The sequence below is a fragment of the Paenibacillus sp. cl123 genome, from assembly GCF_900101595.1.
GTDB lineage: Bacteria > Bacillota > Bacilli > Paenibacillales > NBRC-103111 > Paenibacillus_G.
The window spans coordinates 259376-316145 of record NZ_FMYY01000006.1 but is presented as its reverse complement, the minus strand read 5'-3'; the positions used below and the strand labels follow the sequence as shown (position 1 = coordinate 316145).

General features: G+C 56.6%; 55 protein-coding genes and 1 riboswitch (1 of these 56 only partly in view). Of the genes, 20 read left to right on the top strand and 35 right to left on the bottom strand.

The features are described from left to right. Nucleotides 1-78 precede the first annotated feature (78 nt). From fba to rpoE, 4 genes are all read right to left on the bottom strand, one after another. On the bottom strand, nt 79-933 hold the full coding sequence (fba, locus tag BLR08_RS13405; RefSeq protein WP_072329767.1) for a class II fructose-1,6-bisphosphate aldolase: 855 nt from the start codon (nt 931-933) through the stop codon (nt 79-81). A gap of 189 nt (nt 934-1122) precedes the next feature. Beyond that, on the bottom strand, nt 1123-1515 hold the full coding sequence (locus tag BLR08_RS13400; protein WP_090586123.1) for a response regulator: 393 nt from the start codon (nt 1513-1515) through the stop codon (nt 1123-1125). 205 nt (nt 1516-1720) lie between these two features. Continuing rightward, nucleotides 1721-3322, bottom strand: a complete 1602-nt coding sequence (locus BLR08_RS13395) for a CTP synthase (protein ID WP_072329764.1) — start codon at nt 3320-3322, stop codon at nt 1721-1723. A 224-nt stretch (nt 3323-3546) separates the two neighbouring features. Beyond that, complete coding sequence (gene rpoE, locus BLR08_RS13390; RefSeq protein WP_072329762.1) at nt 3547-4137, bottom strand: DNA-directed RNA polymerase subunit delta; 591 nt, start codon at nt 4135-4137, stop codon at nt 3547-3549. Between the two features lie 487 nt (nt 4138-4624). On the opposite strand from rpoE, the gene BLR08_RS13385 reads away from it, so the two are divergent. Then, on the top strand, nt 4625-5764 hold the full coding sequence (locus BLR08_RS13385; RefSeq protein ID WP_072329854.1) for a S8 family peptidase: 1140 nt from the start codon (nt 4625-4627) through the stop codon (nt 5762-5764). 11 nt (nt 5765-5775) lie between these two features. Here the strand turns inward: BLR08_RS13385 and BLR08_RS13380 are convergent, their stop codons facing one another. Next, a complete protein-coding gene (locus BLR08_RS13380; RefSeq protein ID WP_072329760.1) occupies nt 5776-6255 on the bottom strand; it encodes a YwiB family protein in 480 nt (159 codons plus the stop codon). Between the two features lie 223 nt (nt 6256-6478). On the opposite strand from BLR08_RS13380, the gene BLR08_RS13375 reads away from it, so the two are divergent. Next, nucleotides 6479-7372, top strand: a complete 894-nt coding sequence (locus BLR08_RS13375; RefSeq protein WP_256257552.1) for a metallophosphoesterase — start codon at nt 6479-6481, stop codon at nt 7370-7372. Nucleotides 7373-7614: 242 nt separating this feature from the next. Here the strand turns inward: BLR08_RS13375 and speE are convergent, their stop codons facing one another. Beyond that, nucleotides 7615-8442, bottom strand: coding sequence for a polyamine aminopropyltransferase (gene speE / locus BLR08_RS13370; RefSeq protein WP_072329758.1), 828 nt, complete (start codon nt 8440-8442; stop codon nt 7615-7617). Nucleotides 8443-8696: 254 nt separating this feature from the next. On the opposite strand from speE, the gene BLR08_RS13365 reads away from it, so the two are divergent. After that, nucleotides 8697-10757 (top strand): transglycosylase domain-containing protein, encoded by a 2061-nt coding sequence (locus BLR08_RS13365; protein ID WP_072329756.1) that lies wholly within the window; start codon nt 8697-8699, stop codon nt 10755-10757. Nucleotides 10758-10982: 225 nt separating this feature from the next. Here the strand turns inward: BLR08_RS13365 and BLR08_RS13360 are convergent, their stop codons facing one another. Then, a complete protein-coding gene (locus BLR08_RS13360) occupies nt 10983-11516 on the bottom strand; it encodes a YwhD family protein (RefSeq protein ID WP_072329754.1) in 534 nt (177 codons plus the stop codon). A 156-nt stretch (nt 11517-11672) separates the two neighbouring features. Here BLR08_RS13360 and BLR08_RS13355 point away from each other — a divergent pair, with 156 nt between their 5' ends. Then, the gene (locus BLR08_RS13355) at nt 11673-13874 is read left to right on the top strand and encodes a M1 family metallopeptidase (protein WP_072329752.1); all 2202 of its coding nucleotides are present in this window, start codon (nt 11673-11675) and stop codon (nt 13872-13874) included. A gap of 11 nt (nt 13875-13885) precedes the next feature. Continuing rightward, complete coding sequence (locus BLR08_RS13350) at nt 13886-14695, top strand: hypothetical protein (protein WP_072329750.1); 810 nt, start codon at nt 13886-13888, stop codon at nt 14693-14695. Nucleotides 14696-14799: 104 nt separating this feature from the next. On the opposite strand, the gene BLR08_RS13345 is transcribed toward BLR08_RS13350, so the two are convergent. From BLR08_RS13345 to BLR08_RS13335, 3 genes are all read right to left on the bottom strand, one after another. Then, nucleotides 14800-15498, bottom strand: coding sequence for a YceI family protein (locus tag BLR08_RS13345; RefSeq protein ID WP_072329748.1), 699 nt, complete (start codon nt 15496-15498; stop codon nt 14800-14802). 101 nt (nt 15499-15599) lie between these two features. Then, a complete protein-coding gene (locus BLR08_RS13340) occupies nt 15600-16448 on the bottom strand; it encodes a M56 family metallopeptidase (RefSeq protein ID WP_072329747.1) in 849 nt (282 codons plus the stop codon). A 3-nt stretch (nt 16449-16451) separates the two neighbouring features. After that, nucleotides 16452-16868 (bottom strand): BlaI/MecI/CopY family transcriptional regulator, encoded by a 417-nt coding sequence (locus BLR08_RS13335; protein ID WP_072329744.1) that lies wholly within the window; start codon nt 16866-16868, stop codon nt 16452-16454. Nucleotides 16869-17096: 228 nt separating this feature from the next. Further along, a riboswitch (cyclic di-AMP (ydaO/yuaA leader) is annotated at nt 17097-17232 on the top strand. Nucleotides 17233-17236: 4 nt separating this feature from the next. Here BLR08_RS13335 and BLR08_RS13330 point away from each other — a divergent pair. Further along, nucleotides 17237-17710, top strand: coding sequence for a C40 family peptidase (locus tag BLR08_RS13330; RefSeq protein ID WP_072329742.1), 474 nt, complete (start codon nt 17237-17239; stop codon nt 17708-17710). A gap of 214 nt (nt 17711-17924) precedes the next feature. Here BLR08_RS13330 and BLR08_RS13325 read toward each other — a convergent pair whose 3' ends face one another. Next, nucleotides 17925-18284, bottom strand: coding sequence for a response regulator (locus tag BLR08_RS13325; protein WP_072329740.1), 360 nt, complete (start codon nt 18282-18284; stop codon nt 17925-17927). 311 nt (nt 18285-18595) lie between these two features. On the opposite strand from BLR08_RS13325, the gene BLR08_RS13320 reads away from it, so the two are divergent. Together BLR08_RS13320 and BLR08_RS13315 are read left to right on the top strand one after the other, a co-directional pair. Beyond that, nucleotides 18596-19321, top strand: a complete 726-nt coding sequence (locus tag BLR08_RS13320; RefSeq protein WP_072329738.1) for a response regulator transcription factor — start codon at nt 18596-18598, stop codon at nt 19319-19321. Between the two features lie 53 nt (nt 19322-19374). Next, nucleotides 19375-20088 (top strand): response regulator transcription factor, encoded by a 714-nt coding sequence (locus BLR08_RS13315; protein ID WP_072329736.1) that lies wholly within the window; start codon nt 19375-19377, stop codon nt 20086-20088. A 274-nt stretch (nt 20089-20362) separates the two neighbouring features. Here the strand turns inward: BLR08_RS13315 and BLR08_RS13305 are convergent, their stop codons facing one another. The 6 genes from BLR08_RS13305 to BLR08_RS13280 all read right to left on the bottom strand — a co-directional run bounded on the left by BLR08_RS13305 (nt 20363) and on the right by BLR08_RS13280 (nt 25791). Further along, nucleotides 20363-22165, bottom strand: coding sequence for a SpoIIE family protein phosphatase (locus tag BLR08_RS13305; protein ID WP_072329732.1), 1803 nt, complete (start codon nt 22163-22165; stop codon nt 20363-20365). 5 nt (nt 22166-22170) lie between these two features. Then, complete coding sequence (locus BLR08_RS13300; protein WP_256257563.1) at nt 22171-22563, bottom strand: DUF1987 domain-containing protein; 393 nt, start codon at nt 22561-22563, stop codon at nt 22171-22173. A 6-nt stretch (nt 22564-22569) separates the two neighbouring features. Then, on the bottom strand, nt 22570-23115 hold the full coding sequence (locus BLR08_RS13295) for a SiaB family protein kinase (protein WP_072329730.1): 546 nt from the start codon (nt 23113-23115) through the stop codon (nt 22570-22572). A 2-nt stretch (nt 23116-23117) separates the two neighbouring features. Further along, nucleotides 23118-24137: a sensor histidine kinase gene (locus tag BLR08_RS13290; protein WP_143014371.1), complete on the bottom strand. Its 1020-nt coding sequence runs from the start codon at nt 24135-24137 to the stop codon at nt 23118-23120. A gap of 195 nt (nt 24138-24332) precedes the next feature. Beyond that, the gene (locus BLR08_RS13285; RefSeq protein WP_072329726.1) at nt 24333-24956 is read right to left on the bottom strand and encodes a hypothetical protein; all 624 of its coding nucleotides are present in this window, start codon (nt 24954-24956) and stop codon (nt 24333-24335) included. Beyond that, nucleotides 24946-25791 carry a hypothetical protein gene (locus tag BLR08_RS13280; protein WP_072329724.1) on the bottom strand — a complete coding sequence of 282 codons (846 nt, stop codon included), beginning with the start codon at nt 25789-25791 and terminating at the stop codon, nt 24946-24948. The genes BLR08_RS13285 and BLR08_RS13280 overlap by 11 nt, the downstream gene beginning before the upstream one ends. Nucleotides 25792-25997: 206 nt before the next feature. Between BLR08_RS13280 and BLR08_RS13275 the strand changes: the two genes are divergently transcribed. From BLR08_RS13275 to BLR08_RS13260, 3 genes are all read left to right on the top strand, one after another. Further along, a complete protein-coding gene (locus tag BLR08_RS13275) occupies nt 25998-26630 on the top strand; it encodes a C40 family peptidase (RefSeq protein WP_176835509.1) in 633 nt (210 codons plus the stop codon). A gap of 189 nt (nt 26631-26819) precedes the next feature. Next, nucleotides 26820-27347 carry a GyrI-like domain-containing protein gene (locus BLR08_RS13270; protein WP_072329722.1) on the top strand — a complete coding sequence of 176 codons (528 nt, stop codon included), beginning with the start codon at nt 26820-26822 and terminating at the stop codon, nt 27345-27347. A gap of 459 nt (nt 27348-27806) precedes the next feature. Next, nucleotides 27807-28415: a TetR/AcrR family transcriptional regulator gene (locus BLR08_RS13260; protein WP_072329718.1), complete on the top strand. Its 609-nt coding sequence runs from the start codon at nt 27807-27809 to the stop codon at nt 28413-28415. Between the two features lie 203 nt (nt 28416-28618). Here the strand turns inward: BLR08_RS13260 and BLR08_RS13255 are convergent, their stop codons facing one another. Continuing rightward, on the bottom strand, nt 28619-30301 hold the full coding sequence (locus tag BLR08_RS13255; RefSeq protein ID WP_072329716.1) for a GNAT family N-acetyltransferase: 1683 nt from the start codon (nt 30299-30301) through the stop codon (nt 28619-28621). Between the two features lie 5 nt (nt 30302-30306). Further along, entirely contained in the window at nt 30307-30894 is a 588-nt protein-coding gene (locus tag BLR08_RS13250; protein WP_083537004.1) for a glycerol-3-phosphate acyltransferase, read from the bottom strand. A gap of 230 nt (nt 30895-31124) precedes the next feature. Here BLR08_RS13250 and BLR08_RS13245 point away from each other — a divergent pair, with 230 nt between their 5' ends. Together BLR08_RS13245 and BLR08_RS13240 are read left to right on the top strand one after the other, a co-directional pair. Then, on the top strand, nt 31125-31343 hold the full coding sequence (locus BLR08_RS13245; RefSeq protein ID WP_072329714.1) for a DUF1540 domain-containing protein: 219 nt from the start codon (nt 31125-31127) through the stop codon (nt 31341-31343). A 155-nt stretch (nt 31344-31498) separates the two neighbouring features. Next, nucleotides 31499-32050, top strand: a complete 552-nt coding sequence (locus BLR08_RS13240; RefSeq protein WP_072329712.1) for a DUF488 domain-containing protein — start codon at nt 31499-31501, stop codon at nt 32048-32050. Nucleotides 32051-32120: 70 nt separating this feature from the next. Here the strand turns inward: BLR08_RS13240 and BLR08_RS13235 are convergent, their stop codons facing one another. The 5 genes from BLR08_RS13235 to BLR08_RS13215 all read right to left on the bottom strand — a co-directional run bounded on the left by BLR08_RS13235 (nt 32121) and on the right by BLR08_RS13215 (nt 38464). Then, complete coding sequence (locus tag BLR08_RS13235) at nt 32121-33947, bottom strand: cache domain-containing sensor histidine kinase (protein WP_072329710.1); 1827 nt, start codon at nt 33945-33947, stop codon at nt 32121-32123. After that, nucleotides 33944-34783, bottom strand: coding sequence for a response regulator transcription factor (locus BLR08_RS13230; protein ID WP_072329708.1), 840 nt, complete (start codon nt 34781-34783; stop codon nt 33944-33946). Before BLR08_RS13230 ends, BLR08_RS13235 begins: the two co-directional genes overlap by 4 nt. A 77-nt stretch (nt 34784-34860) precedes the next feature. After that, complete coding sequence (locus BLR08_RS13225) at nt 34861-36531, bottom strand: extracellular solute-binding protein (protein WP_072329706.1); 1671 nt, start codon at nt 36529-36531, stop codon at nt 34861-34863. A gap of 165 nt (nt 36532-36696) precedes the next feature. Beyond that, entirely contained in the window at nt 36697-37587 is an 891-nt protein-coding gene (locus BLR08_RS13220; protein ID WP_072329704.1) for a carbohydrate ABC transporter permease, read from the bottom strand. A gap of 13 nt (nt 37588-37600) precedes the next feature. Continuing rightward, complete coding sequence (locus BLR08_RS13215) at nt 37601-38464, bottom strand: ABC transporter permease (RefSeq protein ID WP_083537026.1); 864 nt, start codon at nt 38462-38464, stop codon at nt 37601-37603. Nucleotides 38465-38779: 315 nt separating this feature from the next. On the opposite strand from BLR08_RS13215, the gene BLR08_RS13210 reads away from it, so the two are divergent. Further along, nucleotides 38780-39664 (top strand): alkaline phosphatase family protein, encoded by an 885-nt coding sequence (locus BLR08_RS13210; RefSeq protein ID WP_072329702.1) that lies wholly within the window; start codon nt 38780-38782, stop codon nt 39662-39664. A gap of 94 nt (nt 39665-39758) precedes the next feature. Here the strand turns inward: BLR08_RS13210 and BLR08_RS13205 are convergent, their stop codons facing one another. After that, the gene (locus tag BLR08_RS13205) at nt 39759-40340 is read right to left on the bottom strand and encodes a type 1 glutamine amidotransferase family protein (protein WP_072329700.1); all 582 of its coding nucleotides are present in this window, start codon (nt 40338-40340) and stop codon (nt 39759-39761) included. Nucleotides 40341-40493: 153 nt separating this feature from the next. Between BLR08_RS13205 and BLR08_RS13200 the strand changes: the two genes are divergently transcribed. Continuing rightward, nucleotides 40494-41498, top strand: coding sequence for a helix-turn-helix transcriptional regulator (locus BLR08_RS13200; RefSeq protein WP_072329698.1), 1005 nt, complete (start codon nt 40494-40496; stop codon nt 41496-41498). Nucleotides 41499-41572: 74 nt separating this feature from the next. Here the strand turns inward: BLR08_RS13200 and BLR08_RS13195 are convergent, their stop codons facing one another. From BLR08_RS13195 to BLR08_RS31695, 7 genes are all read right to left on the bottom strand, one after another. Next, on the bottom strand, nt 41573-42448 hold the full coding sequence (locus BLR08_RS13195) for an AraC family transcriptional regulator (RefSeq protein WP_072329696.1): 876 nt from the start codon (nt 42446-42448) through the stop codon (nt 41573-41575). Nucleotides 42449-42926: 478 nt separating this feature from the next. After that, on the bottom strand, nt 42927-43136 hold the full coding sequence (locus BLR08_RS13190) for a hypothetical protein (RefSeq protein WP_072329694.1): 210 nt from the start codon (nt 43134-43136) through the stop codon (nt 42927-42929). A gap of 79 nt (nt 43137-43215) precedes the next feature. After that, nucleotides 43216-43644: a DUF6157 family protein gene (locus BLR08_RS13185; protein WP_072329692.1), complete on the bottom strand. Its 429-nt coding sequence runs from the start codon at nt 43642-43644 to the stop codon at nt 43216-43218. 153 nt (nt 43645-43797) lie between these two features. Further along, nucleotides 43798-45336 carry an MDR family MFS transporter gene (locus tag BLR08_RS13180; RefSeq protein WP_072329690.1) on the bottom strand — a complete coding sequence of 513 codons (1539 nt, stop codon included), beginning with the start codon at nt 45334-45336 and terminating at the stop codon, nt 43798-43800. 152 nt (nt 45337-45488) lie between these two features. Then, nucleotides 45489-46628, bottom strand: coding sequence for a response regulator (locus BLR08_RS13175; protein ID WP_072329688.1), 1140 nt, complete (start codon nt 46626-46628; stop codon nt 45489-45491). Further along, nucleotides 46621-49656, bottom strand: coding sequence for an ATP-binding protein (locus BLR08_RS13170; RefSeq protein ID WP_072329686.1), 3036 nt, complete (start codon nt 49654-49656; stop codon nt 46621-46623). The genes BLR08_RS13175 and BLR08_RS13170 overlap by 8 nt, the downstream gene beginning before the upstream one ends. Nucleotides 49657-49918: 262 nt before the next feature. Next, nucleotides 49919-50206, bottom strand: a complete 288-nt coding sequence (locus tag BLR08_RS31695) for a DUF4183 domain-containing protein (protein ID WP_256257547.1) — start codon at nt 50204-50206, stop codon at nt 49919-49921. A 799-nt stretch (nt 50207-51005) separates the two neighbouring features. On the opposite strand from BLR08_RS31695, the gene BLR08_RS13160 reads away from it, so the two are divergent. The 4 genes from BLR08_RS13160 to BLR08_RS13145 all read left to right on the top strand — a co-directional run bounded on the left by BLR08_RS13160 (nt 51006) and on the right by BLR08_RS13145 (nt 53388). After that, nucleotides 51006-51419, top strand: coding sequence for a DUF4183 domain-containing protein (locus BLR08_RS13160; RefSeq protein WP_072329682.1), 414 nt, complete (start codon nt 51006-51008; stop codon nt 51417-51419). A gap of 164 nt (nt 51420-51583) precedes the next feature. After that, nucleotides 51584-52360: a 3'-5' exonuclease gene (locus tag BLR08_RS13155; RefSeq protein WP_256257546.1), complete on the top strand. Its 777-nt coding sequence runs from the start codon at nt 51584-51586 to the stop codon at nt 52358-52360. Nucleotides 52361-52387: 27 nt separating this feature from the next. Continuing rightward, nucleotides 52388-52588: a DUF6199 family natural product biosynthesis protein gene (locus BLR08_RS13150; RefSeq protein ID WP_072329680.1), complete on the top strand. Its 201-nt coding sequence runs from the start codon at nt 52388-52390 to the stop codon at nt 52586-52588. A gap of 32 nt (nt 52589-52620) precedes the next feature. After that, the gene (locus BLR08_RS13145) at nt 52621-53388 is read left to right on the top strand and encodes an exodeoxyribonuclease III (RefSeq protein WP_072329840.1); all 768 of its coding nucleotides are present in this window, start codon (nt 52621-52623) and stop codon (nt 53386-53388) included. A 232-nt stretch (nt 53389-53620) separates the two neighbouring features. Here BLR08_RS13145 and BLR08_RS13140 read toward each other — a convergent pair whose 3' ends face one another. The 3 genes from BLR08_RS13140 to BLR08_RS13130 form a co-directional block, all read right to left on the bottom strand. Continuing rightward, on the bottom strand, nt 53621-54598 hold the full coding sequence (locus tag BLR08_RS13140) for a permease prefix domain 1-containing protein (RefSeq protein ID WP_072329678.1): 978 nt from the start codon (nt 54596-54598) through the stop codon (nt 53621-53623). 4 nt (nt 54599-54602) lie between these two features. Then, entirely contained in the window at nt 54603-54929 is a 327-nt protein-coding gene (locus BLR08_RS13135; protein WP_072329676.1) for a PadR family transcriptional regulator, read from the bottom strand. A gap of 182 nt (nt 54930-55111) precedes the next feature. Beyond that, complete coding sequence (locus tag BLR08_RS13130) at nt 55112-55954, bottom strand: alpha/beta fold macrolide esterase (protein WP_072329674.1); 843 nt, start codon at nt 55952-55954, stop codon at nt 55112-55114. Between the two features lie 484 nt (nt 55955-56438). On the opposite strand from BLR08_RS13130, the gene BLR08_RS13125 reads away from it, so the two are divergent. After that, nucleotides 56439-56770, top strand: partial view of a MarR family winged helix-turn-helix transcriptional regulator gene (locus BLR08_RS13125; protein WP_072329672.1) — the 5' portion only. Its footprint extends 133 nt past the window's final position; 332 of the gene's 465 nt are visible here — the first part of the coding sequence; the start codon lies at nt 56439-56441; the stop codon falls past the right edge of the window.

Below are 56770 nucleotides of genomic sequence, written 5' to 3'. Positions count from 1 at the left end.
GCGTATAAACATGCTTATGAGAGCATAAAGAAGAAAGGAAGGGAAATACACGTCTGACGTGCATTCCCCGGGTCGACATTAGGCTTGGCCTGCGCTGCCGAACAGCTTGATCTTGGATGCTACTACTTCAACCATGGCTTTGCGGGCAGGAGTGAGGTATTTGCGAGGATCGTACACTTTGGCATCTTTGTTCAATACGTCGCGGATCGCTTCCGTACACGCCACCTGGTTTTCCGTATTTACATTGATTTTGCCAACGCCAGCGGCGATCGATTGTCTGATCATCTCATCAGGCACGCCGGAGCCGCCGTGCAGCACAACCGGAACCGGGATCGCGGAAGCAACCTTCTCGATGATGTCGAAGCGGATATTCGGCTCGCCGGCATACATGCCGTGAGCGGTGCCTACGGCGATCGCCAGGCAGTCTACGCCAGTCTCTTCGTAGAAGCGGATGGCTTCTTCAGGCTTGGCCAGGTTAGCGTCGGACTCGTCCACGCTGATATCATCCTCTACGCCGCCGATCGTGCCAAGCTCGCCTTCGACGGAAACGCCCATCGCATGCGCCGCTTTCACCACTTCTTTGGTCAGACGGATGTTTTCTTCGAAGGAATAGTGGGAACCGTCGAACATAACGGAGCTGAAGCCCGCGCGGATACATTTCATCGCGACTTCAAAGCTGCTGCCATGGTCCAGATGCAAAGCGATCGGCAAACCGGATTTTTTCGCAGCCGCTTCGGCGATAGCCACCGTAAACTCGATCCCCATGTATTTCAAAGCGCCCTCGGATACGCCGAAGATGAACGGGGAGTTCAATTCTTGAGCAGCCTCCGTGATCGCTTGCGCAAATTCCAGGTTGTTCATGTTAAATTGGCCAACCGCATATTTGCCTGCCTTGGCTTTAGGTAAGAAATCATTCATCGAAACTAATGGCATGGTAGTTCTCTCCTTCTCGTATAGTGTGACCGTGCCGAGGACGCCTGTCAGGGCCCTCCCGTCATACTGCGCTATTATAACATAGATGGGGACAAACGTTAAACAGGAATTGGCGCCGCCCGGCCGGCTGGAAGCCCTTGGATGGCGCGGGCTTCGCTTTCTTAAGATTTCAAGAAAAAAGGACCCTTGTCAGGATCCGAGCGCATACGAGCTATTATTGGGGGTACGCAGCTGCTGATTGACCGCCTGTCGCAGCTCGTCGATATCGAAGGGCTTCGTAAAATGCATGATCGCTCCCAGGTCGGTTGCTTCCTTGATCATGTCGAGCTCTCCGTAGGCCGTCATCATGATGACTTTAATGGAAGCGTCGATACTCTTGATATGCTTCAGAATATCGAGCCCGTCCATGCCGGGAATCTTCATATCCAGCAGAACGAGATCCGGCTTTGAGCTTCGGACGATTTCGAGCGCCAGCTTTCCGTTCCCGGCTTGATAGGTGTCGTAACCTTCGCTGCTGAATACTTCCATCAACAGGATGCGGATGCCGTTCTGGTCATCAACGATGAGGAGCTTCTTTTTCACTAGTAAACCCTCCCAATTCCGATTCCTGGGTTCGTGGTTCCGTCCCCGAGTTTGACTCTCATGATTGGTATTCGCTGCGCACAGAGCGTTTCCTGCCGCAGCAAATAAAAAAGTTGAAAACTTTTACAAATCAAGCAGAGTTTACAGGCGATGTTCGAACACCCATTCGGATAGACCGGGCAATGGCTTGAAAAGTTACGCCGCTCTAGTGCTTCTGCTGGTACGCCGCTTCGACGAAATGCTTAAACAAAGGCTGCGGACGGTTAGGTCTGGACGTAAATTCCGGATGGAACTGGACAGCCAGGAACCATGGATGGGACGGGCATTCGATAATCTCTACCAGTCGGCCGTCCGGACTTGTCCCGGAGATGATCAGGCCGGCAGATTCGATCGCATCGCGGTACTCATTATTAAACTCATACCGGTGACGGTGACGCTCGTAGACAAGCTCGTCCTCATAACAGCGCATGGCCAGCGAGTCTTCCTTCAGCTTGCACGGGTACAAGCCCAGACGCATCGTGCCGCCCAGATCCTCGATGTCCTTCTGCTCAGGCAGCAGATCGATCACCGGGAACGGGGTCGTCGGATGAATCTCGGAGCTGTTCGCGCCCTCCAGATTAAGCACGGAGCGCGCATACTCCACGACAGCCACCTGCATGCCGAGGCAAATGCCGAAGAAAGGCACTTTGTTCTGGCGCGCGTAACGGATCGCGGATACTTTGCCTTCGATGCCGCGGTCGCCGAAGCCGCCCGGCACCAGAATTCCCTGTACGCCTTCCAGCAGCTCGGCCACATTGTGATCGAACACTTCCTCCGCATTGACCCAGCGGATCTTCACTTCCGTATCGCAGGCGAACCCGGCATGTCCCAGCGATTCCACGATACTGAGATAGGCATCGTGCAGCGCTACGTATTTGCCGACGATGGCAATCTCGGTCGTCGTCTTAAGCGACTTCACGCGTCCGACCAGCGCTTCCCACTCGGTCATGTCCGGCTCGCCGGCCTGCAGCTTCAGGTGATTGACGACGATGTCGTCCAGCCCCTGCTCACGCAGCATAAGCGGCACCTCGTACAGCGTTTCCGCATCGATGCACTCGATCACAGCTCCCGGATCGACATCGCAGAACTGGGCCAGCTTGCGCTTCATATCTTCCGCCAGCGGATGCTCCGTGCGGCAGACGATGACATGCGGCTGAATGCCGATGCTGCGCAGCTCCTTGACGCTGTGCTGGGTCGGCTTCGTCTTGACTTCGCCCGCCGCTCTCAGGTAAGGAATCAGCGTCACATGGATATACATCACATTGTCGCGGCCGATGTCGCTCTTGATCTGGCGGATCGCTTCAAGGAACGGCAAGCTCTCGATGTCGCCCACCGTGCCGCCGATCTCCGTGATGACCACATCGGAATGCGCCTCGCGGCCTGCGCGGAATACCCGCTCCTTGATCTCATTAGTAATATGGGGGATAACCTGCACCGTTCCGCCCAAGTATTCGCCTCTGCGCTCCTTGGCGATAACGGACGAGTATATTTTGCCTGTCGTCACATTGCTGTTCTTGGACAGATTGATATCGATGAACCTCTCATAATGGCCCAGGTCCAGATCCGTCTCCGCGCCGTCGTCCGTCACGAACACCTCGCCGTGCTGATACGGGCTCATCGTTCCCGGATCGACATTAATGTACGGATCGAACTTCTGAATCGTAACCTTAAGGCCGCGGTTCTTCAGCAGTCTGCCCAGCGAAGCGGCCGTAATCCCTTTGCCCAGCGAGGAAACGACGCCCCCGGTCACGAAAATATACTTTGTCATTATGTAATACCTCCCAAGTTTATCATGCCGTACCTTGCCGAATACCGACCCGATCGCAATTGCCAGCGGAAACATTATTCCCCGGAAAAAAAAGAAAAAGTCCCCCGCAAATGGCGGGGCACTTTTCCATAAAAAGACCTATTCGGTCTAAGCGTCCATCTAAAGCCCAGAAAATAGTTTACTCTGAACGGTGCGCACTGTCAAGGAGAAGCAGGCAATATGGTTTATTTGCCATCCTTCTCGTCATCGTCGTCCTCATCGTCATCCGCCAAATCGTCTTCGGCGTCTTCCTCTTCGCCATCCTCGCCGTCCAGCACTTCCCCGTCGATCTCTTCTTCTTCCTCGATCTCCTCGTCTTCGAAGAACTCGGTTTCCTCCTCGACCTCTTCTTCGGATTCGAAGTCGTCGCGAGGCGCGTCGAAGGAATCGTAGTCCTCCTCTTCTACGAAGGTGTCCTCTTCCTCGGCGAACAGATCCTCATCGTCCAGATCGTCATCCTCGTCGTTGATGATCCGCGGACGCTTGCCGCTGCCGACGGTGTCTTCGGACTTCTCGATCGGATACCAGCGCTTCAGTCCCCACAGGTTGGTGCCGACGCATGCGAAACGCCCGTCGATATTAATCTCCGTATATAGTTGAGCAATGACCTGCATAACCTCATCATCAGACAATCCTTTGATCTTGGCGATCTCCGCCATCAAATCCCGGTAGTAAAACGGCGTGTTGGCCGCCTTCAAGAGCTCGAACGCCAGATCCACCATCGGCATCTCTTTGGCTTTCTCCGCGCTCACTTTAAGCTGATACTGGGCACTCATGACATGGCACATCCCTTCCGACATTATCGAACGTGGTACTGATTCCGGCGCGTCAGTCGCCCTCTACTACAATATCCACTAGTACCACTAAGTAAACCTTATTTTATGTAAAATTGCAACTGCTTCCGCATGAAGCTCCCGGCTTGTCCCTGCCGGCAGCGAAACGAAGGATCTCGCCCGGACGATCGCCTGAAAGCGGCGCTGTCCTGCGGCGGGATCCTGCGTCCCGACTGTACCCGCAAACTGCGGCTGCGTCCGCTGCGCGCACCCGCACTCTGCCCCTTCATGCTTGCGGAGAAGAAGATTACCCCTCCCTACTTATCGTATGTGGCGGGAGCCGCTTTGACACGGGTAAGCACCTATTTATTTGCAACAAGGCGAACTGCTCATTCGCAAGCCCCCCTGCTTACATACCATACATCAAGGTTACGGTAGGGGGGGATCTACATTGAATCCATCGGCTCTGGGCACATGGCTTCTTCATGCGATGGACCAGGGGGCGGACGGCAGCGCTGGACGCTACATTATCCGCTTTCGCTCCCATGGCGACTATACGTCTTTCATTCGTTATCTGAACAGACAGTCCAAAGCGCTCCCCCAACTGAGGCAGATCAGACCGCTCAGATTGATTCGCGCCATCTCCTGTCCGCTGCGTTCGGGCGCTGCGCTCTCATCGGTTCCCGGCGTGCGGTCCGTAGAAGCGGACGCCCGCATCCAGCTGCAAGGAACGAAAGGCTCTGCGCTGGTGCCGACAAGCCTTCACGGGAGCCGATCGGCTCCGCCGTCCAAAATTCCGTGGGGCATACGCCACATTCAGGCTCCACAAGTATGGTCCAAGTCGAAAGGAGACCGCATTCATATCGGCGTGGTGGACACAGGAGCGGACTACAATCACCCGGACCTGCGCCATTGCCTGTCGCAAGGCATCAATCTGCTGAACCGTCATCTGTATCCGGCGGACGATAACGGCCATGGCACGCACATTGCAGGCACGATCGCCGCCTACGCCAAGCAGCGGGGAATTGTCGGCATCGCCCCCCACGCGCTGATTCATCCGGTAAAGGCTTTCGACCATCAGGGAGGCGCCTTCGTATCGGATATCATCAAGGCGATCGACTGGTGCGTGCTCAGCCGGATGGATATCATCAATATGAGCTTCGGGATGAAAACACATAGCAAGGCGCTGGAGGCAGCCGTCCTAAGCGCCCATCAAGCCGGAATCGTCGTTGTCGCCTCCTCGGGCAATGAAGGCAAACGGGCCGAAATCGACTACCCCGCCCGCTTCCCCCAGTCGATCGCCGTAGGCGCCACGACGCGCAAGGGACGCGTCGCCCCGTTCAGCAATGACGGGCGGCAGATCGATATCTATGCGCCCGGCGAGAAAATTTATTCAACTTGGCCCGGAGGCAAGTACCAGGAGCTGAGCGGCACTTCCATGGCCACGTCGCATGTGACGGGGGTCATCGCCCTCATGCTGTCGCTCCGGCCCCGCTTGCGGCCCTCACGCATCAAGGCGCTGCTGCGCAAGCACGCCCGCTATGTCATGAGGCCCGGCAAGCAAAGCTTCATCAAGGAGCTGCATGCGGCCAGAACGGTGGGCAGCCTGAGCAAAAGACCGGGCAAATAAGCTCGCGCCGGCTAGCTTCCTTCCTCCGCCCGGACCTCAAGCCTGACCTCAACCCGGCCCGCCGCTTCGCCCATCACCGTAAGCTCGTACAGCCAGCTGGCTTCGAACGGCAGGTCTCCTCCGCGCTCCGGAAGCCTCAGCCCGAAGGCATGCGTGACCGCCTCAAGCTCCATGCGGCCGTGGGCCGTATCCAGGTACCCGATATGCCGGCCGCCGGCGGCAAAGGTCTGCTCGAAGCGGACATCTCCGTGCCGGATGATGCGCACCTCCTCCGGGGTCAGGCGCATCGTTGTCATCGTGCGGCCCATCTGGGCTTCCTGGGGCTCCTCATAGCGCAAATACAAGCAGTCTTGCTTTCGTACCAGGAACCCCGGCATGTCGCTGACGGTCCTCTGGCTCTCCGCGAAGCTGTGGAGCCGGACCCGCACGCGGATTTTGCCCGGATCGGCCGCCTGCCCTTCGGCCTTGCGCGGCTCTGATGAATCGTTCATCTTGCGTCCCTCATTTCCAGACAAGTATAGCTTCCACGCCCAGTGTACTCCACAGGCGGAGACGCGCGCAATCGGTCGGGGCCGGGACCTCCGTGGCGGCACCTCGTTCCTCCGCTGTCCGATCATACCTAACGATCAAAACCTAACATTCGAAACCTAACGCTCGTCTCCTGCGTCTAACAACATACAGCATGAATGATGAAAGCGGAGGACTTACATAACTATGATGGATACCAAGCAATCCCAGAACACAGCCGGCAATAAAAAAACGACAAGAAGAGCTTTCCTGGCGAAAACGGCCGGGGTGCTGCTGGGCATCGTCGGCCTGCCTCCGGCCGCTCTGGCGTACGCCCGGTATGCCGAGCCGAAGTGGCTGGACACCGAGCGCGTGGTTTTGCATACGCCGCGCCTTCCCGAAGCGTTCCAGGGACTTACGGTCGTACAGTTCAGCGATACGCATCTCGGCTTCAACTATGAAGCCGAGGACTTGGCCCGGCTGGCCGAGGCCGTCAACCGGCTGAAGCCGGATGTCATCTGCTTCACGGGCGACCTGGTGGATTATGCCGTCGGAACGGAAGGACCGGCTTACGCCGAGGCGCTTAGCCTTATGGAGGCGGGGCTTGGCAAATTCGCCGTGCTGGGCAATCATGATTATTTCAAGGGAGGCGACAAGGCTGTCGCCCAGACCCTGACGGCCGGCGGCTTCCGCGTGCTGCGCAATCAGGCCGTACGCCTCGAGCGGGATGGCACCAGCCTCTGGATTGCCGGTGTGGAGGACATGTGGTACGGCAAGCCGGATATCGCCAAATGTCTGAATACCGTCAACCCGGATGATTACGTGCTGCTGCTCTCACACAGCCCGGACTACGCCGACACGGTCGTCGATTATCCGGTCGATGTGCAATTATCCGGGCATACCCACGGCGGACAGGTACGTATTCCGTTCTACGGCCATGTCGTCGTTCCCAAGTTCGGCGAGAAGTACACGATCGGGCTGTACCGCCTCGGCACTCGCGGCTTTCAATTGTATGTCAACCGCGGCATCGGCGTCTCCCAGCATCCCGTCCGGTTCAACTGCAGGCCCGAGCTCACCTGCTTCACGCTCAAACGGGGATGAGCCGCCGCGTTTCAAGAACAACCCGGCCGGCCGGCGGGGCTTATAAGGCCCATTCGCGGGCGTTTCTCCTCCAAGACCGCCCGCAGGCTTGGAGCCGCTTTTATTCTAACAAGCGCCAGCAAGCCCCACGAAGCCGGACGGAGCCTGGACCGCGCTCATCCCCCAAACAAACGCAAAACCGGCTGCCCTCCCCCCAAGGAGAGAACAGCCGGCTTCCACCGTGTAACGTATAAGCGCCGGGCTTACTTCGTCAGATCTTCCACAAACTTCGGAAGCACGAAGGCTGCCTTATGCAGGCGAGGCGTGTAATATTTCGTATCAATCTCCGGGATCTTCGTCTCGTCGACCGCCAGAGGGTCATACTTCTTGCTGCCCAGCGTAAAGGTCCACAACCCGCTCGGATACGTAGGGATGTTCGCAACGTACACGCGCACGATCGGGAAAATCTCCTTCACATCGCGGTTGACCGTCTGGATCAGGTCGGCCTTGAACCAAGGGTTGTCCGTCTGCGCGACGAAGATGCCGTCTTCCTTCAGCGCGTCGTAGATGCCCTTGTAGAAGCCTTGCGTGAACAGATTGACCGCAGGACCTACCGGCTCGGTGGAATCGACCATGATGACATCATACGTATTTTTATGATCATGGATATGCATGTAGCCGTCATTGACGATGACTTCGACGCGCGGGTTGTCCAGCTCGCCGGCGATCGTCGGCAAATATTTCTTCGAATATTCGATGACTTTGCCATCGATGTCGACCAGTACGGCTTTCTCCACCTCAGGATGCTTCAGCACCTCGCGGACGACGCCTCCGTCCCCTCCGCCGACAATCAGCACCTGCTTCGGATTCGGATGGGTGTACAGCGCCGGATGAGCGACCATCTCGTGATAGACGAACTCGTCCTTCACCGTCGTCATCACCATGCCGTCCAGCACCAGCATCGTGCCCCATTCGACCGTTTCGATCATCGCAAGATCTTGAAAATCGGTTTTCTCCGTTACATGCGTCTCTGTAATTTTGGCTGTAATGCCGAAGTTATCCGTTTGTTTCTCCGTGTACCATAATTCCATATGTGTTCAGCCACCTCTCCTGGATCTCGCATAGCCCTATTCTGCAGGGTTGTTTGAAGCGCAAACTGCGGCCTGCCATGTCAAGTTGTATTATAGTAGATATCCCCGAAAATGCAAATACGGCCACCCTCCGGATGGGCCAAATTCAAAAAAAATTAATACAATCCGGCTGCGGGGGTGAATACGTTCTCCTATGTTTTTCCATACTGGCTACTAGCACTTATTTTTGAATGCCAGCGAAGGGAGGGAGCATCATGGCTGCATCACGCGATCGGAAGCAGGACGAGCTTCAAGGAGCGGGCAGGAAGAGCCGCATGCGGACCTTCCTGTCCTACTCCTTCACCTTTATCATTCTCGGAGCCGCCTGCGGCATCCTCGCCTTGCTCTTCATGCGCTCGCAGGCGCTGCCCGTCTCCAAGATGGCCGCCGCCTCCGAGCTGTATGACGTACACGGCAAGCCCATCGAAGCTTACGGCGGAGGCAAAAGCACGCAAACCGTGCCCTTGAAGCAGATGTCGCCGAATATCATAGAAGCGACGCTTGCGATCGAGGACCGCAGCTTCTACAATCATTACGGCTTTGACCCGAAGGGCATCGCAAGGGCGGCTCTGGTCAACCTGCAGCATATGTCCAAGGTCCAGGGTGCGGGCACGATCACCCAGCAGCTCGCACGCAACCTGTATTTGAACCATGAACGCACCTGGTCGCGCAAGCTGAAGGAGACGTATTTCGCCGTACAGATGGAATTGCAGATGAGCAAGGATCAGATCCTGGAGCAATACCTCAACCAGATCTACTACGGTCACTCCACGTACGGCATACAGGCCGCCTCTCAGCTGTTCTTCGGCAAAAATGCCAGCGAGCTGAGCCTGGCGGAGAGCGCGCTGCTTGCCGGCGTCCCTAAGGGTCCGCGGTATTATTCCCCTTACTATGACATGGCCAGCGCCTTGGACCGCCAGAAAACGGTGCTGGGAACGATGGTCGAATCGGGGTATATCACCCAGGCGGAAGCCGATCGCGCAGCAGCGGAAAAGCTGAACATTCTCCCGCTGGAGGCCAAGAAAACAGCCGTCACCGCCCCCTACTTCCGGGATTATATCCGCAGCCGGGTCATCGATCTGCTTGGCCTGGAGGAAAATGAATACGAGGAAATGGGACTGCGCATCTATACGACGCTTGATCTGAACGCGCAGCAAATCGCGGAGGAAACGATCAAGAAGGAGCTGGAGGGCTATCCGGAGCTGCAGACGGCGCTCATCGCGATTGATCCGAGGAACGGCTACGTCAAGGCGATGGTCGGAGGGCGCAGCTACGCGGAAAATCAATACAACCGGGTCTTCGCCAATACGCGGCAGCCGGGCTCCTCCTTCAAGCCGATCGTCTACTTGACCGCGCTGCGAGAGAAGCAGTATACGCCCGTCACCCGCTTCGTCAGCGAGCCTACGACCTTCAGCTATGACAAAGACCGCAAGAAGTACACGCCGAACAATTATGACGGCAAATTTTACGGTCCGATCGATCTGCGGGCGGCGATGTCCAAGTCGGACAATATCTTCGCCGTTCATACGATTCTGGAAACGGGACCCGAGCGTGTAATCGAGACGGCGCGCAGCATGGGCATCACCAGCCCGATGCAGCCGCTGCCTTCCCTGGCGCTCGGCACCTTCCCGGTCAGCCCGTTCGAGATGGCTTCGGCCTTCACGATCTTCGCCAACCAGGGCGTACGGGTGGAGCCGACGGCCATTGTGCGGATCGAGGACCGCCGCGGCCGCATCTTGTACGAATCGGCGCCGTCCCAGACCGCGGTCGTCGAGCCGACCTATGCCTATGTAATGACGCATCTGATGGAAAGCGTCTTCGACCAGGGCGGCACGGGCAGCCGCGTATCGAACGTGCTGAAGCGGCCCGTCGCCGGCAAGACGGGAACGACCGACACCGACGCCTGGATGGTCGGCTACACCCCGGAGCTGACGACTGCCGTCTGGATCGGTTACGACAAGGGGCGCGACATCGGTACGGTCGAGGCGCATCTGGCCGCTCCGATCTTCGCGGAATTTACCGAGAAGGCGCTGGCGTCCGTTCCGCCCAAAATGTTCACGATCCCGGAGGGCGTTGTCCATCTGTACATCGATCCAGCCACCGGCAAGCTGGCCAATGACAGCTGCCCCAAGTCGCGGATGGAAGCGTTCGTGCAAGGGACCGAGCCCAGGGAATACTGCACATCGGAGCCCGTTCGCGACGAGCTGCCGCAGCCCGATCAGGAGAAGGCGGGCAGCTCCTGGTGGAACGATCTCAAGCGCTGGTGGTCGAGCTGAAACCTCCGGCGGCAGGCGATGGACAGCAAGCGTAAGGCAGGGGAAATTCCCGCCGCAGAGACGCCGGGCTTCAGGCTGGAGCCCGCGTCGCATGGCCGTACTTAGCACAAAGAGGCAGCCCCGCGGGGGGCTGCCTCTTTGCTGTCCTAGTATATGATGCATATACTAGGCATTAGTATACATCGTTCGGAGAGAGGGCACAAGACCGTCACATAATGGACAAAATTACGCCAAAGCCGCTTTCAAAGCGTCATCCGAACGCTCCCACATCTCGCTGTCGTTATCGATCAGGAACTTGCGAAGCAGCTCCTTCTCCTTGGCTCCCAGGTTATCCACCAGGATGCGCCGCTTCAGCGCGTAATCCATCCGGTTCACATGATCGGCCAGCACTTTCCAGCCTCTGCGCGCCTCCGGGTTCACCGTCATCTCGCATGAGGTGACCCCGGCGTAATATTTGCCGTCCTCCCGGAAGTCCACCGCCACCCATACGATCCAGCATGTGCGACCTTCCGGCACCTCATCCTTGTTCGGCAGAAATTTGATGCCCTTCTCCACCTTGCTTTTCGCATGCAGCGCCCCCGCGTCCAGATAAACCTCATCGCCGTCAATAATGACGCTCGACAGCTGGCTCAGGTCGATCGCGCCCTGCCCGAAGCCGCGGTGCTTCGTTTCCTTGTTGCTTATGATATTCAAAGACGGCAGCTTCTTCTTCTCATCCGCCCCAGCGGCCGGCTGGCCGTTCTGATCTTTGGCTTCCATATACAGCGCTCCTTCCTTGGGGTCTTCGTCAAGCTTACCTTAACCCGTCATGCCCTTATTATCCATGAAACCGGCGGCGTTGACAATTTTTTGTTCATGGAAACCTCCCTGTCCACATATACATGCTGTAGATGCTTGTCAACGGGGTGAATATGGATGAAAACACGTCTCGGCAAACGATTAGCGATATGGGGATGCCTCAGCCTCCTCGCCTGCAGCACCGCCCTGGTCCCGGGCCTTATCAGCACCGATATGCGAACAGTCCCCCCGCGCAGCGATTGGCAATTGCCCTTCGCGGCCTCTTCGCCCGCCGGAGGACCCGTCGCAGACGGGGGGCCTCTCATTCTGAAGCCGGCCCTGAGCTCCGGCAAGCCCGCAGTTATGGCCGCTCCGGCTTGGCCGGCATCCCGCGGAGCGGCTGACGGTTCCTCAACCGGCCTCTTCCTGCCGCAGGACGGAGCGCTGCCCGCCAGCGCCCGGCGGGTCGAGCCTGCTCTGCCGCCGCCCGCCCCGCCAAGCCTGCCGGCCAAGCCCATCGAGAAGCCGGCCCCCCGGCCGCTGTCGAACCGAATCGTCGAGTACCATCTGGATGCCGAATACGACGCGGAGGGCAAGCTGATCCGGGGAACCTCTTCCTTGACCTGGAAAAACCCGGGCAGCGTACCGGTGGAGGAGCTGTACTTTCATCTGTATCCGAATGCGTTCGAATCCAAGAAAACGACCTTCATGCAGGAGTCCGGCGGCAAGCTGCGGGATGATGCCAGCGTCGACAACAACTTCGGCGGCATGAAGCTGACGTCGGTCCAACTGCTGGACGGGCATGAGTCGGAGCTTGTCGAGCGGGTCGAGTTCGTTCGCCCGGACGACGGGAATGTCCATGACCGCACCCTCGCCAGGCTGCCTCTTCCCCGCTCCGTAGCGCCGGGCGAGGAGGTCACGCTGCAGATGGCTTACACCGTACAGCTCCCGCAAGTGTTTGCCAGGATGGGCTACGCCGGCAACTTCGTCATGGCCGGGCAGTGGTACCCCAAGATCGCCGTCTATGAGCCCAAAGGGACGAGGGGAGCGGAGACGGAGGGCTGGAATTTGCACCAGTATCACGGCAATTCGGAGTTTTATGCCGACTTCGGCATCTTTGATGTCAAGGTGAAGGTGCCGTCCGCTTATACCGTAGCCGCGACAGGCTTTCCGACCAAGCCGGCCGTCGACGACGGCAAGACGAAAACCTTTACGTTCTACGCGGACGACGTGCATGACTTTGCCTGGGCCGCTTCGCCGGACTTCATCTATGCCGAGGAGCCTTATGCAACCAAGCATGTGCCTGGCGTGCGGATCAAGCTGTACCTCGATCCGAAGCATGAGCATCTGAAGGCCCGCTACATGACGGCCGCCAAGAAGGCGCTCGCGCGGTATTCGGAATGGTACGGCAGCTACCCCTACTCCACCCTCTCCATCGTCGTCCCGCCCGAAGGCGGCAACGGCGCAGGAGGGATGGAATATCCGACGCTTGTGACCTCGTGGGCCGCTGATGAGGACGACCCGAGTCTGGAGCTGGAGCGCGTTATCGTGCATGAGATCGGGCACCAGTTTTTCTACGGGATGGTGGCCAGCAATGAATTCGAGGAAGCGTGGCTGGATGAAGGCTTCACCTCCTATGCGGAAGACCGGCTGATAGAGAAGGAGTACGGCGTGCGCTCCAACCGTCTGGCGGAAGCGAGCTACATCACGAGCCCGGCTTCTCTGAAGCAGGCTGCCTGGCATTACGGCGGGCACGGCCAATACGCCGAGAATGTGTATACGCGCGCCAAGCTGGTCCTGAAGGCGATCGAAGCTCAGGCCGGCAGCGATGCGATGAATAAGATTATGCGCACCTATTTCCAGCGGTGGAAATTCAAGCATCCGGGAACCGGGGATTTCCAGAAAACGGTGGAGGATGTGACGGGGACCAGCTGGAAGGAATTTTTCGATCAGTACGTCTACGACGGAAAAATGACCGATTATGCGGTAGCCGGCATCCAGGTCCGGGAGCTGGAGGAAAACGGCCAGCAGCTGTACGAGAACAGCGTGAAGCTGCGCAGGCTGGGGGGTACGGCGCAGGCCGTCCCGGTCCGCTTTCATTTCGCCGACGGCACAAAGATCGATCAAACGTGGAACGGCGCGGAGACGGAGGTTACTTTTACCTTGAAGCATGCCGCCCCCCTCGAGTGGGCCGTCATCGATCCTCAGTATACGCTCGTGCTGGAAAATAAACGGATCAATAGCTTCATGAAAACGAATGTGGATACCAAGCTGTCCGTCCGCCTGAATCTCGGCGTCGTCAAAATTCTGGAGACCTTCTTCGGCTGGGTCGTGTGGTGAGGTGATCACTGATGTGGAATCGAATCAAGTCCGGCTGGAGCTTTGCCTGCGGGCAGCCCTTCGCCGTCTTCGCCCTCTTCGCCTATCATCTGATTTGGGGAGTGGCGCTGTATAAGCTCGTGCAATCCGTCCTGCTTCCCCTGCTCCACCGGTATCCGAACGAGCTGTCGCCCGAAGCCGTCCAGCTGTTCTGGATCGAAGGCCAATTTCAGCTGATGAAGACGGATATGGCAGATCCGCTGCTGTGGTGGGGGCTTGCCTTGCTTGGCCTTCGCCTTCTGCTGCATCCGCTGCTGAATGCGGGGGTCTACTACTCGCTTCATCATACGAAGCTGAATGCCGGCTACCGGTTTGTAGAAGGCGTGCGCAAGCTGTCGCTGCCCTTCTTCGGGTATTATGCGCTCCAGCTGCTGCTCATGCTGGTTCCGCTCATCTGGCTGGCTCCTTACCTGTGGGGGCATTTCTCCAAGCAAGCCTCTTACGTGGAGCTGGGTCAGGCGCTGCTCCCCGCCCTCTTGGCTTATGTCGGCTATCTGTTTCTCATCCAGCTGTTCTTTATGCATCTGCAGATCGGCCTGACGAGAGGCAGGTCGCCGCTGTTCGCCGCCATCTTCGCGCTGCGCCATCTGCCTGCGATTGTGCTGGCCGCTCTGATCGTGCTGGCCATCACGGCCTTAGCGGCGGCGGCCGTGATGGCCTCGGCTTTCATCTGGGCCGGGTTCCTCGCCCTGGTCGGCGTGCAGGCTTACCGGCTGGCCCAGATGTTGTTCAAGGTATGGGCCATCGGGACGCAGTATGCGCTATGGGCGGAGAAGGCTTAGGCGCAGAGCGTTGTTTTGCCCCACTCAAGCGAAGTCCGTCCGCAAACACCGCTCAGGCATAAACAAAGCTGCCCGAAGTCTCGCTCCGGGCAGCTTGTCCGTGTCTATCCTCGCTCCAGCACCAGCCGAAGCTGCACTTGGAGCTCATTTTGCGTATCCAGGGTAACCGTGTGCGGGTTCTTCATCCCGAAGTCGGAGAAGGTTACCGTCGTAGCGCCCTGCAGCTTGAGCTGTCCCTGCTCATAGACCGCCTCGCTTTTGAAGACGACATCCTTCGTCTTGTCCTTCACCTGCAGCGTCCCCGTCAGATCGACGGGTACCTTGACACCTTCCTTCCACTCCTTCGGCAGTTCCCCGAACGACTTCGCTTTGAACGTAGCCTCCGGGTATTGGGCGATGTTCAGATAGTCGGCCGACTTGACGTGATTATCGCGCTGCCCGTTCCCTGAACTCAGCGTGCTCAGTGCCAGCTTCCCCTCGGCTGTCGACTTCGCAGGCGAAGACGTATTGAGCTGCCAGGATCCTTGAACCGGCGTGACGACGAAGTTGACGGTCTCCTTGGACGTTGTCACGGAGAAATAAACTTCCGAAGCAGGCGCGATCTTCCATAGACCGTCGATGCTGCCCGCCTGGACGGCTTGTCCCGAGGAACCGGCGGCCCCCGCTCCCGGCGCTGCAGCCGAGGACGAGATTACATCCTTAACCTCCACATGATTGCCCGCGTAATAATCGTAAGCCCAGTAGCCGCCTGCCAACAAAATGACCAAACTGCCGGCCGCAATAACCAATTTGTTCGTTTTCATCAACCAAAGTCCTCCTCCGAATTGCACTACAGGTCGTAGTGTTTATGTGTAAAAAAATTTAAAAGCCCCGATGGAAGGAAAACTCCTATTCACCTTGACTCTTAAAGCAGGGAGAGAAAAAATACGCCTGTCAGCGCAAGCACAACCGGCAGCGAGATCGCCGCCAGCTTAATCGGCAGCCTCGGCGATACAGCCGTCTCGGGATCTATAATATGATGGATCCGGTAGTGGATCGAGGTATCGGCGAACGACACATAAGCGAAATCCGCAGCAGGCGCGGAGGGCTTTTTGAGCAGCTTGAGCAGCGCGCTGCCCAGGCTTTCCGGCGTGCCCATCACCGTCATCGCCTCGTGGTCAGCCAAAATTTCTCTGGCGATCTTGTAATGATGGCTGCACCAGGAAAGTATCGGAATGTACCACATGACGGTGCTGACCAGCTGCAGCGTGAATGTCTTAAGCGGATCGCGATGCTTGCGATGGTGACGCTCATGATAGTAGACGGCCTCCACCTCCCGCGAATCGAGCAGCTCCAGCAGGCCGGTTGAGAACACGATTTTCGGGCGAAACAGGCCCAGCGTCAAAGCAAAGGGCTGAGCGGCGTTAACGACCGTAAGGCCGTGCTTGTCCTCAGGGAATTTCGCCTGCAGCCATGTCGTCAGCTCCTCATGCCGGCGCTCCTGCACCTTGCGGGCGGCGTGCCGGGCCGCATAAGCCTGCTTGGCGATCAGCCACAGGCTAACGAGCAGCGTGTAGATCACCAGAGCATTCAGCAGCGGGTTGATGGAGTCAAAGCCCATCGCCCGAAGCAGACTGCTGCACAAGTCGAAAATATTGAAGCGCAGAGCCAAGCCGAATGTCTCATGAGCCGCATACAGCCCCATCTGCACCCATACGAGCAGCGCGATCAGCAGCGGAGTCGCAAAAAGAAGTTTGGACCGATTTTTCCACATGATCTAGGTTTCCCTCTTTAACTCTTTGATTTTTTGCTCCAGCTTCTCAATCATCTCCGCATCGGCCTCCTCCAGAGCGTCGAGCATGTGACTGACAACAAGCGGACCAAAGTCCTCAAGCAGCTCATGCGTGATTTCCTTCGACTGCATCTCCAGAAAATGCTCCTTGGTGTCGAAAGGCTCATACACGGAAGCTCTGCCCTCCTGCCTTTTCCTCAGCAGCCCCTTGGACACAAGCCGGTTCATCACCGTCATCACCGTGTTGAAATTCAGCGTCTCCTCCTGACGCTCCAGCTTCTGCTGCACCTCCTTGATGGACTGCCCCGGCCGGTCCCATAAAATATCGAGCACCTTGGCCTCCAGCGGCCCGAAAAATCGGTTAAGCCCTTTTTCATAAAACTTGAAGTTCTGTATTTTCATGAATGATCGCACCTCACACTACAAATTGTAGTGTCGCAGCTGACGAAAGTCAAATGTTCACCGCCAGCCGGATTTCGTCACCTTTTGCCAGCACCCGTCAGGCTTGTCAAACACGACATACTATTAACCTCTAAGGTTTCACTTAAAACACTGCAATTGTGACAATTCTGTGACATAAGAAGGAAATCGTCATTTTTGCTCGAATACCTGTACTCTGAACAACACAATAAGAAAATATTGCCGAATTTCTGTCGTAGAAAACGGGGGAACCATTTTTGGGTGAATTGGTCTCGCTTTAGAGTGATCATAGGGAACCTTCAACCGAACCCTTCAGCTAACCTCGTAGGCACCGGAAGGGGAAACTTTTTTTGAAGAAGCTTGTCGGGTTTGTTTGCTCTACTGTACTATTTTTAAGTGTTTCGCTTGGAAGCGCTTTTGCTGAAACTCCACTAAGCGCAGCGGTTAACGAGGGTTTGGGCACGCCTTATAAATGGTCGGGAACGACGCTCAAAGGCTTTGATTGCTCCGGCTACACGTCCTGGGTATTCAACAAGCTTGGCCTCGAACTGCCGCACTCTTCCAAGAGCCAGGCGCAAGAAGGCGTTAAGGTTGAAAAAAGCGAGCTTCGCGCCGGCGATCTCGTATTCTTCAATACCGACGGCAAAGGCATCTCCCATGTCGGCGTGTATGTAGGAGACGGCAAGTTCTATCACTCCGCTACGGATGAAGGCGTTGTGATAACCAAATTGTCGGACAACTATTACGCCAAGCGTTATGTCACAGCACGCCGTGTATTGTCCGAGGATCAGTACAATCAAGTGATGACCGACGTTCAGAAGTAAATGACAGCTCCAGGATGCATAGAGAGAAGAAGCCCGCGCAGACTCCGACGCCCCGCTCCTCCGAACGGTGAGCCGGTCCGCTGCCCGGGCTTCTTCTTTTTCAGCGTTTACTGCTCTCCGTCGTTTTCCCGGAAGTCCCATACGACACACGCTCCCCGGATGGCGATGGGACGCTCCAGCCTCATCTCCCCGATAATCGGAACAGACCTCCCTGCTATCCAAGCAGCCGCTGAAGCGAGCTGTATACGCGATCTTTCTGAATCGGCTTCACCAGAAAATCTTTAGCGCCGAGCTTGATGGCTTCGATGACCAGACTCTGCTGTCCCATCGCCGAGCACATCACAACCTTGGCGCTGCTATCATGCTTCATAATGTTGCGCAGCGCTTCGACCCCGTCCATCTCCGGCATCGTAATATCCAGAGTGACGAAATCCGGCTTGAGCAGCGAATATTTCTGCAGAGCGTCCAGCCCGTTTTCGGCTTCGCCCACGACTTCATGTCCGAGGTCCTTTATCATGCCCCCGATGATCGCGCGCATGAATGCAGCATCGTCCACCACAAGTACTTTAGCCATCTTCAGCGCCTCCTCATTTATTCATCGAATCGACCTATATCTGTAAATACATGCGTAAATTTGTCGAATCAAGTCTACCGTCGCATAGCAAATGCTATGAACTATGGTATACTTAGATTATACCGTAATCCTGGAAAATTCCGTTTTAAATCAAGGTCAATTATTTTAAAGATGCTTAATACTTATGCCTTTCGAACTAAGGGCTCGATTTTTCGACAGCTTCCGGTGGAGACGGCTCCTTCCCCTGCCTCACAGCTCCGATTCACGGTCTCGAAATCAGCCTCCAAGGCACTGGAAAGGAGGCATTATCAGTGAACCCCCGGAAGAAGATCCTTATCGTGGAAGTAGAGGCTGAAGCCCGCGCCATGTTGATCACGCTGCTGACCCATACGGGCTTCGAAGTCCATGAAGCCGCAGATGCCGCGGAGGCGATCGAGCAATTCGACAGGCTCGAGCCCGATCTCGTCCTCTTGAACCTCACACATCCGATCGACGACGGGCTGGAGCTATGCGCTCAGATTCGAAGCTATTCGAATGTACCGATTGTTATGCTGAGCGGCCGTTCCAACTCGGCGGATATCATTCACGGCTTGGAGCTTGGCGCCGACGACTATATCGCCATGCCCTTCAGCCCCGAGGTCGTCGTAGCTCGCGTCCAGGCCAATCTGCGGCGCTCGGCCATTTTCCGCAGGGACCGCAAGTGGCAGCCTGCGGCGACGCTGCCCGCCAGGGAGGAGCTCCTTTGCTGGAAGGGTCTCGAGATCGACCCCATCCGCTTTCAAGTGCTGCTGGACGGAGAGCCCGTTGCGCTTGTCACCAAGGAATTCCAGCTGCTTGTTTATCTGGCAAGGAACCCGGGCTCCGTTTTTACGCTGGAGGAGCTGTATAGCGCGGTCTGGGGTCTGGAGAGCCACGGCAATACGCGAACCGTGATCGTTCATCTCAGCAATCTGCGCAAAAAGCTGGAGCCGCACCCGACCCGGCCGGTATATATTCATAACATTCGCGGCGTAGGCTATAAGTTCGATCCCAAATAAGCCGTACCGGATTAAACCCGCCCGCTGCGCGATCACCCGCAAGGAGACCGAACATGGCCAAGGAAAAAATACTTATTGTCGAAGATACCGAAGATATACGCGATTTATTGAAGCTTTACCTGGAGCCGCAAGGCTTCACAGTGATCGAAGCGGGCTCTGCCGAAGAAGGATTGGAGCGCTTCGAGCGCGAATCCCCCGACCTTGCGCTGCTGGATATCGTGCTGCCCGATATGGATGGCTACGAGGTGTGCCGCCGCATCCGCAGCGTCTCGAAGGTGCCGATCGTTTTCATCAGCTGCAATACCTCGTCGAGCGATATTGTCCGGGGACTGGAGCTCGGGGGGGACGATTATATCGAGAAGCCGTTCGATCCGGCCGTCGTTGTCGCCAGGGTTCAGGCCAATCTTCGCCGCGTCCCCCTGGCCCGTGGCCGCGGCGGATCCAGACCGCCGACAGCGGCCGCATCCGAAGTCATCCATATCGGCGGACTGGAGATCGATCCGCCTCACCTCCGCGTGAACACCGGCTCCGCCACCTGTACGCTCACCGTAAAAGAGATGCAGCTGCTCGTCTATCTGGCAGCCCATCCGAACCGTGTCTTCGCTCCCGATCAGCTGTACAAGGAAGTTTGGGGAAGCGACAGCGTGGGCGATACGCGGACGATTTTCGTCCATATCAGCAGCATCCGCAAGAAAATCGAGCCTGATCCCGCTCATCCGATGTATTTGATGAACATTCGCGGCTCCGGTTATATGTTCAGGGGCTAGAAGTCCGGTGAACAACGTGCGGCCTGCGGACGGCTAGAGCAAAACAGCAGGCTGCTTCGGGCCTGCAAGACCGCCCGCGGACTTGCAGCGCCGGTCGGGCCGCGCTTTCACGCGGTTAAGACCGCCCGCGGGCTTATGCGTGCGAATCATGCGCCGAAGCCGCCCGCGCAGGCAGCCGCAAATCAAAAAGGTCGAGTTCAGGGGCAGCTGCAAGCCCTGACTCGACCTTTTTTTCGAAATGGGGGCAGCCTCCCCCTTCACTTATCCCGCCCGCTCAGGAAGCCTGAAAGGCCAGGAGCGTAATATCGTCCCGCTGGGCTTCATCGCCCATGTAGGACTCCAGCTCTGCCCAGAACAGCTCCGCCTGCTCGCGGAGCGGGTACTGCCTATGCCGCTCCAGAAGCTCCAGGAACCGGCGTTTGCCGAAGGCATACCCTTTCTCCCCGCCGCTCTGGTCGAAGAAGCCATCCGTAGCCATGTAGCAGGCCGTACCCGGATGCAGCCGGAGCTCATGGGAGAGGAATGGATACTCCATCGGCGTTCGGCGATAACCGATGCTTTTCCTTCCTCCTTCCAGAAGGTGCAGCCGCTCCTGATCGCGTACATACAAGGAGCATTTGGCGCCGGCGAAACGCAATACGGTACGCTCCTCGTTGATATAGCAGAGCCCGATGTCCAAGCCGTCATCGGTCAGCCCCGCAGGCTCCGTCTGATGGAGCGTCTGCTTGACCAGCCGGTTTAGCTCTCCGAGCACCCGGGCGGGCTCATCGGCATAACCTTCCTCCGCCACCCGGTCGAGCAAAGTAATCGAGAGCATCGTCATCAGCGCCCCAGGGACCCCGTGGCCGGTGCAGTCCCCGATCGCGATCAGCGTACCGCCGGTCAGCGGCTTCACCCAGTGGAAATCTCCGCCCACCCCATCGCGCGGCTTATAGAGAAGCACATGCTCCTTGGTCGCCTCATCCCATTCTTTCGGACGCAGCAGCAGCGACTCCTGAATACGCTTCGCGTAATCGATGCTGTCCATCAGCTTCTCATTGTGCTCAGCAAGCTCTTGCGTCCGCTCGCGCACTTTGCGCTCCAGCTGCTGGTTCATCTGCAGCGCCCGTTCGTAAGGATTAGCCAGCCGATGGGAGACATAATAGAACAGGAACAAAATGAGGACGAAAGAAATCAGCGAGACGGCAACGGTATTCATCTTGATCCGGTTCAGGAAGGAGACGGTCTCCTGCCGCTCGATCTGAAAGAGCAGCTGCATCGAGGTCGAGGACAGCGGGTAGCTGATCAGGTCGGTCAGCTCTCCGTCCTCCCCCTTGAACTCCAGCGTCTGCATGACCGGCTTGGCTTGCCCGAGCAGCTCCCGTACAATGTCGGCGTTCAACAAGGAATCGATCTGGCGGCCGTAGTCGGATTCATCGGCGGAGAGAATCACCTCGCCGTCCGGATTGATGAGCCACAGCCGGCTGGTTGTCCCGTACTTGAACGCGCGGAATTCCTCGGCGAGATCCTTAAGGCTTTGACCGACCCCGACCGCCGCAAGCGGCTTGCCGTCCTGCCTGACCAGCGCGTTTGTAAAAACGAACGCTTCCTGCCGCTCTTTGTTGTAATCGAGGTTAACTTCCACATCCCGGCCCGAGGCGATAAAGTCATAGAACCAGCGGTCTGCCGGCTCATTCGGACTGATTTTCCCCAGCAGCTGCCCTCCTTCGCCCCAGTACTGGCTGGTCCCGCTGCTGACGATGAAGGAGTTGCTGTAGCCGAACTGCTCTACCAGCGTCGTGAGCCGCTGCAGCGAATGCCGCTGACGATCGCCCGCCGGTTCTCCTTCCGTCAGCCATTGCCGAACCTCCGGGTCGGCGGCCAGCGTGTAAGAGGTTTCCTTGGAACGCTCGATCCGGGCTTCCACCTTGGCCGCCATGGCTTGTGCGATGACGGGAAGATCCTTCTCCTTCAGCTTCTTGACTACCCCCGACTCGGTGAACACGTAAACGATCCCGCCGATAAGCAGCATCGAGAAGACGATCACAAGGCTGGCGAATCCGATAATCCGCAAGGTCCCTTTATCGTAATATTTCATCCGTTCTACGCCTCTTCCTTCAGCACAATATCGAACGGCAAGCTTAAGTCCTCCTTGAATTCCTCGGCGCATTCCTGCTCGCTTTCATTGTCCGGGCTGCAGTACCAGACCAGCTTGATATGTTTGCCGCTGGCATGAGCCGCGTCGAACTTCTCCAGCAGCATCATGAAGCATTTCGTGCTGCTTGTATTGACGTACGGCAGCCGCAGCTCCAGCAGCACCTCCTGATCCGCTCCGAGCTGCTCCAGGTATTCATCCACCCAGCGCAGCAGCGGCTCGTAGAATTTGAACGCATTCTCCGGATAAGATTCTCCGCTAATCCACAGCCTGTTCCATTTCGGATCGAAATGAACGGATGGGGTGCTTTTCGTTGGCTCGATAAACAATTCGTACATCATCACCGTCTAAATCACCGCCTTTAGCGTAAAGAACGACATCTCGCGGTCGATCGGCGTTATCGCATAGGAGAGAGGGCTGCTGACCTTCCTGGACATCTCGATCAATCCTATGCCCGCGCCGGAGGCGTCCGGATGCTGCGCCTCGCGCAGCTTTTCCTTGTACAGCTTCCTGAGCTCCGTCTTGTCCAAACCGATCAGCTTGTCCAGCGCGGCGCTCAGAGAAGCGGCGTCCCCGTTTTCGATCAGATTGCCGCAATGAATAAAATGCCCTTCCTGCGAGTGTCCGATCGTGACGATGCTGGAGGAAGCGAGCCGCTCCGCGAAGGGGCTATGCTCTTTGCTGCTGCAGTAATTTTTAATATTTTGCGTCTGCTCGATGAAGATCGAGAACACGTCCCGCACCTCGCTGCTTGGCCGCTCGGCCTGCTCCAGATATTTCTTCACGGCGTCGCCGTACTCCTCAATCAGCCCTTGCGTCAGCTTGCCCGAGAAACTGATCAATATCCGATTGGCTTGCAAGCATCGCTGGACTTCAAATAACGAATTAATCATTCCTACCCTCCTAAAATCTTGGACCGGGACTTCCCGTCGCATGTATTGATCAGCTCGGCCGGGATCAGGAAGAAGAAGGTCGTCCCTTCGCCGGGCTTGCTCGTCACCCCGATCTCGCCGCCATGCTTCTGAATAATCTCCTTGGTGATCGCCAGCCCCAGGCCCGTTCCTGGAATACCCTTGGCCTGCTTGCTGCGGAAAAACCGGTCGAACACAAAGGATGCCTCGTCATCGTCAATCCCGATTCCGGTATCCGTAATTTTGAAAAACCAATGCCCGAGGCGAGCCCCCTCATATTTGGGCTGAAATTCGCTTCTCAGCCGGATGGTTCCGCCCGCGCCGGTATATTTCAACGCATTCTGAATCAAATTCTCGAACACCTGGTCCAGCCGGACCGGGTCCGCCCAGACGATCATCACTTCATCCTTCGGCCGCAGCGGCTCCTCTTCCGCCTCCATCTCCAGCACGATGCCGCCTCTCTCGCACTCCGGCGCGTATTTCTCAGCAACGGAGGAGACGAAATGGTCGATGTCGATCTGCTGATGGTCGAAATGATTGCGGTTGGCCTGGTACGTCGACAGCAGAAACAAGTCCTTGATCAGATGATTGACCTTCAGCACACGGTCGTAAATCAGCCGCAAATATTTATCCTCCGGCTGGATGACGCCGTCGAGCAGCGCCTTCACATAGCCTTGTACGGCGACCATTGGCGTGCCCAGCTCATGAGAGATGTCGGCGATCAGCTGCTGGCGGAGCTTCTCCAGATGCTTAAGATTCTCATGGGCCGTCTGAATTTCCTGCTCCTGCTCCTTCAACGTCTTGCCTTGAATATCGCTGATCCGCGAAAGCTTGATCGTCGTTCTAAGCAGCTTCTCATATTGGGCTGCGAGCTCCTGGTGCTGAGGGTACAGTTGTTCCAGGGATAGCGACTGGTCGACCGCCGCCTGCTTGGCGGCTTCGGCGAGCCGCAGCTCCTCCGCAAACAACCGTCTATAATTGGAATCCCTATCTTTATGGGACAAAAAACTCACCCCGACTCTCGATTTATGCGCCGTTCCTCTATTATATCGAATTTTGCGCAGCTTTCCTTATAAAGAAATCAGCATTTATGGTTCATCTGAATTAAATTTTTTTGATGTTCCCCGCCAGAAGCTTTGCTCGCAGCAGGAACAGGCGAATGCAGGGGCATCTCCGTTTCGCCTGTTCCTGCCGCCCTCTTAAGCGTCCCGCCCTCCGGCCTGCGACTTACTCGCCGTATACGCCGCCTTCCGCCAGGTGAAGAACAGGACCAGCTCCATCACCAGCATGGCTCCTCCCAGCAGCAGCATAATAGCCCCCAAATCTTCCCGCACATTCAAGCTGAAAGGCGCCGCAAGCAGCAGCAGCCACTGGATCGCCGTGTACAGCCTTCTCCTCGCGCGAACCGACTCTGCTTGGCCCGGCTTCCCCAGGCCGGCGAGCTGGCGTTCGAGCGATGTCAGGGAGGAATGGACCATGAACAGCTTAAGCAGCTGGCCGGCGCCGGACACGATCATCCAGACGCCCGTGAGCGGCGGGCTCCCGTCGGCCGCAGCAGGCGGAGCAGCCAGCTCGGTGACCGACCATATCGCCAGCACCGCCGCCATACTCGCCGCCCGGCCGTAGCCTCGCGCTATGGAGCCCGCTTCGCTCTCGGGCCCGGTGCCGGCGCCTGCCCGCTGCGCTTGACCCATTAGCTCACGAAGGCCGAAGGCGATCATCAGAAAGCCCACGATATCCGGCAGCGCATCGATCGCGCCGATCCGAATGTCCAGCGCGACAAGCAGCAAGCCCCAGGAAATCGTACGGCAGCTACCCGCCATCCGTTTTCCCCCTCTCTCTGCGCGCAATCAGCTCGGCTATCCCCCGCCGGTCCGGCTCCGGACCCAGGCTAATGGGGTTTATCCACGACTGCGGCGCTGCGGAAGCGTCCGCCGGCTGCAGCTCCACGCGAAGCTCGCCCCCAACCGACTCCATTCTGCCGCGAGCGCCCGCTCCCGCAGGCGGGTCGATGCGCTGCTCCGCTCTCAATGCCTCGCCCGCCTTGAGGTCGAAGGGAACCTGCACCTCCTCGTGCATCATCTTGTGTACCGAGACATGCAGGCGCTCGCCGAGCTGCTGCTCCAGCGTATGTGACGCGGCCGTCACGCGCAGGTCCACGTTGGCGCTGCTTACATGCTCGTTCTCCCCTGTCGAGCTGCTTGAGCCGCTTATCATCGACAGCAAGGGCAGCCGTTTCTCCATGGAAGGAGGCCGCAGCGTAATTTGCCCGACAGGGGCGGTCATCGCCGATCCGCGATCGAATTGCAGCTTCAGCTCCGTAAATGTGCCGTAAACCGCAGCATCCAGCTCGCGGCCTTCCGGTCCCAGCTGCACATTGGCCTTGTGGACCGTATAAGGACCGTAGCTCCCAAAGACAGAGACGCCTCTCACATACCACATGATCTCCTCGGACGGCTGTACGGTCACCAGCCGCTCCGAATGATCGCGGTGAGTCACATAATAAAGGTCGATGAACTGCCCCTTGAACGGAGTAAAGTCATACCGATGTTCGAACAACACCGGCTCCGTCAGCTGATGGCGCTCATAGTACCAGAAGTTTCCGGCCCAGACGGCTGCCGTCAGCAGCAGCATCAGCCAGAGTGCATGCTTTCTCATCGCTTACCTGCTCCCGTATGAAGTCCATATGACTATTAACGCTAATACGGACCAATAAGTTCCAGCAGCCGCTGAAGCGGAAATGATAAAACCCGACTTTAGTCTTGCCTTACGCCCCATCTCCGGTTCGTTTCGCCGCCGGCCGCTTCCCTTTATCCTTATACCTATCAAGCGATGATCCGGAATGGACTTGGAGAGGCGGATGAATGATGAGAAGCGAGCCCCTTTATGTATATGTGCTGTTGACCGATACAGGGACTTTATTTACGAAGATGATCAAGCTTTACACGGGGGCCAGTATGAACCATGCCTCCATCGCCTTGGACGCTGATCTGAAGGACGTGTACAGCTTCGGACGGAAAGACCCCCGTAATCCGTTAATCGGAGGCTTCGTCCGCGAGGATCTGAGCCATCCGATGTTCGCTCAAGCGGACTGCGCCGTATACCGGGCGCCTGTCAGCCGGGAAGTCTATGAGCGTATGCGCCGCTGTATCCGCGGGATTGAAGATAATCAGCATCTGTATACCTACAATCTGCTCGGTCTGCTCGGCGTCGTCATGGACTATCCGATCGGGCGGGACAAAGCTTACTTCTGCACACAGTTCGTAGCGACGGTATTTGAACAAAGCGGCCTGCCGCTGACTTCCAAGCCTGCGGCTCTCGTAACGCCAACCGATCTGGAGCAATCTTCCCGGCTTGAGCTTGTATACCGCGGAAGTCTGAGCTGTATGCGTAATGAATCTCTTCGTAAGCGGCAAGCTCAAGCGCCAAAACAAATCAGGCGAAAGATGGCTGAAAACAACAAGGAAGCCCTCATCGCTACGCTAAACGCGGGATAAACATTAAAAGTTTAATTTTGATAAAAAATACATTTCATGGTCGGAATAATTTGCTATGATAAATTCCGTGTAAGGAACTATTCGAAGCAGCCCCGCACGAGGCAAATGACTATAAGCAAAGAACCGACGGAAGGCTATCGACTGGCTGCATTCCCAAAAGCACTAAAAATGATAGTGGGAGGAAAGCCCATGCATGAACAACAGCAAGTCGCGATTGAGTTAGTTGAATTAGCGCCCTTCAAGGTTTTGGCCGTACGCACCGAGATGACGCCAGACAAGAACGGGACGCGGGTAGCGTGGAGTACGCTGACAGCGCAAATATCCCCTAAGGAGGATTCGCGACTCACGGATGAGCCCTCTGCTTATGTGTTCATTCCACAGGAACAATGGAGCAAGCAAGTCGATACGCTTTGGGTCGGACTGGCGGTTCGTGAGTTCGGAGAAGTACCTGATGGCGTTGAGACGTTGGAGGTGCGCGGAGGGCTCTATGCGAGCGCCCGCGTATACGGGAATGAGGCGCATATGTGGCGCGTATATGAGGCGATGTTTGCCTGGCTGGAGCAGTCGCCCGATTACGAGCTCGATCGAAGTGAAGGCGTGCTCGGCATGGAGACGGTTCCGCTCGAACCGTTGAACAGTCTCACTATCCCCTATACGGAGATCGAAACCTTCGACTTTACGATGCTGTACCCCGTGCGCAAGAGGTCGGGGCATTGATGAAAAAGGCAAAGGAGCCATTCCATTTAAGATATGGCTCCGCGCTGTCTGTACCGGCAAGGATAAGAAGGGCCTTCCTTTTCAGGATGGCCCCTTCTGTCTTGAAACTTAATCTCTGCCGGTCAACAGTCGTCTTCCGAACTGCAGTCGCGCTTCAAGCTCGATCCTGTTTTTGCATTCTTCACAGTAATACATTCCTTTAATGTTTCGTTTCACACGGTCGTAAGCTTGAGTCCCCTCAAGGACATAAAATTCTCTTCTGCAACTATAACAGGTGGAACGAAAACAAAAAATTCCATCGATTTGCTCTTGCACTGCATCTCCCCCCGTCAATCACGACAAAGTTCAGTTCTATTGACGTGATAACTGCGACGCGATATAACTGAGTAAACTCTAAATAACACACTGTATTAATTATTTTAATACAGTGTGTTAAATAAGACAAGGAGGCGTTTACCGTTGCCAAAAGTCGTGGACCACGAACAAAAAAGAAAACTGATCGCCGAATCAGCATGGCATATTATTGAGGAAAAGGGGATCGAACATGCGTCAATTCGTGCCGTTGCAGCTGCGGCAGGGTTGTCGCCCGGCGCATTAAGGCATTATTTTTCCACACAGGACGAGCTGCTGCTGTTTATCGTGGATTATTATTTGACAAGAGGAGTTGCCCGAGCAGAAGAGCGCCTGGAGATAAGCCCTATTCCGATGAAGGCTGCGAGGGAAATTCTGTTGCAGCTGCTCCCTTTGGATGCGGAAAAACGAACTGCCTCCGGCGTCTGGTGGATCTTCGCCATCCGATCCTTCACGAGCTTGGCATTACAAGCTAAAAAAGACGAGCTCACGGACGGTCTCCACTATCTGACTAATGCCGTCCTCGAAATTCTAGCTAAGGCGGAGCTTCTCCCCCCTTCGGTGGACATTCAACTCGAAACCTTAAGATTGGCCGCGCTTGTTGAAGGCTTGACGATCCTCACATTGCTCCGTCCGGAGCTGTACACGCCGGAAACCGTGGAGCGGATCGTCGCCCGCCACCTTCAGGAGCTATGCGCGCAAGCTGCGGAGGGGTGAGCGTGTAGGTGATTGCTGAAAAAACTTGCTGTTGCTTGTGGTGCGTTTCAGCACGATGTATCTAAATATCACTCAAATGTCCCTTTAATTAGGTTTCTAATCTTCAGCCAGCTAGAAGCGTGCTTTCCGAATGCTGGGGAATTTCCTTTGTTCTGCAATTCCCCCACGGGTCGGTTTCCGCCTTACTCCCCAAAAGCCGACGATTACTCCATGACAAAAGCCATCCGGCTCACAGCCGCCTGCTCGGGCTGGTTCGCTTGCCCCTGCACGTATAGGCGCAGATGCTCAAGCATCCGCCTCATGTCGGAGTTCTTAAGCGCGCCCAGGCAAGCGATCTGCACCCAATTGCGCGCCAGCAGGTACTCGCTTTCGTACTGCAGCTCGAAGCCCTGAAACGCCATGTGCTCGCCGAGCTCACGTGAGCTGAGGCGCTCCGGCAGGACGACCGTGACCAGATACGGCGTCTGATGCTCCGGCGCAGCCAGCACACGGAGGCCCATCGCCTCCACGGACTCCCGCAGCAGCCTGCCCCGTTCTGACACGACCGCGTAAGGCTCCCCTTGTTCATAAACGTCCAGCGCCGCATCCATTGCCCCAAGCAGATTGGAGGACTGAGAGAAAGGAACGCCTTCGGCAAACCGGTACAAAGCCGCATCCACGTAGGGAGGAATGCCCAGGGACGACGTTTTTTCGCCTTCTCCTTCGCTTTCACCTTGATCTTCACTTTCGCCTCGACCTTCACCTTGCCCTGCGCTTCCCTCCAGCACGAAGCTGAGTCCCGTATACGAGCCGAGCGCTTTGCCGCTGACCGAACTGGCCCAGTTCACCCCTGACAGATTAACCGGCACCGCCCCCAGACTGCTCACGCAATCGGCCGCCAGCTTCAGCTGATAACGGCCCGCGATTGCTTTGAGACGCTCCAGGTCGTTCAGCACGCCTGTGGACGTTTCCCCATGCACCGCCCACATCCAAGTATAATTGCCTTGTTCAGCCGCCGCTTCCACCCGCTTGTAGTCAAAAGGCTCGCCGTACGGGCTCTCCAGCACGTCATAATTCAGCTCCCAGCGTTCGGCATGCCGGAGCAGCCGATGCCCGAATTCGCCATTGACGAGGATCAGGCCGCGCCCGCCGGTCCGCCTCAGCTCTCCGGCCACCACATCGTTGGCCAATGTTCCGCTGCCCAGCATAATATGGACGGCGTCCGCTCCGGTCATCGCCTTCAGCTTCCGGCTCACGGACTCCTGCAGCCTGCGGAAAGCCCGCGAGCGATGGGGGATAGGACGCCGCAGCAGCCCCTGCGTCACCGCCGGGCGAATCTCCACCGGGCCTGCCAGGAAGCTGACGGACTGCCGGATCAATTCATACGCGCGGGATGCTTCATAAGTGGCCGGGGTCAAATACATCGGCTGATACAAGGCCTGCCCGCTGCCTACCAATCCGCCGAACGGAACAAAGCCCAGATGCTCGTACAGCTTCAGCTCCCGCGTCGTTCCCGAGATAACGGCCATCTCATACTCCTGCGTCTCCATATACCGGTCCAGGTACCGGATAAGTCCGTGCAGCAGCCGAGTGCCCCGGTACGCCTTATCCACGGCGAGCAGCCGAATCTCCACCATCCGCTCCGGACGGCCGGGAAGCAGCCGCTCGAAGTCCTCGATTTTGGCGTCTAGCGAGAACGGCCGGCGGCCCCGGACCGCCAGCATCCCGGCCAGCCGGTCCCCATCCATGGCGACTACATACGTATTCTCCTCATGGAACCGGTCCACGAGCAGCCTGGCCTCATTCGGTTCATGCTGGGGAATCTCCTCCACGAAGGTCTCGTAGTTCAGGCAGAAAATCTGCTCCATATCCCGCCGTGATTCAGCGGTCCGGTATATAATCGCCAATGCGCTCAGCTCCTTTGCTCCATACGGAATACCTTGATATTAGCCCTGTGGGCGTATAATATCGCCGCGGCGATAGCGGCAGCCAGCAAGATCGCCGCCGCTCCTTGTCCCTGATGCGTATACAGCACCAGCACGGGAAACAGCCCGGCTCCGCATAAGCCCGCCGGCGTCCATGAGCGGAGCACCGCGAGCAGAATAGCCGCGATCGCGATCATTGCCAGCCATATGCCGCCGTCGAACAGCAAGGCTCCGCCGCAGAAGACGGACATTCCTTTGCCTCCGCGGAACGACAAAAATGCCGGAAACAGATGCCCGAGCACAACGGCCAGGAACGCCGCCAGCGTAAAGGCCGGCCCGGCGTCCATCGACTTGGCGCAGCCCACAACGAGCGCGCCCTTGGCCGCATCGCCGATGAAGGTCCACAGAAAAGCCGAGCGGCCGTAAATTCTGCCCGCATTCCGCGCGCCAGGATTTCCGCTGCCCACCGTCCTCAGATCCCGCCCATCCTTCAGCATCGCGATCCAATATCCCGCCAGCAGTCCCCCCAGTCCATAGCTGAGCAGCATGAACGCTCCGGCAGCCCATATCGTCATTCCAGTCCTCTCCTTCCGCGGCGCGGCCTTGCTTTCTCACCCGCGTCCTTTCAACCCCCGCATACACCCATTCTCTGTCACTCAAGTATAGTAACCGTTCGGCCCGAATGGGAGTACTATCTTTATATAGTACCCGTTCTCCCCGTTTTCCCACCGTGCGGTCGTCCCTTCCTCTTCATGCGCGATTTAACCGTCGCTCGTCCGGGTAAATACAACATGAGGTGATGAACATGGAAAATCCAATGGTTAAATGCAGCATTGCGAACTGCGAATACTGGGAGCAGGGCAATAACTGCAGCGCTGAAGTCATTATGATCGAAGTTAACGCTCATGCGGACAAGTCCGAACCTCAAACCCGGCACGGACAAGCTTATGACTCCGAGCATCGGGACGAGGCGGAAGGAGTCGCGGATACCTGTTGTCACACGTTCACCGAACGAACTCATTAGACGAATACGATACGCCTGCAAACATAGCGTCAATAACAAAGAGCCTGGCTGTCTGACAGCAGCCGCTGAAAAAGTACAGTCCCTCCGGAAAATGGAAGAGGCTGTACTTTTTTTGCCGTGTAGCGAAAACTGACAGCATCCGTGGAGGGGTCTTTATGCAGATATTTACAATTGGACATTCTACTCATTCCAAAGAGAACTTTATTGAAATGCTAGGCTTTGCCCAGATAAAATTTGTCGCCGATGTTCGTGCTTTCCCCGCAAGCAGGAAATATCCTCAGTTTGGAAAAGGTGAAATGGAAAAATGGCTGTCCGAAGAAAATATCAGCTATCAGCACTTTCCAGCGCTTGGCGGAAGGCGAGGAATATCTCCATCAGTGGGGGCAAGTCTGAACGAAGGGTGGAATAATCCGTCTTTTCATAATTATGCGGATTATACGCTGACTGAGGACTTTGCAGGAGGCATGGATGAGCTGGTAAATAAAGCGGCTTCCATGAAGCTCGCTTATATGTGTTCGGAGCGGCATCCAGCGCGCTGCCATCGCCTGCTGATCAGCAACTGGCTTACCGCAAACGGATGGGAGGTGTACCACATGATAGACAATTCCCGAGGTGAAACTGAGCTCGTCCAGCACCAGCTTGGAAAATGGGGCGCCATGCCGATCATCGAGGAAGACGGAACGATCGTTTATCCGAAGATCGGTTGATGGGAACCGGAGCCGTGTCTGACAGCCAGTCTGGTGTCATGCACGGCTCCGGTGGATTTCTTGCATGCGGTCAGGCGGGCTCGTCCTCCTGCACATAGGGGACCGTCCGGCTGACGCATGGGATGCGGATCGTCACCGATGTGCCGATGCCAAGCCGGCTGCAGATCTGAATGCCGTACGGCTTGCCGTAGTGAAGCTGGATGCGCTGAATCACATTGCGGATGCCGTAGCCGCCCTCCTCGTCCGGCTCCTCCATCCGGACAAGCCGGCTTACCGTTTCCGGCCTCATGCCTACCCCATCGTCGATGACGCGGAATTCGATATCGTCCCCGTCACGCCGTCCGGTCACGCGGATATGCACGCGGTCGCCGCACCAGGCGTGCTTGAGCACATTTTCCAGAAAAGGCTGAAGCAGCAGTTTGACCATCTCACAGCCCAGCACCTCCGGCTCGATCTCAAACAATACGTCCAGCCGGTCCGTGTACTTCACCTTCTGGATATCCAGATACGCCTTGGCCTGCTCCAGCTCGTTGGCTACAGGAATGATGGTTCTGCCTTCGTTAAGCGACAGCCTGTAGAACAAGGCCAGATTGCTCACCATGCGAGGCAGCTGCTCCACTTGTCCGAACTTGGCCAGCAGGCTGATCGAGGACAGCGTATTATACAGAAAATGCGGATTGATCTGCGCCTGCAGCGATTCCAGCTCGGCCTCCTTTTTCTTCAGGCTGGTCACGTACACCTGCTGAATCAAATCATCGATATGCTGGACCATGGAGTTGATCGACTGCGCGATAACCGCGAATTCATCTCTGCCCTTAAACCGGATTCGCTTGCGAAAGTCCCCGTCTCGGAACGAGTCCAGCACCATGACGATCCGCGAGACGCGCCTTGAGAAATGACGCGACAGCAGCGCCCCCGCCAGCAGGAAAATGAGGAAGCTGGCCGTGCCGACCCCTAGCGTAAGCAGCTTCACTTTGCGGGCATCCTTCTCTACCCATTCCTTCGGAATATCGGCGACGAGCCGCCAGTTCACTTCGGACAGCGGCTCCGTAATCGTCAGCATCTCCGGAACCGGAGTTTCTTGCTTGCGGCCCTTCCCTGCCGAATCCCCCGAGCCGGGCCCCGCCTCATACAGCGAACGGCCTTCGCTATCCTCGATCCGCACCAAAGTTCCTTGGCCGAAATCCGGGGACACGGTCTCGAACAGATCGGCCAGCTTCACCGTCAGCCGGAGGAAGCCATATTCCCGATCCTGATGGACCGTCCCCGTGTCAATCAGCCTGCGAAGCAGCGATATATTGCCGAACTCCTCATCCCGCTCGATCTGCTGCCATTTCATCGTCTCTCCGTAGCGCTCGGAGGGGAATTCCCGGTACCAGGAGTTGCCCTGAATCCGCCACATATGGTAGATATCATAGCTCTTGCCCGCCGTAACAATCGGATCGGAGTCATTGTAATAGTTATAAATTTCAGGAAGCGTCTCATAACGCAGATAGATCGCCAGCGCAACCCGGCGGTCGGTCGATTTCAGCACGCTCTCCACCTTGGGCAGCAAATACGTCGTCGTCGACTCGTAGCCGTACCAGCCTTCGCGGTAATGCCTAAGCCGGGTGGCCGTCCCGTCATCATAGTACATAATATCCGTCAAGCGGACCGTATCCTTCATCCGGTATTCGATGTTATCCCTCATCTGGCGCAGCGCCGCCTGAACGTTGTCCCCGGTCTGCTTGCGCACCGAATCCACGAATATCCAATTGGCGACATAGCCGAAGACGAGCACATGAACCAGCGTCAGAATCAGATAAGAGAACATCAGCTTGTAGCCAAAGGAAAGAAACCGGCCCTTCCGGCCCTCGTCAGCGGCAGCGTCACGACCGGACTCGCGCAGACTCGTCATGACTTCTTATTATCCCCGTTGCGGAACTCGACCGGAGTCATGCCATAGGTTTCCTTGAACTGCTTGCTGAAATAGGGCATATACCGATAACCGACCCGGCCGGCCACCTCATAGATGCGCAGCTTCGGGTCGCGGAGCAGCTCGCCGGCCCGCTCCATTCGCAGGGCGACCAGACATTCATGGAAGGAACGCCCGCTTGCTTCCTTGAACAGCTGACCGAGATAATTCGGCGAGAAACCGAACTTGTCGGCCGCCTCCTTAAGCGTGAGCTGTCTCTCCAAGCCCTCTCGCATGTAATCGATCACTTCCTGGATCAGCTTGCCGTTTTTGACCGGCTTGCCGCTCAGCCAGGTCCGCTCCAGCGCTTGCCCCCCGACGCCCTCGGCCGCGATATCGCTTCGCTCGGCGTGCTGCATGCCGCCCGATCGCATAAGCTTCAGCTCCCGCTCCCGCTCGCGGGCTTCATCCAGATCCTTGCGTATCCGATCGAGCGATTCGATCAGTTCTTCTTCATTCATCGGCTTGAGCACATAGCTGTACGCCTGAAGGGCCAGCGCTTCCTTGACATACTGAAAATCCCGGTACCCGCTGACGAAGACGACCCGCACATCCGCATACCGCTCTCTCACGCGGCGAGCCAGCTCCAGACCCGACATATTGGGCATGTTCACGTCGGTCACCAGGACATCTACCCGTTCACGCTCTGCCAGCTCGCAGGCGGAGAAGCCGTTCGTTACAGCGCCTACAATCTCCATACCGAGAGACTCCCACGGGATGAAGGCTTTCATTCCCTCCAGATCCAAGGTTTCATCATCAGCGATAAGCACTTTATACATCACGCCTTCTTCCTCCTTCCCCCGGCCTAACGCGAATGGCAAAATCGGGGGCACGCCAGGTGCACCCGATAGCTGTCCTATTTCTTCTTCATCTTGGCTTCATTTTCCTTCCATTTCGCGGTCAAATAATCCAGCAGCTTGCCCACGCCGAGCGCCTGAGCGTCTTTCTCGCCTTTCTCGATGATGGCGATAACCTCTTGCTCGCTGCCTGCCAGCATCGCCTGACCGCGGACTTTCTTGTAAAGCTCGATCCAGCGCTCGCGAATGACGCCCTCCGGACTGTCCTTTGGCGGTTCGATGCCGCGCATAGCCGTCAGATCCAGATGCGTTTTCCATGTAATCGAATCTTGATACTTGGTCTCCCAAGAGCGCTTCTCTTCAGGAAGAGACAGCTCAGCCTTCACCTTGATCTTGTCATTATAAGTGGCATTGCCTACGAACTGGAGATCGTTGGTGGCGTTCATGTTTTTCATCCGCTCTTCCGGCTCGGCGAAAAACTTGTCGGTCAGATTCGGCAGGCCTTCACTATCGACGCCCTGCCAATACATGCCCTCAGGTCCCCAGACGATCTCGCGCATCCCTTCGGGAGAGGTCATCCAGTCCAGCACGGCGAAAATTTTCTCAGGGTCCTTGGCCTTCGTCGTGATCGCCGCCGCATTCCATCCGAGACGGTCGTAGTGGGCGACGGTAATTTTATTTTTGTCCAGACCCGCCTTATGGATCGGCCAGATCATGAAGTAACCGGCGTTCGGATCGTCCTTGCTCAGCAGCGCATGTCCCTTGGACGCATATTCGATCGCCGTCACGTCCACGTATACGGCTACGCGGCCGGTATTGATTTTCTCGCGCACCTGATCCACCGTTTGCGTCAAGGCGTCCTGCGTCATCAGCTTCTCGCGGTGCAGCTTGTTGACGAAGACCATCGCTTCCTTGTAGACCGGGTCTGCGAACAGCGAGGTGAACTTGCCGTCCTTCGGCACGGCGCGCAGCGTGCCGGCGTAGCTGGCCGGATTGTTTTCGGCAAACGCCGAGTACAGAATATCCACGCCTTTGCCGTCCTTCGCCTGTCCGGGCTCCAGCGGGATGACGTTCGGATATTTTTCCTTCACCAGCTTCAGGTAGCTGTACAGATCGTCGAGCGTCTCCAGCTTCGGCTTGCCGAGCTCATTGTAAATTTTCTTGTTCACGACATAACCGGCATTGCCCGTCGGCTTATTGGTATACCAGTTCGGGAACAGGTACAGCTTGCCGTCCTTGTACCGGAGCATGTTCAGAATCTCGTCGCCGGCCCATTTCTTCAGATTGGGGTACTTATCCAGATAAGGGTCGAGCGGCACCAGAGCGCCGTTGGCGATCAGCCTGTCGAAGTCGGGACGGTCGCCCCAGATGACATCCGGCAGGTCTCCGCCGACGATCATCGTGTTCAGCTTCGCTTCCTGGTTGCCGCCCGAATTGATAGCCGTAATGTTCAGCTTCAGCTTCTCTTGGACAGCCTTCGAGAATAAGTCCTTGCCCCATACCGGCATCGTGTACCAGCCATAGTTGCCGTACAGGCTGAACGAGAAGGGCTCGCTGCCTACCTTCCACGGTCCTGCGGCGGCCGCAGGCTTCGGGGCCTCCTTGCCGCTCGAATCCGGGGCACCTGTGTCCCCGGCCGGGCCGGCTCCTCCCGAACAGGCGGCGAGCACCGTTCCGAGCGTCAGTACGGCGGCGATGGACCCTGCCCCTTTTGAAAGCGCTTTGCTCATTCTTCTTCATACCCCTTCCCCTAATTACTTAGTATATGCTAAATGGTCCGGCGGGCAAGAAGCGGATTCCCGCTTGCAGACGACAGGATGCGGTCGCGCTCTTTGCGGAGCGCTTGCCCGGATGCATCGCGACGGACCTTTGAAGCCATGCGCTTGCATGCTCGGCTATTCCTTGAGCGAGCCGACGAGCACGCCTTTGACGAAGTAACGCTGCAGGAACGGGTACACCAGGACGATCGGCAGCGTTGTCACCATCATCGTTGCCATAGTAAGCGATTTGGTCGTATAGGTCTGGCTCCTCATAATAAAGCTGGTCGAAGCCGAGTCGGCCGAGTTCAGCTCGGAAGCGATATTGGACTCGAGCGTCTGCTTAAGCAGCGTCTGCACCGGGAGCAGATCCTTGTTGTTGATATAGATGGAGGCGACGAACCAGTCGTTCCAGTGCACGATGGCGGCGAAAAGCGACAGCGTCGCGATTACCGGACCGGATAGCGGAACGACGACCCGGATGAAAGTGGACCAATAGCCGCATCCGTCGATACGCGCCGCATCCTCCAGCCCGGGAGGAATTTCCTTGAAGAAGGTCCGGAATATAATCATGCTCCACACATTGACCATCGTCGGGATAACAAACACCCAGAACGAATCGAACATGCCCAGGTTGCGGATAAGCAGGTAAGTCGGAATCAGGCCGCCGCTGAAGTACAGGGTCAGGATGGCGAAGGTCATATAATAGTTCCGGCCGATCAGCTCCTTGCGGCTCATCCCGTAAGCGAACAAAGCCGTGATTGAGATGGTTAGGAATGTGCCGACCAGCGTCCGCGCTATCGAGACGACGAAGCCCTTCAGTATTCGAATATCCTTTAGCACGACCGCGTAATTTTCCAGCGTAAACACCCGCGGCCAGAAGGTGATGTTGCCCAAGCTCGTATCCGTCCCTTCATTGAAGGAGACGACTGCCGCATTCCAGAACGGATAGAAGGTCAGAAAGCCGAGCAGCGTAAGCGCGGTATAGATGAATACGGTAAATACCCGGTCTTCCCAGGCCAGCCTCATAGAAATACCCTCCTTACCACAGACTGTTGCCGGTGCGGCGCGCAAGATAGTTGGCGAGCGTCAGCAGTCCGACGCTTACGATCGCCTTGAACAGGCCTACCGCCGTCGCGAATGAATACCGCCCCAGGTTAATTCCCATCCGGTACACGTATGTATCCAGCACATCCGACACATCGCGTAGCGCCGGGTTGACGCCGAGCAGGAGCAGATCCTCGAAGCCTGCATCAAGCAGATTGCCGATCGCCAGAATCGAGAAGATCATGATGACAGGCATGATGCAAGGAAGCGTGATCAGATACGTCATGCGGAACCGGTTTGCCCCGTCGATGGACGCCGATTCGTACAAGCTCGGATCGATCGAGGCGATAGCGGCAATATAGACGATCGAGCCGAAGCCGATCTCCTTCCACACATTAGTGGAGACGATGATGGTCCAGAAATATTCGAGTACGGACAAGTATGGAATCGGCTCATCGATGACATTCAGCTTTTGCAGCAGAATGTTGACGCTTCCATTGTCAGTGGACAGCAGGGCGATGGCGAAGTTGGCCACGATAACCCAGGAGAGAAAATAAGGCAGATAGCTGACCGTCTGAACAAGGCGTTTGAAAAACAGGTTCCTGACCTCATTAAGCAAAATCGCCAGCAGGATCGGAGCCGGAAAGCCGATGAGCAGCTTCAGCAAACTGATGACCATCGTATTGCGCATCACAAGTCCCAGCTCCGGCGACTGGAAGAAATCATTAAAATGCTTGAAGCCCACCCACGGGCTGTCCCAGAAGCCTTTAAATACCGAATAATCCTGGAACGCGATAATAACGCCGTACATAGGGAAATAGCTGAAGACCAATATTAGGATCAGCGCCGGAATGACCATCAGCTGCAGCTCCCACTGTCTCAGCAGCCTGCTGCCCAAGGCTTGCCCGGACCGGCGGGCCGCTGGACGGTCCGTCCGGATCGCGGTCGCGGTTTGTTTCAAACCTACCACCCTTTCGATTCGTCGTTGATAGGTATAATCTTAGCCCACTGTCCGCCATGCCGCCTACTTGCCTAATCAATGAAATGTGATACTTATCAATGAAAGCGCAAACAAGTTGAGTTGTCCATTGACACATGCTCACGGGTAGATTAAGATTCAAGCATAAAACAATATCATACAACTAAAAACCACAATAAAAGGTGGTTCTGTCACATGAAACAACCGAACATAACCAGAGTATTCCTCATAGGCTGGGACGGGGCAGGCAGCTTCATTCGTTCCGCCCTGACGCCGCGGTTGGATAACCTGACGGCAAACGGGATACTATCGTTGGATGCCCGAACGGTATCGCCCACGATCAGCGCGCAGTGCTGGGGTTCGCTGCTGCATGGCGTCAGTCCGGACAAGCACGGCTTGACCAATGACAAGGCAAGCTGGCAGCCGTATCCGGGCGATTCTCCTTATCCGTCCATCTTCGGGGTTGTTCGCGAGTCGCTGCCTGAGGCGAAGCTGGCTTCGTTCAGTTCGTGGAGCCCCATCAATGACGGGATTATCGAGTCTGATATCGGTGTCCATAAGGAAACGGCGGAGCTGCCGGAGATGGCGGAAGAAGAGGCCGGGGGAGACAGCAGCCTCAGCCGGCTGGCGAAGAAGGAGCGCAGCTTGGCGCTGGCGGCGGCGTCCTATGTAAGAAGCAATCCGGATGTGAAGCTGATGTTCGTCCAATTTGATCTGCCCGATGCGGCCGGCCATCAGGACGGGTACAACACACCCGGACAGATTCGGGCCATCGAGCAGACCGATGCTCATACAGGCATTTTGCTGGATGCAATCCAAGCGGCGGGGCTTATGGAGGACAGCCTGTTTATTTTTGCGTCCGATCACGGCGGGGGCGGCGCCGACCCTTTCGATCACGGAAGCGATCATCCGCTCGATACAACCATTTTCTGGGGATGCGCCGGCCCCGGCATTTTTCCTGGAGCAACGCTTGACGCAGACTTTATCCTCACCGACACGGCTGCGGTCGTCGTGCATGCGCTCGGTCTGGACGCGCCTTCGACGTGGGAGGCTAAGCTGCCGTTTCGTATTGGTTTGTAGAATAGCTGCGTCTTTTGCGTAAAAAAGGAAGGGCCGCCAGCGCGTACGCCGGCAAGCTCTTCCTTTTTGTGTTACACAAACCGGATGCGCCGCCTCATTGGCTTAAGTAACCGGATTTGAAGATATGATACCATTCATCCAGCTCCCGCCCTTGAAGAACGCCCAACCGTTCCAGAATATGCTTGGAAAACTCCACAGCCGCGCTGCCGTTGGCCGTAATCAGCCCCGGGGCGCTAACCGCCTGAGCTTCCACATAATGCGCTTCTCCCCGATAATCCGGCGCACCGAGTCTCATATATGCCAGCGTATTGCCGGTATGCGCCTTGTGATCAAGAAAACCGTGCCTGCCCAGAAAAACGGTCGCATCGCATATGGCCGCCACTTCAATATTCCGCTGTACAGCCTCCTCCACCAGCTCCCGGATCGGCTCATGGCGTTCCTCCGCCCAGCCGGTTCCGCCGGGCAAGATCAGCATGGCGGTATGCGCCAGAAACGAGCGGTCGCTCAGTTCGTAATCCGGCTGCACCCGGAATCCGCCCATAGATGTCTTAAGCTCCGGATCGATCGCGGCCGTCTTCACCCGGTAGCCCGTCCGCTCCTTGTTAATTTCCGCCGTTACATAGCTCGCTTCCCAATCCGCAAACCCATCCGTCAATACAACGACTACTTCTCTCATTGTTGATTCCTCCTGCAAGTCATTATGTTATTCTTGACCCAAGCATACCGTGTCTCCCCTGACAAACGCTGTCAGCGGATATTTGCTCCGGATAAAAAGTAACAGCGCCGGCCAAGCGGGACTTAGGGTATAATGACACCGGGAGGGATGGAGATGGCCAAGTGGGATAATATGCTGATGATTCTGTGGCAGCTTCGAGCCAAGCGCCAGGTAACGGCCGAGCAGCTAGCGGAAACTTTGGAGACGAGCGTCCGTACCGTCTACCGCTATATCGACGCGCTGTGCGCAAGCGGCGTCCCCATCATCGCCGAGCCCGGGCATGACGGGGGCTATTCGCTGCCGGGCACGTTCAAGCAAGCCCCGTTATTTCTGACGGACGAAGAGCGGAAGGCGTTGAGCCAAGCAGCTTTGTTCGCGCACGGGGCCGGATATCCGTTCGAGGAGCGCCTGCAGCAGGCGCTACGCAAAATTCAGCTGTACGCAGGGGACGCCTGGTCGGATGAAGGAAGACCGGGACGGGCAGCCGTCGGAAGCCTGGATATCGTCCCCACATCCGATCACCGGTCGCTGCGCTCCCTGCTTCAACTGCTGGATCAGGCGATCGAAAGCGGAGTCCGGATGCAGGTTCGCTATGCGAAGCAAGCCGGAAACGTGCCGGAGACGCGCGAGTTGGACCCGTACGGACTTACGTACAGGTTCGACAACTGGTACGCGGTCGCCTACTGCCATACACGCCGGAGCGTGCGGACATTCCGGGTGGACCGGATACGGGATGCACGTTTAACCGGTCAAACCTTCGACCGGCCGGAGCAATTTTCACTGAAAGCCTACCTGCGGCAGGAACTTGCCGAGCAAGCCTCCGGGAGGGCTCAGACTGTCTGCCCGATCCGCTTGACGGGCGATTCCGACAGTCTCCGCAGACTTTCGCGGCATTGGTACTTGTGCCATTGCATCGTGCGACAGGAGGAGAACCTGCTGCAGCTCAGCGTTCCTGCCGACATAGCAGACGCCTACATGCCGGAGCTGCTGCTCGGCTACGGTCCGAAAATTATCGTACACGAGCCCGCCAGCCTGAGGGAAGCGCTGAGCCGGCTTATCCGCCGGATGGCCGAGCAGTATGGCATGGTCCAGCCTGAGCAGGGACAGGGGAATGTTTAGCTAGAGCGAGCGTCCGGACGGTCTGGCTGCTCGCTGGTTGGCGGCCGCTCCACCCGGCGAGGTCATTAGGCGAGTCAGGCCAGCGGGATATAAATCTTTATCCGCAAATCGTCCGGGTACGAGGAATTCATCACATCCGTTACCTCGAAATCCGGCCCCTCTCTGCGCTCATACTTCGAATTCGGCAGCCAGACGCCATATATATAACGACGGATGTCCGGTGTTACATGAGCCGGACCGTAAGCTTTGAATTCGGCATAGCGTCCTCCCGGAATCCGAATGAACCTAAATCCTTGTTTCAATCCTTCTTCCAGTGGAGGCTTGCTCACCGTCTCCCCCACGATGAATATGAAGTCCCCATCCTCTTGGAATTCGCAAGAGACGCCGTACGCCATATCCGGAGCGGCCCGGTGAGGGATGCCGAGATAACGCCCCCGCTCTCCAAATTCCCGGTAGAAGCCCGCAATGTCCCCATAATGCCGACCCTCGGCGAGGTTTGTCGAATAAGCGAAGCCTACGATGTCCAAAGGCTCCCGTTCTACCAGCTTAGGCTTGTCTATCTTCGTCTCTGTCCCCTCTTTCTGTCGATATTCCAGTAAATTCAGCCTCGGCCGATGCGGGATGGGCGAGCCTTCCTTCCGGTACCGCCCCGGGGGCAAGCCAAAATAAGCTTCAAAGGCACGGGTGAACGCTTCCTGGGATTGATACCCCCAAGCGACGGCCAGCTCCAGAATGCTTCCGCTTGAATACGCAAGCTGCTCCGCCGCCTCCGACAGCCTTCTTGTCCGAACATACTCCTGTACCGTGAAGCCTGTTATCGCCAAGAACATACGTTGAAAATGAAAGGCCGAAAAGCTGGCCGCCCCGGCAATCTCTCCGATTTTCATAGGCTCATTCAGATGTTTTTCGATATAATCGACGGCTGCCTGGATGCTTTTGTAATACTCCATATCAACACGATCCTTCGCTAAAAAAGTGATAGATGTTCGCACAACTCCTGTACTTCTGACCGCCTGCCGGCCGTGTTTGTACGTATTTCCGTACATCTCCCAAACTTTTGATCGCCAGTCGGCTGCGTTTATACGTTTTTCCGCACAACTCCTCTTCTTCTGACCGCCGCTCGAGCGCTTTTATACGCTTTTCCGCACAACTCCCATATCACTGACCGCCAACCGGACGCTTTTATACGTTTTGTCAGGTTACCATGAAGTCCCCTTCCGCGGGAAAGAGAGACTTAAGCAGTCACATAGCTTCCCTCCCCCTAGTATGAGGCAATCGGGATTCGTTTGTTTGATCGCATATGCGCTTATGCGAAGCAAAGCCTGCCCCTGCGGTTCCGCTGAACCGGGGACAGGCTTTGCCTTCGTTAACGCAACTATAAAGTACCATTCTGACGCCAGACAGACACCGCTTGTCCCGCCTCGCGCGCTACGGAGTCTGCGGAGGAATTTCCTGCGGCCGCCCCGGCTGCACCTCCGGTATCGTCTCAGGCTTAATCTCCGGAACCGGAGACGGCTGAATCTCGGGCTTCGGCTGCTCCGGCTTAATCTCCGGCGGGGCCGGCGGCTGGATCTCCGGTCCCGGGCGCGGGGGCAGCTCTTCCGGCACGCCGGGCTGACGGGCTGTATAATCGGTCATGGACTTCAGCACTCCTTTCCTCATGTAGAAAGGATTACCCGGTTTGTCCCCGAATGAATACGCGCCCGGCAAGCGCCGCTTACTTCGCCCGGCTGCTGCGCATCCCGGCAAGCACTTTCAGCTCTCCGCTTTTATTGTCCGCGTACTCCTTGTACTCGGGGCTTTCCACTCCGTAGAGGGCAATTCGCCCCTCCTGATCGAAATGAATGCCCCAGCCGTATTTCTTGGGAAGCATGGAGGCGCGCAGGCAGGCATGAGGACGCTGGAAAAATTCCTCCCGGAGCTGCGCGCGGCTCGCCTCCAGCTCCTCTGGAGGAATTCCCTTGTGGCGGACATGCACCTCGAATAAAATATCCTCCTGCGTATACGTATAAGGGCTGCCCGCCAGCAGCTCGTATTCGAGCCCGTGCTTTGAGGGGCCGCCTTTCCGTTCCTGAGGGATCATGCCGACAGCGGCCGTGCTGTCCGGAGACACCGTGATAAAGGTATTGTAGTAGTTCAGGTTCATATGCCGCACCTCCACTTTTCCCCTATTATACCCTCTCCTTCCGGCCATCGCATCTCTTGTTCCGTAGAAATGCCGCCGCCTCGGTGAGAAGCGGCGTATCCCTCCAAATGTGCGGCTGGATGGCATCGAGCAACAGGCTGCCGGTGCCGGGCTTCAGTGAGAAGTAGCGTACCCTTCCGATTGAGCGGCCGCATGGGCCTCGGCTTCGGCGGCAGGGTCCAGCTTCTCGCGGCTCATCGCGAACGCTGCTCCCAAAGCAAGCAGCGCGGGCAGGACGCTCCAGGCGAAGGTGACGCTGATGGAGGAAGCGAGCCCCTCCGTTATAACGCTGAGCAGCTGCTCCGGCATCCGGGAGCGGACAGCCGGATCCAGCAGCGTGTGAGAATCGGCGAGGGACAGGTCCTGCGAACCGGTCGCAGTGGCGGCCATATGCCGGGTCAGCGAATGGCTCTGCAGGATGCCGAATATTGTGATGCCGATAGCCATCCCGAGCGAACGCAGGAAGTTAAGCGTCGAGGTGGCCGCTCCCCGCTGCTGCGGCGGGAAGGAATGAATCGCCGCATTGCTGAGCACCGAGAAGGAAGCTCCTATTCCGAGTCCTGCCATAATCATATACAGAACTATGCTGAGCCGCGAGGAATCGGCTGTCAGGGTGGACAGCAGCGCCAGACCGGCAACCAGCAGGACCAGAGTTGGAAGCATCACCGCCCGGAAAGAAAATCGCTGGATCAGGAAGCCGCCGACCGTTGCCGTTACGACGCTGCCCACCATCATCGGGAGAAGCACAAGTCCCGAGTTCGTCGCGCTGCCCCCAAGCACGCCCTGGATAAAGATCGGGATATAAACGGATGCCGTGATATAGGCGGCGCCGCTGAATACCGCAACCATATTGCTTGTCGCATAGAGACGGCTGCGGAACATGCGGAAGGCCACGATCGGCTCTACAGCCCGCTTCTCGGCCAGTACGAATAACGCCGCAAACAGTACGAAAACCGTGAACAAGCCGATAATCGGCAGCGAATTCCAGGCATATTCCTTGCCTCCCAGCTCCATGGCGAACATCAGACAGACGACGGCTCCGACCAGCGTCGCAGCGCCCGCCCAGTCGATCTGCTGACGGGCATGCTGACGGGACTCATGATAGAAAAAGGCGACGAAAACAAGCGACAGCAAGCCAAGCGGAAGGTTCAGATAGAAAATCCACTGCCAGGTGATGTAATCCGTGATATAAGCGCCGAGCAGCGGGCCGAAGATGCTGGACATGCCGAATACCGCACCGAATAATCCGCCCAGCTTGCCCCGGTTCTCGGGAGTGACCGCATCGAACATGATCGTGAAGGCGACCGGGACCAATGCGCCCGCGCCGATCCCTTGTACGGCCCGGTACAAGCTCAGCTGAATGATCGATTCCGCTGTGCCGCAGAGCGCCGAGCCTGCCATGAAGACAATGATGCCGAAGATGAAAAATCGCTTGCGTCCGTACATGTCGGACAGCTTGCCGAAGATCGGCATCCCGGCCATCTCGGCTACCATATAGGCGGAGGTGACCCACACAAATTTATCCAGTCCTCCGAGTTCACCGACAATCGTCCCCATGGCCGTCGCTACGATCGTATTGTCCATCGAAGCCATCAGAATAGCCAGAAGCAAGCCGGCAAGGATCATTCCCGTGTTGTTCGCCTGCAGTTTCATAAGAGATTCCCTTCTTTCCTTGTGCAAATTTAATTGGCTTCCATACTACGATCATAAGCCAATAACCCTGACAACTGTTTGTCAGGGTTATTGGCCTCATGTTTCTTTATTTTTGAAAAATCGCGGGGTCCGGTCGATCGGGTTCTTCCGTTTTACTCCGTCTGCCGTGGTTTGTGATAACGCTCGATAAGCTTTTGCATCGCCGGGGTAATCTCCAGGCCCAGCTCTTCGTGGACGTGGCGCTGCAGCTGCTCGACTACCTTTAGCACCGCCCCCGCATGGCCCGCGGCGTCCAGATGCAGCAGGAGACGGTAGTAATGCATATGCGCAAACGGCTCGAGCTTGATCAGCCTGCGCAGCAGCGCTTCCCGCTGAGTTCCCCGCGACTGGGTTAGAGCGGCTTCGAGCGCATGCACATACGCCGCACGCAGCTCTTCCCGGCGGGACTCCGCCCACCGGTAATGCTCGGTCTCCATATAATCGCCCCGGTACAAGCCGAGCAGTTCCTCGGGCTCCATGTCTCTAGCCTGGCCCAGCTTGGACTCCAGCCGCTTGACATCGCTGGCGACGCCCTCCACCCGCATTCGGTAACGTTCATCCGCGAATATGATCATCTCATGGCAGCCGGCTGCCTTCAGCATGTGACGCAGATGATACATCGTGGTATGGAGCAAAGCTTGCGCCCGCTCGGCATGCAGCTCCGGCCACAAGGCTTCCAGAATATGATCGCGGTATACCGGCATGCCGTCATGATGCCACAGGTAGGCGAATAATTCCTTCGTCTTCTTCGTTCTCCAACTGAACAGCTCGCCCCCGGCTGAATAAAGCTCCAGACTCCCCAGCGCCTGCAGCCTCAAGGGCAGATCAGGCCCGGTATGACTCGCGTTTTCCTCCTCGACAGGCCGCTTCCGGGGAGGAGCTTGCACGGCCCCCGGCGAAGGGCGGTACCGGTCGATCAGCTTGGCGAGCCGTTCCTTGGAGACGGGCTTAAGCAGGTACCCTTTCGCATTGACGTCAAAGGCATGCAGCGCATACTCCTTGTAGGCCGTCACGAAGATGATCTCGGCTTCGGCGAACCGCTGCTGCAGCTGCTCGGCGGCGACCAGCCCGTTCAGCCCCGGCATTTCGATATCCAGAAAGATCAAATCCGGCCGGAGCTCAGCCACCCGCTCGATGGCCTCGCCGGCCTGTAGAAATTTCGCCTGCACCTGCACGCCGCCGATTTCCTCCAGCAAAATTTCAAGCACATCGAGCGCAATTTCCTCATCGTCAATCAATATCGCGTTAATCATTACGGACCTCCGGCACTATAAACTGGAACCTGGACCCCTCCCCGGGGCGGCTCCGTATGTCCAGCTTCTGCGCATAGAGCATCTGCAGCCTGCGATTCACATTGCCGATGCCGATGCCTCCGCGCTGCTGGTTATGAAGCTGCATCAGCGTCTCCTCATCCATCCCGGCTCCGTCGTCCTCGACGACAAGGTTGATCTGCCCCTCATCATCGCGGAACACCCGGATGTCTACCGTACCGCCCTCCGGCTTTCCGCCGATGCCATGGCGTACGGCGTTCTCCACCAAGGGCTGAAGGGTAAGCGGCGGCAGCAGGAAGTGCAGGTCGTCATCCAGATGATAGCGGATCTCCAGACGGCTGCCGAAGCGAAGCTGCTCGATGGCCAGGTAGGCTCTCACCAGCTCCAGCTCTTTTTCGAAAGGAACGAGATTGCCCTGGAAGACGAACGTGAACTTGGCGCGCAAATAGGTTGTCAAATGATGGATCGTATCCCTCAGCTTGCCCACATCCTTGTAGCTCAGGCCTACAAGAGCGTTCATGCTGTTGTACAGAAAATGAGGCGTAATCTGAGCCTGCAGGAAATCCATCTCCCGGCGGACCGCTTGCTCGGATGATTTCTTCATCGCCAGCAGCGAGCTGACTCTCGCCTTCAGCTCGGCCACTTCGAAGGGCTTCTGCAAAATATCGTTGGCTCCGGCCTCGAAGGAAGCCAGCATATCGCTGTGCTGTCCGGAAGCGGTCAGCATCAGCACGGGCAGCTCCGCCAGATTATGCAGCTTGCGAATCTCGCGGCATACGTCAAGGCCGGAGATGCCAGGCATCATCAGATCGAGCAGTACGAGGTCGGGATGCGGCGTCTGCCGCAGCTGCTCCAGAGCCTCCGTCCCGCTCTGCACAGCCTTGTAGGCATATTTCATGGAAGAAACCGCATCGATGCATATTTTCAGATTCGAACGCTCATCGTCCACGATCAGCACAGTGATGGAGCCCGCGGGGTCAGACTGCGATGAAGCCGGGAACTCCGGCGTCCGCTCCTCGCCGCCGTACCATGGGAGTTGGCGTTCCGCCCCCGGCTCGGCAATGGGCAGATTGAACGTGAAAGTTGTCCCCCGGCCCAGCTCGGAGTGAACCTGAATTCGTCCTCCCTGAAGCTCCACCAGCTGCTTCGTGATACTAAGTCCAAGCCCGATGCCCGAGCGGTCGCCCACATCGGCCGAGCTGGTTTCGAAGGGCTCGAACACACGAGCCAGCTGCTCCGGCGCAATCCCCCGCCCTGTATCGGTCACCGTGACAATCAGCTCCCCCGCTTGCTCCGAGGCGCTGATCCGAACGAAGCCGCTGTCGGTAAATTTCAGCCCGTTCTCCAGCAAATTGTACATGATCTGCCGCAGCCGGTTCTCATCGGCCAGCACAAGCGGCAGATCGGGAGGCAGATCGTCCTGCAAGACAACCTGCTTGTTGCGCGGCGCGATCGACAGCATATCGAACACCAGCCGCGCCGTCATTCCGAGATCCACCGGCGTTAGCTGAATACGCAGACGCCCCTGCTTGATCTGGGACATGTCCAAAATATCGTGGACCAGCCCGGCCAGCCTCCGGCCCACCAGATTCAGCAGCCTGACATTTTCCCGGTGCTGCGGCTCAAGCTTCGTCTCCTTGTCGTCCAGCAAGATCTGCGACAAATTGATGATGCCATGCAGCGGAGTCCGCAGCTCATGAGAAGTTTTGGCCAGAAATTCATCCTTGTGCCGGTCATGGGCGATCAGCTGCAGGGAGAGCTGCTCATTGCGCACGAAAGCGCGCTGCAGGCGATGGGATGACTGGAAAGCAAGCGAGAAGACGAGCAGCAGCGGCGTAACGATCATGAAATAGGGATGCTCCAGCCCAAGCTCGTACCTGTATTGGGCAGACGCCCAGGACAATATCATAAAAAACACATTCAGCACCGTAAATATCGGCAGGTAGCCCCCCTTATTCCGGATTCGGAAGAGGGCATAAAATATAATGAGAAACGTAGCTGTCTGCAAAAGCAGATTGACGGGCATCGTATAGTACAGATAATCATTGGGAATGACCACAATGAACACGCAATACACATAGGTGATCCCGCGAAAAATCCGAAAAGGCTTGTGATCAGGCTCATCCAAATACCTGTACGTATACAAGCTGAAGAACAGGAACGACAGAAACACAGTGACAAACAGCAGCTTCTGCAGTAGCTCAAACGGGAAGCCTGGAAACAGGACGGCCGCCAATATTTCATTGTCGAGACTGAAGAACAGTCCCGTCGTCAGGCAAAACAGACTCAAATACATCAGATGCCGCTCTTTGCTCCACTGTCTGAACATACCGGCGAAATAAAGCCCGAAGATCAGCATCGTCATCATCAGAACCATATCGGTCAGCCTGGCATGGTCGCGGTGCTTGATCATGACCAGCTGCTCGCCGAATTCAGGAGCTTGGGTCAGCCCGCCTTCCAGATATCTTAGGCTGGCCACCTGGATCACGATCTCTACCGGGCCTGCCTCCGCCTTCTCAGAACCGAAGAACGGCAGATTGCTGGCAACGAACTCTTCTCGGATCAGCGAAGGATTTCCATTTCCCCCGAGAGCTGTGCCGTTTATAAACCAGCGGCTGGACATTCTCGTTTTTTTGGCGCGAATGCTGTAGATGTCGCTCTGATCCACCTGGACTACCAGTCGATAGGTTCCGGCTCCATAACCGGGGCGTCCGTTCGTCGCAACCTCGTCCTTCCAGTTGCCCGGCACGTCGATCAGCTTCCGGGAGGCTTGCAGCGCCGGATCGCCGCGGAAGTCATCGGGAGTCAGCAGCTTGTCCGGATAAAACTCCCACTGGCCGCGGAGCGACAGCACGCCCCTCTCCTCATAGTCCCATCCCCGGGCATCCAGCACACCTCCGACTGCGCGAACGGCAGCGTCGGGAGGATGAATCCAGCGAAAAATCAGTACACTGGCCGATGAGGCAAACAACAAAATCATAGCTAACAGTATTGTAAAAGGCTTGGTCATAAGGTCATCCTTTAAATTCTTTTGTCTTTTTGTTCATGTAAAAATAGATAACACATGTTTCTATTGTATCAGTTTCTGAAGAAAGGCTCACGCCCCAAATGTAAGAAACCTCTCCTGCATTCCCTACCGACGGACGGCTGCATGTCTCGTAGCTGTTTTCTTGTGCCGATTCGAAGGTCCGGAGAGCAGCAGGAGGCTTCACGCCAGCCTAACCGCTCTCCGATTCCGAGGTCCCCACTCCGCCCATCCCCGCCGCTGCTCCTTAAGAAAGAGGGGCCAACGCGAATTGGACAATCTCCACGATGATCGGCGTCCCTTGCAAAATCACATCTCCATCCAGGTATAGCGTCATTCCCTCCGGCGACAAGCTGTACAACCTGCTCTCCTGCAGTACTCCGTTAATAAAAAGATGCGTATAACCGCTTGGCCCGGCTTCCGGAAGCCCGGTTATGGCCGCTCCCAGGTCATCGGTGAAGCTCGCGGCCGGGATCGACTGCGTGGAAGTCAGCGGCGAGGCGGCCAGGTGAAAATAACGCCGGGCCGTCGGCACCACCGCATAATCCCGGCCAGGACCGGGCGGCCCTGGGGGGCCCGCAGGACCGGGCTCCCCTGCGGGGCCAGGCTCCCCTACGGGGCCGGGCGCTCCTGCGGGGCCAGGCGCTCCTGCGGGGCCAGGCGCTCCCGTGGGGCCGGGCGCTCCCGCAGGGCCAGGCTCCCCTGCGGGGCCAGGCGCTCCCGTGGGGCCGGGCGCTCCTGCGGGGCCGGGCGCTCCTGCGGGGCCAGGCGCTCCCGTGGGGCCAGGCGCTCCCACGGGGCCGGGCGCTCCCACGGGGCCAGGCGCTCCCACGGGGCCAGGCGCTCCCACGGGGCCGGGCGCTCCCGCGGGGCCAGGCGCTCCCGCAGGGCCAGGTCCCGGCCGCCCAAGCCACACAAGGCTTCGCCGTTGGCGCGGCTGGCGATGGCAGCGGCGGCTGCGCCTTAGGCCGTCTCGGCGGTTCCTTACGGCGGCCCGGCAGCTGCGTCTTGTTTTCAGATCCGCCTTCCGCAGCCTTGATTTTGATGCACGGCGAACACCCCAAGCTTTCTTTCTTTTCCCGGCTGCCAAAAATCTGTTTGCTGCTCTCCGGCGGGAACGGGCCGGATGTCGTGCAGGACCGCAGCTCATAATACTCACCTCGCTTACGCTCGTTACGATCAGCATATGCAGCTTCTGCGCCGGAGCCCTGGACGTTTCTTCCTAAATATTACCCACACAGACAAGCGCCGTTCCTGTTCGGCTCTCCTGAACATCTACTGCTACATACCACTTGAAAGCCATGGTGGAATCCAGTTAAGAAAGGAGTGATCCTATGCCTGTTATAAAACCTGTATTTATTGCCATCGCTTCAGCTCCTATCGCGACCGGAGGCGTCATTACGACCTCCGTCAGCCCCGCGGTTTCGCGGTATTATGCAGCCATCGATGCCGGAATGATAGGAGCGACGGTCACCACGATTCCCGCTGCGAGCTTTCTGGACGATACCGACGGTCCCGTGACCACTCTGCCCGCGGTTACAGTCGACGATTACTATAATGTATACATTAACGGCGTGCTTCAGCAGGGCGCCCTCTCCACCCTGACAACGGGAAGTCTCGTGCTGGCCACAACCGATCTGGCCGCAGGCGTGCCTGTCCTGCTCGAAGTCGCGAGCTTCGCGGGAGCGACCTCGACTTTGACGACGCCTCCCACGATCTCCGCACCGACAATCACAATTATTAGCTGACGGCGGGCCTTTCCCGCTCGGCCCATCGCACAGGCCTTCGGTCCTGACAATTGGAGGCTGCACACCTGAACCCAGGCACGGCCTCTTTTTTTCGTCGAAATTTGTAGACGGCTGATCTTATTTGATAGAATAAAGAGCAAGGGTTACAGATCGGGAGGCGTCTTATGTTGGACTATATTATATTGGACATCGAATTCAACGGAAGGAAGTTTGCCAGCGAGCTGCCGATGGAAGTCATCGAGATCGGGGCGGTCCGGCTTTCGCCGTCTCTAGAGACCATAGATGAATTCACCGCGCTGATCAAGCCGGTGTACTTCTCCAAGCTGAACAGCTTCATTAAGAAAAAGACGGGGATTCCCCAGGAAGATATCGACCGAGCCGCCGGCTTCGTGCCGGTGATCAAGGAATTCAGCGCCTGGCTGCAGCGCAGCGAATCCTTCCTGCTCTTCACATGGGGCGGAGAGGATATGAAGCGCATCGTACAAGACACGCGCATGCATAAGCTGGATGATTCCTTCTGGCTGTCCGCTCCTTACTTCGACCTGCTGAAGGGCTACACCCGCTACAAGAAGGTGACGAACGACGTCAGCGTCGAAGCGGCTCTGCTCGACCTGGAGATTACAGCCGAGGGCTCTGCCCACCGGGCGCTGGACGACGCCCGCATGACAGCAGAAGTATTTCGCCGGATTTTCCCGTCACTGGACCTGCAACTGGCCCAGTTCTACAAAGATTCCTTCTCCAATGCCAAGGAACGCAGGCTGGTGAAAAACGCAATCCGCTCCATGGCCGCCCAGAAGACGGCGCCGGATTGGGGACGGGTGGTCGAGCATTACTTGACCGGCAAGGTGCCGTTGACCGACCCGAGGAAGGTCGCCGAATTGCAGGCTTACTTTGAGGCCGAGCTCCAAGCTAAGCCGCTTGCACCCAAGCCTGCGAACTAATCCGAAGCCGAGAGGGGGAGCTGTGCGATGATAGGGATATCCGTCCTGCTGATCTGCTTCGGACTGCTGATGCTGATTCGTCCCCAGGCAGTCTGGGCCCTAAACGAGAAGTGGAAATCGTCTGACGCTACGGAGCCATCCGACCTGTACGTATGGTCGACCCGCTTCGGGGGAGCTCTATGTCTGCTTGCCGGAGCCGGAGGCCTGTTCGCCCTGCTGCTTATATAAGGACTACCTTATTCTAGAGGAGATAACCGATGATCAAGCTTGTATCCTGGAATGTTAACGGCCTGCGGGCTTGCGTGAACAAAGGATTTACCGATTATTTCAACGAGACGGACGCCGATATTTTCTGCATTCAGGAAACCAAGCTTCAAGAGGGGCAGCTTGCTCTGGAGCAAGGCGAGGCATACAGCCAATACTGGAATTATGCGGAGAAGAAAGGATATTCCGGAACCGCCGTCTTCACGAAGCTTAAGCCGCTGTCCGTGCGTTACGGACTGGAAGAGGACTCCGAACCGGAGGGCCGGGTCATTACGCTGGAATTCGATGCTTTCTATCTGGTGAATGTCTACACGCCCAATGCCCGCCGCGACTTATCTCGATTGGATTACCGCCTGGAGTGGGAGGATCGCTTCCGCAGCTATCTGCTGGAGCTGGACAGCCGCAAGCCTGTGATCGTTTGCGGCGATCTGAATGTCGCCCATCAAGAGATCGACCTCAAGAACCCGAAATCCAACCGCCAAAATTCCGGCTTTACCCTGGAGGAGCGGGCCAAGATGACGGAGCTGCTGGAAGCCGGATTCGTCGATACGTTCCGTCACTTCTACCCGGATCGGGCAGAGGTATACTCCTGGTGGTCTTATATGCCGAAGGTCCGGGAGCGAAATGTGGGATGGCGGATTGACTACTTTCTCGCCTCAGCCCGGTTGAGCGATTCCCTCATCGATGCGCAGATCGACTGCCATATTACCGGAAGCGACCATTGTCCGGTCGTCCTGCTGCTCGGCGACTTGCCTGCAGAATAGCGGAGGTTCCTTCCGCATCCAACAAGCTGATAAACGCCGCTAAGGGCCTGCTGCCTCCTATAGGAGACGTCAGGCCCTTAGCGGCGTGCAATCGCGGCAGGCGCACATGCTTTTGAAGTCCGGTGAACCACGCGGGTCAGCGTCATGCAGCCGGTCGGGTTTCCACTCGCTGTATCTAATCCCCTTCGGCTCTCCGGCCTCTTGTTCTCCGGACCTCATGGATGAACTGAGCTTAGGCCGCTTTCTTCTTTAGAAGGCTGTATACGGCCCCGAACACCCCGAACAGCAAGCCAGTAATCGGAAATACGATCCAGTTGATATGCCATTGCTCGTAGACCAGCCCGCTAATCAGGAAGATGCAGGTCGCCAGCGGCCAGACGATGCCCGCCACCGCGCCGATCACCCGGTTCTCTTCCTTCTTCGCCTCAGAGAATTCGCCGGTCTTCAGCAGCTGACTGTAAGCGCCCCGGATGCTGCCATAATAAGTGAACAGAAAGACGGCAACGGCCACCATAGCCAGCAGAATGACCACACCGTATGAACCGCCGTTGTCCCCGAAAGCCGACCCCATGAAGATAGCGACCGGAGACAGCACGCATAAGCACACACCCGTAATCAGCGACAAAGTATACGTAGCGTTAAAGGCTTCTTTTTTCTGCATGATATATGCCCTCAGATGATAAGGCAGCTCGAATCCGGCCTGCATATATTTGAAACGTTCCAGCTTCATGCCGCTGTAGATGAACAGGCACACGGCCAGGGCTACCAGCACAAACATGACCACCAGGCCCACCAGAGCTGCGGTATTCTCCGAGATGCCTGCGGTAAGCAGGCCGTCCTCTCCAAGCGACGAAATCAGGATAAGCAGCGCAGCGCCGGCTATGCACAGAACTGTACCGATCGCTACCAGGAGGCTTGATTTTATTTTGGCGACAAGGAAGTCCATCGTCTCTTCCTCAGACAGGTAAGGCAATATCTCGGCCTCCTCGCGGTGGGGCTGCCCCACTCCCAGCTCGCTGACCAATTCGTCTATGTTGCCGAATTCGGAAATCACGATCCCGATCGCTTCATTCTCCGACCTGCCCTCGCTCTTCAGCTCGTAATACTTTTCCTCCATGCCGGCCAGCAAATCCTGCTTAAGCTTGAGCACCTGACCCGTTCTCGGCAAGGCCTTAAACATATTGTCCAAATAACTGATGATCGTATCCATGCCGTCACAACTCCTTTATAAATTTATTGACAACCTCTTGCGTAACCTGCCACTCCTCACATTTCTCCCGGTAATAAGCAAGCCCTTCCGGTGTAATCCGGTAATAGGTGCGCCGCTTCCCGAACGTCTCGTCCTTGAAGAAGGAATGAATATACCCATTCTTCTCCAGCCGTGTAAACGCAGAGTAGAGGGTCGTCTCCTTCATGATGTACTTCTCCTCCGACAGTTGTCTGATTCGTTTGGAAATCTCATAGCCGTAGGATTCACCGTCCAGCAGCATAAAGAGGATGATCGTGTCGTTGTATCCCCGTATAACATCACTACTGATCAATGGAACGCCTCCTTACTCCATCTGTCGTACTTTATCTGTCGTAGTAATTGCATTGTAGCATAATTACTACGACAGATAAAGTATTAATTCTGAAAATGAAAAGGTTGCGTACGACAAAAAAGGCCGCAGCGCTATCGCTGCAGCCTTCCTGGCGGTTGGTGGGTTGTCCGTACCCTTGTGAGCTAATTGGACGCTGAAGTGTGTTTCGACACCGCTTCAATCACTACATCCCAATCGTCCTCATGCAGCTCATGCCCAGCCCCTTCCAACGTGAGCAGAGCCGAATTCGGAATTTCGTCAGCCAGATGTTTCCCGTGTTCGTAAGGGATAATGGGATCTTCCGTCCCGTGTATTATCAGCGCGGGCACATTGATTTCACTCGTTCTGGACAGATAAGATTCCCCGCCTGACAGCAAGGCATGGTTCGTCACGCTGGCCATACGGGCACTTCTCGTAAATTCTTGTTTAGCCAGGCCGGCTACTTTCGCCTCGTCAAAAGAATGCTTTGAACCTACCAGAACTCTCGAACGGTCAACCGCATATTGAACTACCGCCTGTTCGCTAGTCCAGTCTACAGCCCCCATCTTCGAGAAAAAATCCATTACCTTCTCCTCCATCGGAGGGAGATGGGGAGCAAAATTGGACGTTGCCAGGAGTGTAATGGTCAGCACTCTCTCCGGATGCCGCAGAGCTATCATCTGAGTCAGCATCCCGCCCATGGACATGCCAGCGATATGTGCCCGATCAATCTGATAAGCATCCAATACCCTGACGGCATCATCTGTCATGTCTTCGAAATGATAGTCCGGTTGACCCGGTTCATAAGATGTCGAACGTCCGACATCGCGGTTATCGTAACGAATGACAAAACGCCCTTCGTCCGCCAAGCGCCGGCAAAATTCCTCCTCCCACCAAATCATGGAGGATTGGGCGCCCATAATCAGCAAAATAGCCGGATTACCTTGTTTGCCGAAACTGTCGGCGCATAGTTCAATGCCATCTATTGTTAGCAGTCGCTCGTTCATGTAAATTCCCTCCAAATGGGTATATAATACAAAAAAACACAGGCTGTTGGCCTGTGCTTACCGTAATCGAATAAGAATTGAAATGAACGGAATACGATCATTGCCCCGGGATAGACTTGCTAGCCAGACGCCGGGCAGATCATAGAAGGTTCATGACATTTTCCTCAAATTTAGCCTATACGACATAGAACTAGAGCTAGAACCAGCTGTTCTCTCCATCGTATATGACCTAAATCGGGTTTCCGTGAAGGCAAACCATTCTTCGATTACGTTGCACGCCAAATAGCCTTAAATCACTATTCATCTCTTGTGCAAGCATTTCGAAGAATTAGTTTAACACACGTAACCCCTCCGTTCTTAACAGTTGAGGTAATGGTAGCATATGGAGAAATCTTATGTCAATCCTTAACGGAATGACCATAGAATTGACATGTGATCCGTCATATTTTATTATTAAGCCAACTAAATAGTGAAGGTGACTTAAATGAATGATTTGGTTCAACTGATCAAGGAAATTAATCAAGTTGACTACAACATTAACGTGATGCTCCGATGCGAATTCGATCAACTGATCGAAGAAAATTTGACGGACAAACAAGTAATCGTGCTCAACCTTATCCGGGATAACGACTCCATTCATGCGGGTGAAATCGCACAGCGCCTTGGCATTACGCCAAGCGCGGTCAGTCAAGTTTTGAGTACGCTTGAAAAGAAAAGCATGATTACCCGCAGCATGAACAAACAAAACCGCCGGGAGGTTCACCTGAAGCTAACCCATGAGGCGGAGCAATATTTCAGCAAGGTGGAAGCCGTCGA

Bases quoted from the DNA above. Each gene is read 5' to 3' on its own strand.
- fba (WP_072329767.1), bottom strand. From the start codon at position 933: ATGCCATTAGTTTCGATGAATGATTTCTTACCTAAAGCCAAGGCAGGC.
- BLR08_RS13395 (WP_072329764.1), bottom strand. From the start codon at position 3,322: ATGACAAAGTATATTTTCGTGACCGGGGGCGTCGTTTCCTCGCTGGGC.
- rpoE (WP_072329762.1), bottom strand. From the start codon at position 4,137: ATGAGTGCCCAGTATCAGCTTAAAGTGAGCGCGGAGAAAGCCAAAGAG.
- BLR08_RS13385 (WP_072329854.1), top strand. From the start codon at position 4,625: ATGGACCAGGGGGCGGACGGCAGCGCTGGACGCTACATTATCCGCTTT.
- BLR08_RS13380 (WP_072329760.1), bottom strand. From the start codon at position 6,255: ATGAACGATTCATCAGAGCCGCGCAAGGCCGAAGGGCAGGCGGCCGAT.
- BLR08_RS13375 (WP_256257552.1), top strand. From the start codon at position 6,479: ATGATGGATACCAAGCAATCCCAGAACACAGCCGGCAATAAAAAAACG.
- speE (WP_072329758.1), bottom strand. From the start codon at position 8,442: ATGGAATTATGGTACACGGAGAAACAAACGGATAACTTCGGCATTACA.
- BLR08_RS13365 (WP_072329756.1), top strand. From the start codon at position 8,697: ATGGCTGCATCACGCGATCGGAAGCAGGACGAGCTTCAAGGAGCGGGC.
- BLR08_RS13360 (WP_072329754.1), bottom strand. From the start codon at position 11,516: ATGGAAGCCAAAGATCAGAACGGCCAGCCGGCCGCTGGGGCGGATGAG.
- BLR08_RS13355 (WP_072329752.1), top strand. From the start codon at position 11,673: ATGAAAACACGTCTCGGCAAACGATTAGCGATATGGGGATGCCTCAGC.
- BLR08_RS13350 (WP_072329750.1), top strand. From the start codon at position 13,886: ATGTGGAATCGAATCAAGTCCGGCTGGAGCTTTGCCTGCGGGCAGCCC.
- BLR08_RS13345 (WP_072329748.1), bottom strand. From the start codon at position 15,498: ATGAAAACGAACAAATTGGTTATTGCGGCCGGCAGTTTGGTCATTTTG.
- BLR08_RS13340 (WP_072329747.1), bottom strand. From the start codon at position 16,448: ATGTGGAAAAATCGGTCCAAACTTCTTTTTGCGACTCCGCTGCTGATC.
- BLR08_RS13335 (WP_072329744.1), bottom strand. From the start codon at position 16,868: ATGAAAATACAGAACTTCAAGTTTTATGAAAAAGGGCTTAACCGATTT.
- BLR08_RS13325 (WP_072329740.1), bottom strand. From the start codon at position 18,284: ATGGCTAAAGTACTTGTGGTGGACGATGCTGCATTCATGCGCGCGATC.
- BLR08_RS13315 (WP_072329736.1), top strand. From the start codon at position 19,375: ATGGCCAAGGAAAAAATACTTATTGTCGAAGATACCGAAGATATACGC.
- BLR08_RS13305 (WP_072329732.1), bottom strand. From the start codon at position 22,165: ATGAAATATTACGATAAAGGGACCTTGCGGATTATCGGATTCGCCAGC.
- BLR08_RS13300 (WP_256257563.1), bottom strand. From the start codon at position 22,563: ATGATGTACGAATTGTTTATCGAGCCAACGAAAAGCACCCCATCCGTT.
- BLR08_RS13295 (WP_072329730.1), bottom strand. From the start codon at position 23,115: ATGATTAATTCGTTATTTGAAGTCCAGCGATGCTTGCAAGCCAATCGG.
- BLR08_RS13285 (WP_072329726.1), bottom strand. From the start codon at position 24,956: ATGGCGGGTAGCTGCCGTACGATTTCCTGGGGCTTGCTGCTTGTCGCG.
- BLR08_RS13280 (WP_072329724.1), bottom strand. From the start codon at position 25,791: ATGAGAAAGCATGCACTCTGGCTGATGCTGCTGCTGACGGCAGCCGTC.
- BLR08_RS13275 (WP_176835509.1), top strand. From the start codon at position 25,998: ATGATGAGAAGCGAGCCCCTTTATGTATATGTGCTGTTGACCGATACA.
- BLR08_RS13270 (WP_072329722.1), top strand. From the start codon at position 26,820: ATGCATGAACAACAGCAAGTCGCGATTGAGTTAGTTGAATTAGCGCCC.
- BLR08_RS13250 (WP_083537004.1), bottom strand. From the start codon at position 30,894: ATGACGATATGGGCTGCCGGAGCGTTCATGCTGCTCAGCTATGGACTG.
- BLR08_RS13245 (WP_072329714.1), top strand. From the start codon at position 31,125: ATGGAAAATCCAATGGTTAAATGCAGCATTGCGAACTGCGAATACTGG.
- BLR08_RS13240 (WP_072329712.1), top strand. From the start codon at position 31,499: ATGCAGATATTTACAATTGGACATTCTACTCATTCCAAAGAGAACTTT.
- BLR08_RS13235 (WP_072329710.1), bottom strand. From the start codon at position 33,947: ATGACGAGTCTGCGCGAGTCCGGTCGTGACGCTGCCGCTGACGAGGGC.
- BLR08_RS13230 (WP_072329708.1), bottom strand. From the start codon at position 34,783: ATGTATAAAGTGCTTATCGCTGATGATGAAACCTTGGATCTGGAGGGA.
- BLR08_RS13225 (WP_072329706.1), bottom strand. From the start codon at position 36,531: ATGAGCAAAGCGCTTTCAAAAGGGGCAGGGTCCATCGCCGCCGTACTG.
- BLR08_RS13220 (WP_072329704.1), bottom strand. From the start codon at position 37,587: ATGAGGCTGGCCTGGGAAGACCGGGTATTTACCGTATTCATCTATACC.
- BLR08_RS13215 (WP_083537026.1), bottom strand. From the start codon at position 38,464: ATGGTCATTCCGGCGCTGATCCTAATATTGGTCTTCAGCTATTTCCCT.
- BLR08_RS13210 (WP_072329702.1), top strand. From the start codon at position 38,780: ATGAAACAACCGAACATAACCAGAGTATTCCTCATAGGCTGGGACGGG.
- BLR08_RS13205 (WP_072329700.1), bottom strand. From the start codon at position 40,340: ATGAGAGAAGTAGTCGTTGTATTGACGGATGGGTTTGCGGATTGGGAA.
- BLR08_RS13200 (WP_072329698.1), top strand. From the start codon at position 40,494: ATGGCCAAGTGGGATAATATGCTGATGATTCTGTGGCAGCTTCGAGCC.
- BLR08_RS13195 (WP_072329696.1), bottom strand. From the start codon at position 42,448: ATGGAGTATTACAAAAGCATCCAGGCAGCCGTCGATTATATCGAAAAA.
- BLR08_RS13190 (WP_072329694.1), bottom strand. From the start codon at position 43,136: ATGACCGATTATACAGCCCGTCAGCCCGGCGTGCCGGAAGAGCTGCCC.
- BLR08_RS13185 (WP_072329692.1), bottom strand. From the start codon at position 43,644: ATGAACCTGAACTACTACAATACCTTTATCACGGTGTCTCCGGACAGC.
- BLR08_RS13180 (WP_072329690.1), bottom strand. From the start codon at position 45,336: ATGAAACTGCAGGCGAACAACACGGGAATGATCCTTGCCGGCTTGCTT.
- BLR08_RS13175 (WP_072329688.1), bottom strand. From the start codon at position 46,628: ATGATTAACGCGATATTGATTGACGATGAGGAAATTGCGCTCGATGTG.
- BLR08_RS13170 (WP_072329686.1), bottom strand. From the start codon at position 49,656: ATGACCAAGCCTTTTACAATACTGTTAGCTATGATTTTGTTGTTTGCC.
- BLR08_RS13160 (WP_072329682.1), top strand. From the start codon at position 51,006: ATGCCTGTTATAAAACCTGTATTTATTGCCATCGCTTCAGCTCCTATC.
- BLR08_RS13155 (WP_256257546.1), top strand. From the start codon at position 51,584: ATGTTGGACTATATTATATTGGACATCGAATTCAACGGAAGGAAGTTT.
- BLR08_RS13150 (WP_072329680.1), top strand. From the start codon at position 52,388: ATGATAGGGATATCCGTCCTGCTGATCTGCTTCGGACTGCTGATGCTG.
- BLR08_RS13140 (WP_072329678.1), bottom strand. From the start codon at position 54,598: ATGGATACGATCATCAGTTATTTGGACAATATGTTTAAGGCCTTGCCG.
- BLR08_RS13130 (WP_072329674.1), bottom strand. From the start codon at position 55,954: ATGAACGAGCGACTGCTAACAATAGATGGCATTGAACTATGCGCCGAC.